Annotated in this window: 62 protein-coding genes, 1 tRNA gene and 2 pseudogenes (1 of these 65 cut by a window edge); 32 read left to right on the top strand and 33 right to left on the bottom strand. The window is 62.6% G+C overall.

Annotated features, from left to right (window positions below):
• The 4 genes from AB2B41_RS15525 to AB2B41_RS15510 form a co-directional block, all read left to right on the top strand.
• Nucleotides 1-601: the 3' portion of a helix-turn-helix transcriptional regulator gene (locus tag AB2B41_RS15525; RefSeq protein WP_367878725.1), read on the top strand. Its footprint begins 119 nt before the window's first position; 601 of the gene's 720 nt are visible here — the last part of the coding sequence; the start codon falls outside the window, past its left edge; it ends in the stop codon at nucleotides 599-601.
• A gap of 214 nt (nucleotides 602-815) precedes the next feature.
• Nucleotides 816-1451, top strand: a complete 636-nt coding sequence (locus tag AB2B41_RS15520; protein ID WP_367878724.1) for an acyl-homoserine-lactone synthase — start codon at nucleotides 816-818, stop codon at nucleotides 1449-1451.
• Nucleotides 1452-1502: 51 nt separating this feature from the next.
• Nucleotides 1503-3038: an ATP-dependent DNA helicase gene (locus AB2B41_RS15515; RefSeq protein ID WP_367878723.1), complete on the top strand. Its 1536-nt coding sequence runs from the start codon at nucleotides 1503-1505 to the stop codon at nucleotides 3036-3038.
• Entirely contained in the window at nucleotides 3035-3733 is a 699-nt protein-coding gene (locus tag AB2B41_RS15510; protein WP_367878722.1) for an SDR family oxidoreductase, read from the top strand. Before AB2B41_RS15515 ends, AB2B41_RS15510 begins: the two co-directional genes overlap by 4 nt.
• Nucleotides 3734-3791: 58 nt before the next feature.
• On the opposite strand, the gene AB2B41_RS15505 is transcribed toward AB2B41_RS15510, so the two are convergent.
• The 10 genes from AB2B41_RS15505 to AB2B41_RS15460 all read right to left on the bottom strand — a co-directional run bounded on the left by AB2B41_RS15505 (nucleotide 3792) and on the right by AB2B41_RS15460 (nucleotide 13288).
• Entirely contained in the window at nucleotides 3792-4244 is a 453-nt protein-coding gene (locus tag AB2B41_RS15505; RefSeq protein WP_367878721.1) for a hypothetical protein, read from the bottom strand.
• Between the two features lie 540 nt (nucleotides 4245-4784).
• Complete coding sequence (locus AB2B41_RS15500; RefSeq protein ID WP_367878720.1) at nucleotides 4785-5543, bottom strand: TIGR02186 family protein; 759 nt, start codon at nucleotides 5541-5543, stop codon at nucleotides 4785-4787.
• Nucleotides 5543-6457: a sulfite exporter TauE/SafE family protein gene (locus AB2B41_RS15495; protein WP_367878719.1), complete on the bottom strand. Its 915-nt coding sequence runs from the start codon at nucleotides 6455-6457 to the stop codon at nucleotides 5543-5545. Before AB2B41_RS15495 ends, AB2B41_RS15500 begins: the two co-directional genes overlap by 1 nt.
• A 132-nt stretch (nucleotides 6458-6589) precedes the next feature.
• On the bottom strand, nucleotides 6590-7558 hold the full coding sequence (locus AB2B41_RS15490; protein ID WP_367878718.1) for an ABC transporter permease: 969 nt from the start codon (nucleotides 7556-7558) through the stop codon (nucleotides 6590-6592).
• Entirely contained in the window at nucleotides 7558-8688 is a 1131-nt protein-coding gene (locus AB2B41_RS15485) for an ABC transporter permease (protein WP_367878717.1), read from the bottom strand. The genes AB2B41_RS15490 and AB2B41_RS15485 overlap by 1 nt, the downstream gene beginning before the upstream one ends.
• Before the next feature lie 146 nt (nucleotides 8689-8834).
• Nucleotides 8835-10472, bottom strand: coding sequence for an ABC transporter ATP-binding protein (locus tag AB2B41_RS15480; protein ID WP_367878716.1), 1638 nt, complete (start codon nucleotides 10470-10472; stop codon nucleotides 8835-8837).
• Nucleotides 10473-11471: a BMP family lipoprotein gene (locus tag AB2B41_RS15475; protein ID WP_367878715.1), complete on the bottom strand. Its 999-nt coding sequence runs from the start codon at nucleotides 11469-11471 to the stop codon at nucleotides 10473-10475.
• A gap of 101 nt (nucleotides 11472-11572) precedes the next feature.
• Nucleotides 11573-12028 (bottom strand): ribosomal protein S18-alanine N-acetyltransferase, encoded by a 456-nt coding sequence (gene rimI, locus AB2B41_RS15470; RefSeq protein WP_367878714.1) that lies wholly within the window; start codon nucleotides 12026-12028, stop codon nucleotides 11573-11575.
• Nucleotides 12025-12735, bottom strand: a complete 711-nt coding sequence (tsaB, locus tag AB2B41_RS15465; RefSeq protein ID WP_367878713.1) for a tRNA (adenosine(37)-N6)-threonylcarbamoyltransferase complex dimerization subunit type 1 TsaB — start codon at nucleotides 12733-12735, stop codon at nucleotides 12025-12027. Before tsaB ends, rimI begins: the two co-directional genes overlap by 4 nt.
• Nucleotides 12728-13288 carry a NifU family protein gene (locus AB2B41_RS15460; RefSeq protein WP_367878712.1) on the bottom strand — a complete coding sequence of 187 codons (561 nt, stop codon included), beginning with the start codon at nucleotides 13286-13288 and terminating at the stop codon, nucleotides 12728-12730. The genes tsaB and AB2B41_RS15460 overlap by 8 nt, the downstream gene beginning before the upstream one ends.
• Before the next feature lie 214 nt (nucleotides 13289-13502).
• Between AB2B41_RS15460 and AB2B41_RS15455 the strand changes: the two genes are divergently transcribed.
• On the top strand, nucleotides 13503-13874 hold the full coding sequence (locus AB2B41_RS15455) for a hypothetical protein (protein ID WP_367878711.1): 372 nt from the start codon (nucleotides 13503-13505) through the stop codon (nucleotides 13872-13874).
• A gap of 26 nt (nucleotides 13875-13900) precedes the next feature.
• On the opposite strand, the gene AB2B41_RS15450 is transcribed toward AB2B41_RS15455, so the two are convergent.
• The 3 genes from AB2B41_RS15450 to AB2B41_RS15440 form a co-directional block, all read right to left on the bottom strand.
• Entirely contained in the window at nucleotides 13901-14359 is a 459-nt protein-coding gene (locus tag AB2B41_RS15450; protein ID WP_367878710.1) for a universal stress protein, read from the bottom strand.
• Nucleotides 14360-14512: 153 nt separating this feature from the next.
• The gene (locus AB2B41_RS15445; RefSeq protein WP_367878709.1) at nucleotides 14513-15391 is read right to left on the bottom strand and encodes a branched-chain amino acid aminotransferase; all 879 of its coding nucleotides are present in this window, start codon (nucleotides 15389-15391) and stop codon (nucleotides 14513-14515) included.
• Between the two features lie 4 nt (nucleotides 15392-15395).
• Nucleotides 15396-15635: a hypothetical protein gene (locus AB2B41_RS15440; protein ID WP_367878708.1), complete on the bottom strand. Its 240-nt coding sequence runs from the start codon at nucleotides 15633-15635 to the stop codon at nucleotides 15396-15398.
• Nucleotides 15636-15761: 126 nt separating this feature from the next.
• Between AB2B41_RS15440 and AB2B41_RS15435 the strand changes: the two genes are divergently transcribed.
• Nucleotides 15762-16478 carry a M48 family metallopeptidase gene (locus AB2B41_RS15435; RefSeq protein WP_367878707.1) on the top strand — a complete coding sequence of 239 codons (717 nt, stop codon included), beginning with the start codon at nucleotides 15762-15764 and terminating at the stop codon, nucleotides 16476-16478.
• Here AB2B41_RS15435 and AB2B41_RS15430 read toward each other — a convergent pair.
• On the bottom strand, nucleotides 16475-16750 hold the full coding sequence (locus AB2B41_RS15430; protein WP_367878706.1) for a CBU_0592 family membrane protein: 276 nt from the start codon (nucleotides 16748-16750) through the stop codon (nucleotides 16475-16477). The two genes, AB2B41_RS15435 and AB2B41_RS15430, sit on opposite strands and share 4 nt — an antisense overlap.
• 115 nt (nucleotides 16751-16865) lie before the next feature.
• On the opposite strand from AB2B41_RS15430, the gene lfb1 reads away from it, so the two are divergent.
• Both lfb1 and AB2B41_RS15420 read left to right on the top strand, forming a co-directional pair.
• Complete coding sequence (gene lfb1, locus AB2B41_RS15425; protein ID WP_367878705.1) at nucleotides 16866-17225, top strand: LIC10280 family protein; 360 nt, start codon at nucleotides 16866-16868, stop codon at nucleotides 17223-17225.
• A gap of 3 nt (nucleotides 17226-17228) precedes the next feature.
• On the top strand, nucleotides 17229-17615 hold the full coding sequence (locus tag AB2B41_RS15420) for a YigZ family protein (RefSeq protein ID WP_367878704.1): 387 nt from the start codon (nucleotides 17229-17231) through the stop codon (nucleotides 17613-17615).
• Between the two features lie 30 nt (nucleotides 17616-17645).
• Here the strand turns inward: AB2B41_RS15420 and trhA are convergent.
• From trhA to rimO, 4 genes and pseudogenes are all read right to left on the bottom strand, one after another.
• Nucleotides 17646-18197 (bottom strand): annotated as a pseudogene (trhA, locus tag AB2B41_RS15415) (PAQR family membrane homeostasis protein TrhA); the annotation flags it as partial.
• A gap of 47 nt (nucleotides 18198-18244) precedes the next feature.
• Entirely contained in the window at nucleotides 18245-18616 is a 372-nt protein-coding gene (locus AB2B41_RS15410; protein WP_367878703.1) for a thiol-disulfide oxidoreductase DCC family protein, read from the bottom strand.
• A 37-nt stretch (nucleotides 18617-18653) separates the two neighbouring features.
• Nucleotides 18654-19022 carry a hypothetical protein gene (locus AB2B41_RS15405; protein WP_367878702.1) on the bottom strand — a complete coding sequence of 123 codons (369 nt, stop codon included), beginning with the start codon at nucleotides 19020-19022 and terminating at the stop codon, nucleotides 18654-18656.
• A 146-nt stretch (nucleotides 19023-19168) separates the two neighbouring features.
• Entirely contained in the window at nucleotides 19169-20539 is a 1371-nt protein-coding gene (rimO, locus tag AB2B41_RS15400) for a 30S ribosomal protein S12 methylthiotransferase RimO (RefSeq protein ID WP_367878701.1), read from the bottom strand.
• 56 nt (nucleotides 20540-20595) lie between these two features.
• On the opposite strand from rimO, the gene AB2B41_RS15395 reads away from it, so the two are divergent.
• The 6 genes from AB2B41_RS15395 (at nucleotide 20596) to AB2B41_RS15370 (ending at nucleotide 26329) form a co-directional block, all read left to right on the top strand.
• On the top strand, nucleotides 20596-22530 hold the full coding sequence (locus AB2B41_RS15395; protein ID WP_367878700.1) for an AsmA family protein: 1935 nt from the start codon (nucleotides 20596-20598) through the stop codon (nucleotides 22528-22530).
• A 41-nt stretch (nucleotides 22531-22571) separates the two neighbouring features.
• Nucleotides 22572-22802 (top strand): N-(5'-phosphoribosyl)anthranilate isomerase, encoded by a 231-nt coding sequence (locus AB2B41_RS15390; protein ID WP_367878699.1) that lies wholly within the window; start codon nucleotides 22572-22574, stop codon nucleotides 22800-22802.
• A gap of 112 nt (nucleotides 22803-22914) precedes the next feature.
• Nucleotides 22915-24147, top strand: a complete 1233-nt coding sequence (gene trpB / locus AB2B41_RS15385; protein WP_367878698.1) for a tryptophan synthase subunit beta — start codon at nucleotides 22915-22917, stop codon at nucleotides 24145-24147.
• Nucleotides 24148-24361: 214 nt separating this feature from the next.
• Nucleotides 24362-25174 carry a hypothetical protein gene (locus AB2B41_RS15380; protein WP_367878697.1) on the top strand — a complete coding sequence of 271 codons (813 nt, stop codon included), beginning with the start codon at nucleotides 24362-24364 and terminating at the stop codon, nucleotides 25172-25174.
• A gap of 75 nt (nucleotides 25175-25249) precedes the next feature.
• Complete coding sequence (locus AB2B41_RS15375; protein WP_367878696.1) at nucleotides 25250-25810, top strand: hypothetical protein; 561 nt, start codon at nucleotides 25250-25252, stop codon at nucleotides 25808-25810.
• Nucleotides 25811-25843: 33 nt separating this feature from the next.
• Nucleotides 25844-26329, top strand: a complete 486-nt coding sequence (locus tag AB2B41_RS15370; RefSeq protein WP_367878828.1) for a helix-turn-helix transcriptional regulator — start codon at nucleotides 25844-25846, stop codon at nucleotides 26327-26329.
• A 21-nt stretch (nucleotides 26330-26350) separates the two neighbouring features.
• Here AB2B41_RS15370 and AB2B41_RS15365 read toward each other — a convergent pair whose 3' ends face one another.
• From AB2B41_RS15365 to pth, 4 genes are read right to left on the bottom strand one after another with little or no spacing between them, the layout of a single operon-like run.
• On the bottom strand, nucleotides 26351-26725 hold the full coding sequence (locus AB2B41_RS15365; protein ID WP_367878695.1) for a DUF2237 family protein: 375 nt from the start codon (nucleotides 26723-26725) through the stop codon (nucleotides 26351-26353).
• 5 nt (nucleotides 26726-26730) lie between these two features.
• Nucleotides 26731-27894: a serine hydrolase domain-containing protein gene (locus AB2B41_RS15360; RefSeq protein ID WP_367878694.1), complete on the bottom strand. Its 1164-nt coding sequence runs from the start codon at nucleotides 27892-27894 to the stop codon at nucleotides 26731-26733.
• Nucleotides 27895-27906: 12 nt separating this feature from the next.
• Nucleotides 27907-28947 (bottom strand): DUF2332 domain-containing protein, encoded by a 1041-nt coding sequence (locus AB2B41_RS15355; RefSeq protein ID WP_367878693.1) that lies wholly within the window; start codon nucleotides 28945-28947, stop codon nucleotides 27907-27909.
• Nucleotides 28944-29642, bottom strand: a complete 699-nt coding sequence (gene pth / locus AB2B41_RS15350) for an aminoacyl-tRNA hydrolase (protein ID WP_367878692.1) — start codon at nucleotides 29640-29642, stop codon at nucleotides 28944-28946. The genes AB2B41_RS15355 and pth overlap by 4 nt, the downstream gene beginning before the upstream one ends.
• Nucleotides 29643-29895: 253 nt before the next feature.
• Here pth and AB2B41_RS15345 point away from each other — a divergent pair, with 253 nt between their 5' ends.
• A complete protein-coding gene (locus AB2B41_RS15345; protein ID WP_367878691.1) occupies nucleotides 29896-31263 on the top strand; it encodes a DUF4214 domain-containing protein in 1368 nt (455 codons plus the stop codon).
• A gap of 78 nt (nucleotides 31264-31341) precedes the next feature.
• Here the strand turns inward: AB2B41_RS15345 and AB2B41_RS15340 are convergent, their stop codons facing one another.
• The 3 genes from AB2B41_RS15340 to AB2B41_RS15330 form a co-directional block, all read right to left on the bottom strand.
• Nucleotides 31342-32007, bottom strand: a complete 666-nt coding sequence (locus tag AB2B41_RS15340; RefSeq protein ID WP_367878690.1) for a 50S ribosomal protein L25/general stress protein Ctc — start codon at nucleotides 32005-32007, stop codon at nucleotides 31342-31344.
• Between the two features lie 113 nt (nucleotides 32008-32120).
• A complete protein-coding gene (locus tag AB2B41_RS15335) occupies nucleotides 32121-32741 on the bottom strand; it encodes a hypothetical protein (RefSeq protein ID WP_367878689.1) in 621 nt (206 codons plus the stop codon).
• Between the two features lie 23 nt (nucleotides 32742-32764).
• On the bottom strand, nucleotides 32765-33931 hold the full coding sequence (locus AB2B41_RS15330; protein ID WP_367878688.1) for an alpha-hydroxy acid oxidase: 1167 nt from the start codon (nucleotides 33929-33931) through the stop codon (nucleotides 32765-32767).
• A 135-nt stretch (nucleotides 33932-34066) separates the two neighbouring features.
• Between AB2B41_RS15330 and AB2B41_RS15325 the strand changes: the two genes are divergently transcribed.
• Nucleotides 34067-35173, top strand: coding sequence for an Acg family FMN-binding oxidoreductase (locus AB2B41_RS15325; protein ID WP_367878687.1), 1107 nt, complete (start codon nucleotides 34067-34069; stop codon nucleotides 35171-35173).
• A gap of 13 nt (nucleotides 35174-35186) precedes the next feature.
• Nucleotides 35187-35612, top strand: a complete 426-nt coding sequence (locus tag AB2B41_RS15320; RefSeq protein WP_367878686.1) for a MarR family winged helix-turn-helix transcriptional regulator — start codon at nucleotides 35187-35189, stop codon at nucleotides 35610-35612.
• Between the two features lie 75 nt (nucleotides 35613-35687).
• Here the strand turns inward: AB2B41_RS15320 and trpA are convergent, their stop codons facing one another.
• Nucleotides 35688-36479 (bottom strand): tryptophan synthase subunit alpha, encoded by a 792-nt coding sequence (gene trpA / locus AB2B41_RS15315; protein WP_367878685.1) that lies wholly within the window; start codon nucleotides 36477-36479, stop codon nucleotides 35688-35690.
• Between the two features lie 194 nt (nucleotides 36480-36673).
• Here trpA and ychF point away from each other — a divergent pair, with 194 nt between their 5' ends.
• On the top strand, nucleotides 36674-37771 hold the full coding sequence (gene ychF / locus AB2B41_RS15310) for a redox-regulated ATPase YchF (RefSeq protein WP_367878684.1): 1098 nt from the start codon (nucleotides 36674-36676) through the stop codon (nucleotides 37769-37771).
• Nucleotides 37772-37827: 56 nt separating this feature from the next.
• On the opposite strand, the gene AB2B41_RS15305 is transcribed toward ychF, so the two are convergent.
• Nucleotides 37828-38127 carry a hypothetical protein gene (locus tag AB2B41_RS15305; RefSeq protein ID WP_367878683.1) on the bottom strand — a complete coding sequence of 100 codons (300 nt, stop codon included), beginning with the start codon at nucleotides 38125-38127 and terminating at the stop codon, nucleotides 37828-37830.
• Between the two features lie 587 nt (nucleotides 38128-38714).
• On the opposite strand from AB2B41_RS15305, the gene AB2B41_RS15300 reads away from it, so the two are divergent.
• Nucleotides 38715-38804: transfer RNA gene (locus AB2B41_RS15300), tRNA-Ser, on the top strand.
• A gap of 417 nt (nucleotides 38805-39221) precedes the next feature.
• Here AB2B41_RS15300 and AB2B41_RS15295 read toward each other — a convergent pair.
• Nucleotides 39222-40811, bottom strand: a complete 1590-nt coding sequence (locus tag AB2B41_RS15295; protein ID WP_367878682.1) for a recombinase family protein — start codon at nucleotides 40809-40811, stop codon at nucleotides 39222-39224.
• Nucleotides 40808-41257 (bottom strand): DUF2924 domain-containing protein, encoded by a 450-nt coding sequence (locus AB2B41_RS15290; protein WP_367878681.1) that lies wholly within the window; start codon nucleotides 41255-41257, stop codon nucleotides 40808-40810. The genes AB2B41_RS15295 and AB2B41_RS15290 overlap by 4 nt, the downstream gene beginning before the upstream one ends.
• Nucleotides 41258-41443: 186 nt before the next feature.
• On the opposite strand from AB2B41_RS15290, the gene AB2B41_RS15285 reads away from it, so the two are divergent.
• The 4 genes and pseudogenes from AB2B41_RS15285 to AB2B41_RS15270 form a co-directional block, all read left to right on the top strand.
• Nucleotides 41444-42724: a site-specific DNA-methyltransferase gene (locus tag AB2B41_RS15285; protein ID WP_367878680.1), complete on the top strand. Its 1281-nt coding sequence runs from the start codon at nucleotides 41444-41446 to the stop codon at nucleotides 42722-42724.
• On the top strand, nucleotides 42721-43287 hold the full coding sequence (locus AB2B41_RS15280; RefSeq protein ID WP_367878679.1) for a DUF5681 domain-containing protein: 567 nt from the start codon (nucleotides 42721-42723) through the stop codon (nucleotides 43285-43287). Before AB2B41_RS15285 ends, AB2B41_RS15280 begins: the two co-directional genes overlap by 4 nt.
• Entirely contained in the window at nucleotides 43263-43844 is a 582-nt protein-coding gene (locus AB2B41_RS15275; RefSeq protein WP_367878678.1) for a DUF5681 domain-containing protein, read from the top strand. Before AB2B41_RS15280 ends, AB2B41_RS15275 begins: the two co-directional genes overlap by 25 nt.
• Before the next feature lie 251 nt (nucleotides 43845-44095).
• Nucleotides 44096-44266: pseudogene (locus tag AB2B41_RS15270) on the top strand (integrase); the annotation flags it as partial.
• A 197-nt stretch (nucleotides 44267-44463) separates the two neighbouring features.
• On the opposite strand, the gene AB2B41_RS15265 reads toward AB2B41_RS15270, so the two are convergent.
• Together AB2B41_RS15265 and AB2B41_RS15260 are read right to left on the bottom strand one after the other, a co-directional pair.
• Entirely contained in the window at nucleotides 44464-45144 is a 681-nt protein-coding gene (locus tag AB2B41_RS15265) for a hypothetical protein (RefSeq protein ID WP_367878677.1), read from the bottom strand.
• A 153-nt stretch (nucleotides 45145-45297) separates the two neighbouring features.
• A complete protein-coding gene (locus AB2B41_RS15260; protein WP_367878827.1) occupies nucleotides 45298-45504 on the bottom strand; it encodes a cold-shock protein in 207 nt (68 codons plus the stop codon).
• Nucleotides 45505-45760: 256 nt separating this feature from the next.
• Here AB2B41_RS15260 and AB2B41_RS15255 point away from each other — a divergent pair, with 256 nt between their 5' ends.
• Nucleotides 45761-45895: a hypothetical protein gene (locus tag AB2B41_RS15255; protein WP_367878676.1), complete on the top strand. Its 135-nt coding sequence runs from the start codon at nucleotides 45761-45763 to the stop codon at nucleotides 45893-45895.
• Between the two features lie 55 nt (nucleotides 45896-45950).
• On the opposite strand, the gene AB2B41_RS15250 is transcribed toward AB2B41_RS15255, so the two are convergent.
• The gene (locus AB2B41_RS15250) at nucleotides 45951-46187 is read right to left on the bottom strand and encodes a hypothetical protein (RefSeq protein WP_367878675.1); all 237 of its coding nucleotides are present in this window, start codon (nucleotides 46185-46187) and stop codon (nucleotides 45951-45953) included.
• Nucleotides 46188-46334: 147 nt separating this feature from the next.
• On the opposite strand from AB2B41_RS15250, the gene AB2B41_RS15245 reads away from it, so the two are divergent.
• Nucleotides 46335-47066, top strand: a complete 732-nt coding sequence (locus tag AB2B41_RS15245) for a Crp/Fnr family transcriptional regulator (RefSeq protein ID WP_367878674.1) — start codon at nucleotides 46335-46337, stop codon at nucleotides 47064-47066.
• 447 nt (nucleotides 47067-47513) lie between these two features.
• Here AB2B41_RS15245 and AB2B41_RS15240 read toward each other — a convergent pair whose 3' ends face one another.
• A complete protein-coding gene (locus AB2B41_RS15240) occupies nucleotides 47514-47930 on the bottom strand; it encodes a hypothetical protein (protein ID WP_367878673.1) in 417 nt (138 codons plus the stop codon).
• A 242-nt stretch (nucleotides 47931-48172) separates the two neighbouring features.
• On the opposite strand from AB2B41_RS15240, the gene AB2B41_RS15235 reads away from it, so the two are divergent.
• From AB2B41_RS15235 to AB2B41_RS15205, 7 genes are all read left to right on the top strand, one after another.
• A complete protein-coding gene (locus AB2B41_RS15235; protein WP_367878672.1) occupies nucleotides 48173-48487 on the top strand; it encodes a hypothetical protein in 315 nt (104 codons plus the stop codon).
• Entirely contained in the window at nucleotides 48484-48870 is a 387-nt protein-coding gene (locus AB2B41_RS15230) for a hypothetical protein (RefSeq protein WP_367878671.1), read from the top strand. Before AB2B41_RS15235 ends, AB2B41_RS15230 begins: the two co-directional genes overlap by 4 nt.
• A 181-nt stretch (nucleotides 48871-49051) precedes the next feature.
• Nucleotides 49052-49792, top strand: a complete 741-nt coding sequence (locus AB2B41_RS15225) for a hypothetical protein (protein ID WP_367878670.1) — start codon at nucleotides 49052-49054, stop codon at nucleotides 49790-49792.
• 34 nt (nucleotides 49793-49826) lie between these two features.
• Complete coding sequence (locus AB2B41_RS15220) at nucleotides 49827-50669, top strand: transglutaminase-like domain-containing protein (protein ID WP_420014305.1); 843 nt, start codon at nucleotides 49827-49829, stop codon at nucleotides 50667-50669.
• Between the two features lie 94 nt (nucleotides 50670-50763).
• Nucleotides 50764-51279, top strand: a complete 516-nt coding sequence (locus AB2B41_RS15215; RefSeq protein WP_367878668.1) for a hypothetical protein — start codon at nucleotides 50764-50766, stop codon at nucleotides 51277-51279.
• Nucleotides 51280-51490: 211 nt separating this feature from the next.
• Nucleotides 51491-51658, top strand: coding sequence for a hypothetical protein (locus AB2B41_RS15210; RefSeq protein WP_367878667.1), 168 nt, complete (start codon nucleotides 51491-51493; stop codon nucleotides 51656-51658).
• 221 nt (nucleotides 51659-51879) lie between these two features.
• Nucleotides 51880-52746 carry a transglutaminase family protein gene (locus AB2B41_RS15205; protein WP_367878666.1) on the top strand — a complete coding sequence of 289 codons (867 nt, stop codon included), beginning with the start codon at nucleotides 51880-51882 and terminating at the stop codon, nucleotides 52744-52746.
• The last annotated feature ends 298 nt before the right edge of the window (nucleotides 52747-53044 follow it).

The following is a 53044-nucleotide window of genomic DNA, read 5'->3' as shown; positions in this document are numbered from 1 at the left end:
CTATCACTGGGTCGATTCCGCGGGCGACCAATACGGCTGCGGCAACCATTCGCTGGCCTGGCAGGAACGGTACATCGCTCAGAATTACCAGCGCATCGACCCGGTGGTGATCGGCTGTTTCCAGCCCTTTCATCCCGTCGATTGGAAGCAGCTTGACTGGTCGTCCAGGGCCGCCCGCGCGTTCCAGCGGGAATCGCTTGACTACGGCGTGGGCAATCAGGGTTTCTCGGTCCCGGTGCGGGGGCCGAACGGGCAGTTCGCGCTCTTTTCCGTCAACAACACGTGCGATGACGATCACTGGGCGGCTTTCATCGCGCGGTATCGTCGCGAGATGGTGCTGATCGGTCATTACCTGAACGAAAAGGCGCTGGAGTTCGAACCGGACCGTCAGCCCGATCCCGCGCAGCCTCTTTCGCCGCGCGAGGTGGATGCGATGACGCTGCTGGCGATCGGGTACAGCCGGGCGCAGGTGGCCGTCGAGCTGCAGATATCCGAGCACACGCTCAGGGCCTACATCGAAAGCGCGCGGTTCAAGCTGGGCGCGCTGAACACGACCCATGCGGTTGCGCGCACCCTGAGCCGGGGGCTGATCGTGGTCTGAGAGGCGCGCGCATCGGCTGCGCCTTTTCGCTTGGAGGGCTGCGGCGGTGTGGAGAGGGCGGAGGTGCGCGCGAGATGCTGTCCCAACCGCGCTGCAGGCTCACCGAAGCTCGTGGGCGTTGCGCGGGACGGGGGTGGCAACGCCCGGTGGTATCAGCACAGATTAAGAATGCGGCCCTAACCCTTCGGTCATCTCTTCCAGACCGGAGCCTTTCATGCTGCGCTATCTCTATTCCGATCAGCTTCACCTTCATCCGCGACTGGCGCGGGCCATGTTCCGCGACCGTGCGGATCAGTTCAGGACCCGGCTGGGCTGGAAGGTGGAGGTTGACAGGCATGGGGAGGAGCGCGACGCCTACGACGCCCTGAACCCGCTCTACGTGATCTGGGAGGAGCCGGACGGGGGGCATGGCGGCTCCATGCGGTTCCTGCCGACGACGGGGCCGGTGATGGTGAACGATATCTTCGGCCATCTGGTGCCGGGTCCGCTTTGCAGTCCGCTGATCTGGGAATGCACGCGGTTCTGCCTGCGGCGCGGTGCGGGGGCGCATGTGGCCGCCGCGCTGATGCTGGGGGGCGGGGAGGTCATGCAGGGATTTGGGGTGAAACATCTGGTGGGTGTCTTTGACGCGCGGATGGTCCGGATCTACCGGATGATCGGTTCCTCTCCGGAGGTGCTGGGCAGCGAAGGCGATGGGCGCAGTCGGATTTCCGTGGGATTGTGGGATTTCACGACCGAGGCGCAGGCGCAGGTCGCGGCCCGCGCCGGTGTCACGCCTGAGCAGTCGCGCTTCTGGTTCGACCAGGCGATGGGCAGCGGTACAGGGTGGGCAAGGGCCAAAACCGCCTGAAGCAGCGCGATGGCGCTGGTCCCTGCCGGGCCCAGCCCTTAGACAGGTGTCATGAACACTGCGCTGACCTATTCCGACGATCAGGCCACGGCCTATGACAGCGTGGCCGAGATGCTGCGCGGGGCGGGCATCGACCTTGAGGACAGTTTGCTTATGCCGCCGCCCGGCGGGGCGGATCAGGTCATGGCGGTGACAGGCAAGGCGGGGTCGGGCAAGACCTTGCTGCTGGCGGAGCTTTACAAGGCGTTGGAGGCCGCCGGGGTCGAGGCGGTATCCGGCGACTACGAAAGCCGGAAACGCCGTGACAAGCGCACGCTGGCAATCCTGGCACCCACCAACAAGGCCGCGAGCGTGCTGCGCCTGCGTGGCGTGCCTGCGACGACCATTCACCGCATTCTTTATACGCCGGTCTATGACCCCGAATACGAACGCATCGCCGAGTGGCTGGCGGGCAGCGGGGAGCGGCCCGAGATCGAGGGGTTGACGCCCGAGGCACTGGATCGCGCGGCGGCCTTCTATGCGGGCAACAAGTCGATCCCCGGGGCGCTGGCGGCGGCGGGACTTCGCGGGTCGGACTTCATCACCGGCTGGAAGCGGCGGGAGGAGCCGCTGGACATCGGGTTCGTCGACGAGGCCTCGATGCTGGATGATAAGCAGTTCGAGGATTTGAAGGAGATCTTTCCGACGCTGCTGCTCTTTGGCGATCCCGCGCAGCTGGCGCCGGTGAACCAGTCGGGGGCCATGGTCTTTGAGCAGTTGCCGAAAAAGCGGGTGCTGACGCTGAACCGCATCTTCCGCCAGGATGCGGACAATCCCATTCTCGATCTGGCCCATGCGCTGGGCGATCCCGCGCTTGGGTTCGAGGATTTCGAGCGGATGGTCGAAGAGAAGGCGCGTAGTGATGACCGTGTCGTCTGGGGACAGCGGGTGGAGGTGGACCTGATGGCGCGCTCGCCCGTGCTGGTCTGGCGGAACGCCACGCGCATCCGGCTGATCAATGCCTTTCGTGCCGTTCATGGCGCGCCGGAGGATGCGCTTTTGGCGGGGGAGCCGCTGATCTGCGACGGGATCGAGTTGCCGTTGAAGCACCGCAAGAAGCGGCTGGATCTGGAGGCGCGGGGGCTGATCAAGGGGGCGCAGGTGATCTTCCTCGGCGAGGGGCGCAAGCCCGGGTTCAGCCGGTTGCATGTCATGGGAGCGGAGGACCCGCAGGTCAGCGCCGCGTCGATCGTCAAGATCGAGAAGCCGGACGAGGAGGAGCCCTTCATTCCCTTTGCCGCGCGTATGGGGGCGACCTTTCTGCACGGGGCAGCGGTGACGATCCACAAGGCGCAGGGCAGCCAGTGGGAGACTGTTCAGGTCTTTGCGCCCGACCTTTGGGCGGCGGCGCGGATGGGCCGCACGGAGGCGGGGCAGCCGCTCTGGAAACGGCTGGCCTATGTGGCGATCACGCGCGCGCAGGAGCGGCTGATCTGGGTGGTGCGCAACAGGCTGTCGAAGCCCAGCGGACCGCTGGTCGTGGATGATCTGAGGGCGTTGCCAGCGGCCCCCCTGACACTGGGTGCAACGGAGGAGGAGACGGGATGAAATCGATCCTGATAACAGGGGCCAGCGGCGGCATTGGCCTTGCCACTGCGGAGCGGTTCCTGACGGAAGGCTGGCGCGTGGGGCTGGTGGCGCGGAGCGCGGACAGGCTGGAGGAGATCGCGGCGCGGCACGAGAACGCGGTTGCACTGCCTGCGGATGTGACGGATGCGGAAGGGCTAGAGGCGGCCTTTGAGGCTTTCGGCGAGCTAGATGTGCTCTTCAACAATGCGGGGATGTTCGGCAAGGCGGCCCCCATTGACGAGATCGCCATCGCGGACTGGGAACAGGTGATGATGGTGAACCTGCACGGGATGTTCCTGGCCGCGCGGCTGGCGTTTGGCCGAATGCGAGCGCAGGGGCGCGGCGGCCGGATCATCAATAACGGGTCCATTTCGGCGCATACGCCGCGCCCGGGGTCGGTCTGCTATACGACGACGAAACACGCGATCACGGGGCTGACGAAATCGCTGTCGCTGGACGGGCGGGAACTGGGCATCTGCTGCGGTCAGATCGATATCGGGAATGCGGAGACCGAGATGGTGGCGCGCCTGAAGGAAGCCAATCCGGGGACAAAGACGATGGATGTGTCCAATGCGGCAGCGGCGGTCTGGCACATGGTCAACGTGACACCGGAGGCGAATGTGCTGTTCATGACCGTTATGGCGAACCGGATGCCGTTTGTAGGGCGGGGGTAGGAGACCGGAGGCCGATGTGTAGCGAAAAGCTGCACTCTGCCTTTCGGTGCCCGAGACCTTATGCGTTTAACGCCTGCGCACCTGTCTGGTTGTTCTCGCGATAAAACCATGCACCGGCAAGCGCTGCCAGGGGCACCTCGAAGACTCCCCAGATCGCCGATACGATGGCGATGCGTGAGGTGACAACGCCACTCAGCGTCAATGATATTCCCATGAGCGCCCAAGCGATCAGCCAAAGCGTAAGACCAGAAAGGATTGCGGTCTTCGGTCCGGGCCCGAAGCGCGGGCGCATCGAAGCATAGAGCCACGTCAGCACAAAGCCGTTGAGGAAGACGACGCTGATCACACCCAGCGAGTGCCAGGTTCCGTGGGTGACGGCTTGGGGGTCTATCGATGTCCCTTCCCAATCGCTGCTCAGAACGAACGAACCAAGGACTGCCTCACCACCGGCAAGCAGGAGTCCGGCCACGATGCCGCCGAGAAGTACACGGGAGTAGTTGATACCTGTCATGATAATTTCCCTCCAAAATTTGAAACCACTTCGCGTCTGCTGCTATCTGAATACGCGCCTTCGTTAGAGAGTTGCTGGAACAGTCCTCGACACCTTGCGCGGGAGTAAGAAATGGTCTGGTCCCTGGACCAAGGGCCGACCTGTTCTCTGCAAGTGCCTCGGGGCTTTATGTGATCTGAAAAGCGACAGTCCTCCCATATCGGTTGGCTGAAACCCAGGGGAAGGTGCGACTTCTTGGCAGCAGACGGCTGCCTGACCATCGCGCCCTCGGGAAAACGGAAGCAGCAAGAGAAAGCTTCTACGGATAGCCGGATGCGGGGCATCTTCATTGGCCATTCCTCGGTTCAAGGCATCATTGAGGAATGATAGCAAGGCGCGGGCGCGCCAGATTGACACGGGTCAACGGTTTCACCGTCAGCAGCTTGGCTGTGCGACCCTTCGTCAGTGTTGGTTAGATGGACAGCATGCACATCGCGAGAAAGCGCGGATTCCGTGTCAGGCAAGCTGTTCCGCGAACAACCTCGGCCCGGGACGAACGCGCTACCGCCGGATCACGCTGAAGACTGCCGATGCCCCCCAGCCTGCTGCGATGGCGATGGCGAGCGACATGACGCCGTAGAGAAAGGCATTCTCGCGGCTCAGCTGGAAGAGCCAGCGTTCCATGCCGACCTTGCGCACGTAGATGGAGGTTTCGTATTTCGAGACCACCTCGCCCCCGCGCGTCAGGAAGATGCGTGTCTGGTAGTCGCCCTCGGTCAGGGCGGCGGGCAATTCGACACGTGCACGGAACAGGGTTTGTTCGTCCACGCTTACGGTGCCCTCGTTAAGCTGGTACTGGCCGGAGCTTGTCTTGATCCGGATCAGCGCCTCGGTGAAGCTTTCGCTGTCCATGATGTTCATCGGCGCGCCGACGGAGCGGATCGCGCGCGGAATCGAGATTTTATGGCGGATGTCCTCGATATCCTTCAGCGACAGGCCAAGCAGGGTGCTGGTGGAGACGGCATAGAAGCTCGGTGCGCTGTCGACCTCGACGGCATCGGTGTTCACCCAGATGCCAAAGCGTTTTTCCTTGCGCCGCACGATCACGGGTTCGGAGGGGCCGGAGATCGTGATGATGACCTGCAGGCGCGGATCGTCGAGGATCGGACCCTCGCGCTTGACCGCGCCGAAGACCAGGATTTCCGACCCGTCGAAGTTGGTATTGATCGAGACCGTGTCCTTGGACAGGCCCAGCACAATTTCCTCTGCCATGGCCGGCAGGGCCAGGATGAACGCGAGGACAAGGCAGAGCGCGCGCATCAGTGCCCCCCGGCCGCGCCGAGCGAGTAAAGCTCTGCCGGTTGCAGCAGCAGGTCGAGGGCCAGCTTGCCGCAGACCGCCAACACCATGAGCGCCAGAAGGATACGAAGCTGTTCGGCCTTGAGCTTGACGCCGATGCGGGTGCCGATCTGGGCACCGATGACGCCGCCGACCAGCAACAGGACCGCCAAGACCACGTCGACGGTGTAGTTCGTCGTCGCGTGCAGCATCGTGGTGAAGCCGGTGACGAAGATGATCTGGAACAGCGAGGTGCCGACCACGACCTTGGTGGGCATGCCCAGCAGGTAGATCATCGCGGGCACCATAATGAAGCCGCCACCCACACCCATGATTGCGGCGAGGATACCGACGCTGATGCCGACGAGCACCGGCGGAATCACCGAGATGTAGAGGCCGGAGACGCGGAAGCGCATCTTGAAGGGCAGGCCGTGGATCCAGTTGTGTTTCTTGCGGGCAGGCGCCTTGCCCTTCTTGACGTTGCGGATCGCGCGGAGCGATTCCATGAACATCAGCCCGCCGATCACGCCGAGGAAGACGACGTAGCAAAGCTTGACCAGCAGATCGACCTGGCCCAGGGACTTGAGATAGTTGAACACCATCACACCCAGGGCGGCGCCTATGAGGCCGCCTATGAGCAGCACGGTGCCCATCCTGAGATCCACCGTTTTTCGCTTGAAATGGGCTAAAACACCCGAGAAGGACGAGGCGACGATCTGGTTTGCCTCGGTCGCCACAGCGACCGCGGGGGGGATGCCGATGAAGAAGAGAAGCGGCGTCATCAGGAAGCCGCCGCCCACGCCGAACATCCCGGAAAGGACACCCACAAGCCCGCCCAGTCCCAGCAGAAGGAACGCATTGACCGATACTTCGGCGATGGGCAGGTATATTTGCATGGGCTCCCTTAGCGCGCCGGGCGTCTCAAATCAACGGCTCTGCCTGCTTTGCCGGGCCGAGGACTGATCGGCACGTCCAAACTGGTCTTATCGGTTGCCGCCCAAGACGGCACCCGCCTGTCAGCTGCGCACTCAGCGCTCCTTGACATAGGGCTCGCCGCCTGCGCGGGGTGGGATCGCCTTGCCGACGAAACCTGCCAGGATGATGACGGTCATCAGGTAGGGCAGGGCTCCCAGAAGTTGGCCCTGCGGCTTCATCCCGATAATGCCCTCGATCACGTCGGGGCGGGTTTCCAGAGCGCCGAAAAGGCCGAAAAGCAGTGTTGCCCAGAGGGCGTACCAGGGCCGCCACTTGGCGAAGATCAGCGCCGCCAGCGCGATAAAGCCGCGTCCGGCGGACATGTCCTTGACGAAACCGGCCTGCAGCGCGGTGCTGAGGTAGGCGCCGGCGATCCCGCAGAGCACACCGCAGATCGCGACAGCGGCGTAGCGAAGGCCGACAACGGAAACGCCCGCCGTATCGACAGCCGCCGGGTTTTCGCCCACGGCGCGCAGGCGCAGGCCGAAGCGGGTGCGGAACAGAAGCCACCAGGTGAAAGGCACGGCGGCGAGGGCGACGTAGACGAGGATTGAGTGGCCCGAGATCAGTTCGGCATAGAGCGGGCCGAGGATGGGCACATCGGCCAGCGCATCGGCGAAGGGCAGGGTAATGCCTTCAAACCTCGCACCACCCATGAGCGACGGGGTTCGGCCGCCCTGCTGGAACCAGTCCTGGGCGATGAGGACCGTCATACCCGCCGCAAGGAAGTTGATCGCCACGCCCGATATGAGCTGGTTGCCGCGGAAGGTGATGGAGGCCACTCCGTGAAGAGCTGAGAGGATAAGGGATGCGCCGATACCTGCGAGAAGGCCGACCCAGACCGAGCCGGTCACGGCGGCCACGGCTGCCGAGAAGAAGGCGGCGGCCAGCATCTTGCCCTCCAGACCGATGTCGAAGATGCCCGCGCGTTCGCTGAAGAGCCCCGCAAGGCAGGCGAGCAGGAGTGGGGTGGCCAGGCGCACGGTGGAGTCGAGCAGTTGGATGAGCGTTGCGTAGTCCATTATTCCGCAGGCTCCACCGGTTTGCGTTCGGGTTTTGGCGTGCGGGCGCGGCGGGCGGCGAGGAACATTTTCTCGAGCGGCATGCGCACCATGTTGTCGAGCGCACCGGTGAAGAGGATCACCAGCGCCTGGATGACCACGATCAGTTCGCGCGGGATCGACGTCCAGAGGGCAAGCTCGGCACCGCCCTGGTAGAGAAAGCCGAAGAGGATCGCGGCGAGGAAGACGCCCACCGGGTGCGAGCGGCCCATCAGCGCCACCGCGATGCCGATGAACCCGGCACCTTCGGTGGCGTTCAGAACCAGCCGCTCGGCCTCGCCCATGACGTTGTTGATCGCCATCATGCCGGCGAGCGCGCCGGAGATGATCATGGCGATCATAGTGATCTTGAAGGGGGAAATGCCCGCGTATTTCGCTGCCGATTCCGAATGCCCGTAAGCGCGGATTTCATAGCCAAGCCGCGTGCGCCAGATCAGCAGCCAGAGCACGAAGCAGGCGGCAATCGCCACCAGCAGCGAGACGTTGGCCGGGGCTGCCTTGGAAAAGGCGATGCCGAAGGGGGCCAGAAGGTCATGCAAGGTGGGAAGAGCCACGGTTTCGGGGAAACGGGCGGTGGCCGGATCCATCTGGCCCTTGGGGCGCAGGACATTCACCAGCACGTAGTTCAGCAGGGCGGCGGCGATGAAGTTGAACATGATCGTTGTGATCACGATATGGCTGCCGCGCTTTGCCTGCAGCCAGGCGGGGATCGCCGCCCAGACCGCGCCGAAAATGCCCGCCATGACGGCGGCACCGATCAGGGCGATGGTCCAATGGGGCCATGGGATGAAGAGGCAGGCCAGGGCCACGCCGAGCCCGCCGAGCATCGCCTGTCCTTCGCCGCCGATGTTGAAGAGCCGCGCGTGAAAGGCGATGGCGACGGCAAGGCCGGTGAAGATGAAGTTCGTCGCGTAATAAAGCGTGTAGCCCCAGCCGTAGGTCGAGCCGAGCGCGCCTGTCACCATCAGCTTGACGGCGGCCACAGGGTCTTCGCCGATCCCGAGGATCACGAGGGCGGAGATGATCGCCGCGAGGAGGAGAGAGATCAGCGGGACGAGGATGACCTCGGCCCATTTGGGCATCACGTCCATGGGGAGGCCTCGGGTGTCGGGAATGGTGTTCTGGGGGCTGGGCGTGATTGAGCCGTACGACCGGGGGTTTGACACCCCCGGACCCCCGTGGAGGTATATTTCAGGGATGAGGTTGGTGGGGTGGCTCGGAGTGTCAGCATCGTGGATCAGACCTCCTTCGACGCATCGCCGTGGGTATGGGCAAGGTTCTCTTCGATCTCCTCGACCGAATGCGGCCTGTCGGTGTCCGTGATCCCGGCCATCAGCAGGCCAAGTTCCTTTTCGTCGGTCTCATCGGGCAGGCGTTCGCCCATGATGCGGCCGTCGAACATGACGGCGATGCGGTCGCTGAGGGCAAGGATTTCCTCGAGTTCGACCGAGACGAGCAGGATTGCCTTGCCCTGATCTCGTAGGGCCACGATCTGCTGGTGGATGAATTCGATGGCGCCGATGTCGACGCCGCGCGTGGGCTGGCCGACCAGCAGCAGGTCGGGGTTGCGCTCGATCTCGCGCGCCAGAACAATTTTCTGCTGGTTGCCGCCCGAGAAATTCTTGGCCGCCAGTTTCGGGTTCGGCGGGCGCACGTCGAAGCGTTCCATCTTGGCGGCGGTATCTTCGCGGATGGCGGCGTTGTTCATCAGGAGGCCCGAGCGGTAGGCGGGATCGTGGTGATAGCCGAAGGCTGTGTTCTCCCAGGCCATGTAATCCATGATCAGCCCCTCGCGCTGCCGGTCTTCGGGCACATGGGAGATACCGCGATTGCGGCGGGACTGGCCGTCAGAATGGCGGCCCGAGAGGTCCAGCGACTGACCGTTCAGGCGTATCTCGCCGGTGCCATCGGCATAGCCGCCGAGAACCTCGAGCAGTTCCGACTGGCCGTTGCCTGCGACGCCCGCGATGCCGACGATCTCGCCTGCGCGCACTTGCAGATCAATCCCGCGCAGGCGTTCGACGCCCTTGTCGTCGATGACCTTAAGGCCCTTGATGTCGAGCACCACGTCACCCGGTGTCGCGGGTTTCTTGTCCACGCGCAGGAGCACCTTGCGGCCGACCATCAACTCGGCCAGTTCCGGCGGCGAGGTGTCGGCGGTCTTGACCGTCGCGGTCATCTCGCCCCGGCGCATGACGCTGACGGTGTCGGTGATCTCCATGATCTCGCGCAGCTTGTGGGTGATCAGGATGATGGTTTTCCCTTCGGAGCGCAGGCGCCCGAGGATGCGGAAAAGCTGGTCGGCCTCTGCCGGGGTCAGCACGCCGGTGGGTTCGTCGAGGATCAGGATGTCGGCCTGCCGGTAGAGCGCCTTGAGGATTTCCACGCGCTGCTGCATGCCGACACCTATATCCTGCACCAGCGCGTCGGGTTCGACATTCAGGCCGTAGTCATTGGCAAGCTCGATCAGCGTTGCGCGGGCCTTGGCCAGCGAGGTGGTCAGTTTCCATCCGTCTTCGGCGCCGAGGATGATGTTTTCGAGCACCGTGAAATTCTCGACCAGTTTGAAGTGCTGGAACACCATGCCGATGCCCGCGGCGATGGCCGCCTGGCTGTCGGGGATCTCGGTCTTTTTCCCGTTGATCCAGATCTCGCCTTTGTCGGCCTTGTAGAAGCCGTAGAGGATCGACATGAGCGTCGATTTGCCGGCGCCGTTCTCGCCGATGATCCCGTGGATCGTGCCGGGCATGACGCGGATCGAGATATCCTTGTTGGCCTGCACGGGGCCGAAGGCCTTGGAGATGCCTTTCAGCTCGATGGCAGGCGCAACAGGAGCGGCAGTCGCCTGCCGCTCCAATGTCGTCTCTGCGCTCACTTAGAAGTCCAGCGCCGGGCAGCTGTCGTTGGCGTAGTAGCTGACGACTTCCAGTTGACCGTCGATGATCTTCTGGCGGGCCTCGTCGACCATGGCCTTCATCTCGTCGGTGACCAGCGGCGCGTTGTTCTCGTCAAGCGCGTAGCCGACACCATCCTCGGCCAGACCCAGCACGAAAACGCCGGTTTCAACGTCTTCGCCTGCCTTCATGGCTTCGTAGACCGCGTTGTCCACGCGCTTGAGCATGGAGGTCAGGACCTTGCCCGGGTGCAGGTAGTTCTGGTTGCTGTCGACGCCGATGGAGAGGATGCCCTCGTCCGCAGCGGTTTGCAGCACGCCCACGCCGGTGCCGCCAGCCGCGGCGTAAACCACGTCAGCGCCTTGGGAAATCTGTGCCTTGGTCAGCTCGGAGCCTTTCACCGGGTCGTTCCACGCCGCAGGCGTGGTGCCTGTCATGTTGGCGATCACGGTAGCGTCGGGGTTAACGGCCTTGACGCCCTGTGCGTAGCCGCAGCCGAAGTGGCGGATCAGCGGGATGTCCATGCCGCCGATGAAGCCCACGGTATTGGACTTGGATGCCATCGCGGCCAGCATGCCGACAAGGTAGGAGCCTTCATGCTCGGCAAAGCCGATCTGGCGGATGTTGGGCGCATCAAGCCATGTCACGTCGATGGCGACGAACTTGGTATCGGGATAATCCGCCGCCACCGATGCCAGCGGGTCGGCCATGGCAAAGCCCATGGTGATGACCGGGTTCGCGCCGGATTCCGCAAAGCGGCGCAGGGCCTGTTCGCGCTGGGCTTCGGACTGCAGTTCGATCTCATTGTAGTTGAGACCGGTTTCGGCCTGCCAGCGCTGTGCACCGTTGTGCGCGGCCTCGTTGAACGATTTGTCGAACTTGCCGCCCAGATCGAAGATCAGCGCAGGCTCGGCCAGGGCCGCACCGGCGCTGAGCGCCAAGGCAGCAGCGGCGCCCAGGAATTTGGTCATAAGGGTCATCAGGTATCTCCCAGTTTTGAGTGTTGGGGCGCTGCCGTTCTGCGGCCTGTCGCCCGCGATCATGCGATCTGCGTCAATTTGAGGAATGCCGGGGGGGCGGGTCAACCGCTTTCTGGGGTTTGGGAGGTGGATTCGCCCATCTGACCAAGGGTCAGCTTGCGTTGCATCAAAATCGCGTCGGCGTGGGCCGCGCCGGGGCGTGCGTAGTAGCCCTTGCGCAACCCTGCCTCGTCGAAACCGAGGGAACGGTAGAGCGCCAGAGCGGGCAGGTTGTCGGAGGCGACCTCGAGAAAGGCACTTTCAGCCCCGGCTGCAACGGCGGCGAGCCATTCTTCGGCAAGCGCGCGGCCGATGCCCTGTCTGCGGTGGGCCGGATCGACCGCGAGGGTCAGCAATTCGCTCTCGCCTGCAACAGTCCGCGTAAGGGCGAAGCCTGTCCGTCGACTGAAAAGCCGCATATGGGGACTTGCGAGCAGGTTCTCGAACTCTGCCACCGTCCACGGGCGTTCCCGCGTGAAGGCGGCAGCATGGAGTCGGGCAAGTGCCTGAGGGGTCATGGCAGGATCGCGGGGGGCGCGTCCCGCGCGGGGGCGGCGTCAGGCGGTTTGATATAATCGGGAACCGGGCGCGGTGGGAAGGCTGTGGCCTCGATGTACTTTTGCTCGGTCATCTCGGCCAGCCGCGCCGGGTCGGGGCGGTACTCTTCGTCGTCGGCCCGCGTGCCCAGATGGGCGGCGATCTCGGTGGCCCGATGGCCGAATACGAGCGTGTCGGGGGAAGGGCGCAATTCCCGTGGAGGATCGGACGGGTCGATCAACAGGCCCTGACCCTCTGCGCCGGACGCGCCTGTCCCGTAGCCGCGCAGGTAGACGAGGCCGCGGGTGGCGGGGACGGAAACCAGAGTCCCGGGTGGGACGGGTATCGTGCCATAGGCGCATTCGAAGGCCGTGATCCCGAAGACGGGAATGCCGAGCGCCAGCCCAAGGCCGCGTGCCGCCGAGACCGCGATGCGGATGCCCGTGAAATTACCGGGTCCAACGCCCACGCCGATCGCATCGACGTCTGCCCAGGTCCAGCCGCAGGACGCCAGCGTGTCTTCCAAAGCGGGCATCAGGGTTTCGGCCTGACCGCGCGGCATGTCCTTGACGCTGCCGCCCGAATAGCTTTCGGTTGACCAACCCACGGAAACGAATGGCCCGGAGGTGTCGAAGGCGACGACCTTGGGCCATTTCTTGCGGTTTTCGGGAAAGCCCTTGTCAGGCAACCGGGCGTACTTCTGTCACTTCGGGGATGTAGTGCCGCAGAAGGTTCTCGATACCCATCTTCAGGGTCAGCGTGGACGACGGGCAGCCAGCGCAGGCGCCCTGCATGTGCAGGTAGACCACGCCACGCTCGAACCCGTGGAAGGTGATGTCGCCACCGTCCTGTGCCACGGCAGGGCGCACGCGGCTGTCCAGAAGCTCCTTGATCTGGCCGACGATCTCGCCGTCCTCGCCGTCATGTTCGGCATGACCGGAGGAGGCCTTGTGATCCTCTGCCATCACCGGCTGGCCGGACTGGTAGTGTTCCATGATCGCACCCAGCAACGCGGGCTTGATATGGTCCCACTCGATGCCGTCGGCCTTGGTCACGGTGACGAAATCGGTGCCGAAGAAGACGCCCGTCACACCGTCCACGCCGAAAAGACGCTGGGCCAGGGGCGAGCCGCCGGCAGCCTCGGCCGTCGGGAAATCCGCTGTCCCCATCTCGAGCACCGCCTGGCCGGGCAGAAACTTGAGCGTTGCGGGATTGGGCGTGGATTCGGTCTGAATGAACATGTGGCGGCTCCTATTTGGATGCTACCGATATGCGGATTGCCCCGCCGCGAGTCAAGGGTTTGGAATGGTTCTAAACCGGATGTGAAGCGGTCGCCGCGCCCCCGAAAAGATCCTCTTCGCAGCGCCCGCAAAGAGGCGTATTGAGGGTGCATCGGGGCATGAGTCGGCGGGTCGAAAACCGCGCGCCTGCACTGCCCTATCCACGGAGAAAATGATGGATACTACTTTGGGCGTTGGCATCCTTGCTGCGACCGTCTTGCTGTTTTCATGGGCCTTCGGAGCGCACCGTCGGCCGGACCGCGCGGCCTGGGTCGATTGGCCCGGTGCCTCGATGCTGATCTGCGTAGCCTTCACGATGATGGGTCCGGTGGGGCTTGGTTTCCTGGTGCGCGGGCTGATGTATCCGGTGGCCGACATCGCCAGAGCGAACGTGGTTCTGGCGGGTGTCTCTGCGGGTCTGGCAGTGGTGGCTTTCATTGCGGCGCCGATGCTGATCCGGCCGGCCCTGCGCGGTCGCGACCCGCGACCGACACATGCGAACGTTAACGCCACACCGCCGGTGGCGGATTTGCCGCGCGCGGCCTGATCGGCGTCCGAAACGAGCCGGGGCGGTCAGGTGATCGCCTCGAGCCTTTCCTTGCTAAGATCGCCGGGTACGATGGTGATCGGCACCGGGAGCGATCCGGAGGAGCGGCTGAGCTGGGTCACCAGCGGCCCTGGCCCCTTCTTCTTGTCCGAAGAAGCCCCAAGCACGAGCACCCCGATGTCCGGGTCGTCGGCGATCTGGGCGATGATCTCGTCCACTGGCACGCCTTCGCGGATTACCAGCTCAGGATCGACGCCCTGCTTGTCGCGCATCCACTTGGCGAAGACCTCGAAATGCACCTCGATGCGCTCGCGCGCCTCCTCGCGCATGATGTCGCCGACACCGATCCAATGATTGAACTCGTCGGGCGGAATCACGGCCAACACTTCGACACCGCCGCCGGTGTGATTGGCCCTGAGCGCGGCAAAGCGCATCGCGTTGAGGCATTCGGTGCTGTCGTCCAGCACCACGAGGAACTTGCGCATCTTGAGGTCTCCCTGTGCAGCGCGATCATGGCGTGCGGGGCTGCGCGGTGCAATCTCTATCTGCGGTGCCGCTCATCGGCGCCGCGCGCCCCTTCGCGGAGCGATGACAGCAAAGCGCTGCTGGCTCACCAGAAATCAGGATTTGGCGCGGGATCAGCGGCGTTCGGAGGCGGCCCAGTCCCAGTACATCTCGCGTACGCGGCGGGTGACGGGGTTGCGGTTGGCGCCGATCTCGTAGCGCGTGTCGTCAAAGGCGGCGACGGGCGTGACCTTCATCATGTTGCCTGACAGGAAGACCTCGTCCGCGTCGTGGAAATCCTCGAAGCTCAGCACCGTTTCATGCACCTTCATGCCGTCGGCGCGCATGTTGATCATGTGGCGCTCGCGGGTGATGCCCGCGAGGAAGGTGCCGTTGGGGATCGGGGTGAAGACCTCTCCGTCCTTGACCATGAAGACATTGGCGGAGGCACTTTCCGCGACATTGCCCATGGCATCGGCCACCAGCGCGTTGCCGAAGCCCTTGGCGCGCGCCTCGACCATCATGCGGGCGTTGTTGGGGTAGAGGCAGCCCGCCTTGGCGTTCACCACGTTGTCCTCGAGTACCGGGCGACGAAAGCGGGTGCGCGTAAGCGTCGTCGCGGCCTCTGGAGGGGCCATGGGGATTTCCTCGAGGCAGACGGCAAAGCCCGTCGCCCCCTCGCGCGGGACGATGCCAAGCTCGTCGCCCGCCAATGCCCAGTACATCGGGCGGATGTAGACAGGGTGGTCTCGGCCATAGCTTTCCAGCCCCTCGCGGACGATGCCGATCATCTCATCCGTCGAGACCGTCGGGGTGATCATCAGCGCGTTGGCAGAGCGATTGACGCGCGCGCAGTGTTTGTCGAGATCCGGGGCCAGCCCGTCGAAAAGCCGAGCGCCGTCGAAAACCGTCGTGCCGAGCCAGGAGCCGTGATCGGCGGCACGCATGATCATCTGGTCGCCGTCGTGCCAGCTGCCTTCGAAATACGTCTTGATGTTCTTGCCGGTCGCCATGTGCTTATCCCTTGTTCGGGGCGCTGCGGTAGATGCCTTCGGGCAGGTTCAGCGCGACTGTGAGGTCACGCAGTTGCGCGGGCGACAGGGTGATCTTTGAGACGGTGTCGGTGCGCGGGTCCCACTGCTCGAAGGTGATTTCGCTGTCAAAGGCCTGTACGACCACGTCCTCGCGCAGGGGCGTTTCGCCCTCGTCGACTAGCGTGATCACCGAGGCGTCGAATTCGTGCTCTATCGTAAACATGGGGCGACCCTGAGCCTTTCGGCGGATCATTGCAAGAGGTGCCGTCAAACCGGCGTGATCGCTCTGGCCCCTCCTGCCGCATGTGATAAGCTTGCACCCGTTATTCTGCCCGGAAGGACAACACGCATGATCAGAAAGACCCTTGCCGCCCTGGCCAGTCTCGCGGCGCTTGCTGCCTGTGATGTGGCACCGGTGGGACAGGGTCCTGCGGCGCCTTCACCCTCCGCCGCCGCCAGCGCACCCCCGCTTTCCGCCAGCCAGGCGGCGCGCAGCTTCGTGCAGGTGGTGCGCACGGTCGAGCCGGTGGCCGAGCGGGAGTGCCGCGCACGCACGCGCGGGGTCAACTGCGATTTCGCCATTGTCGTCGACGACCGTCCGGGCCAGCCTGCCAACGCCTTTCAGACACTGGACCGGCAGGGCCGCCCGGTGGTGGCCTTCACGCTGGCACTGATCGCCGATGCGCGTAACGAGGACGAGCTGGCCTTTGTCCTGGGGCACGAGACGGCGCATCACATCGCCGGACACATCGAGCGCCAGCAGCAGAACGCCGTTGCGGGTGCGGTGATCTTTTCCGGCCTCGCCACGCTGGCGGGAGGCGGGACCGAGGCGGTGCGGACCGCCCAGCAGCTTGGTGCCGAGGTGGGCGCACGCAGCTATTCCAAAGAGTTCGAGCTGGAGGCGGATGCGCTGGGCACGATCATCACCGCGCGAGCTGGATACAATCCGATCCGTGGGGCCGAGTTCTTTACCCGCATTCCCGATCCGGGGGACAAGTTCCTTGGTACCCATCCGCCCAATGCCTCGCGCATCGACGTGGTGCGGCGCACGGTGGCGGGGCTCTAGCGCTGCCGCTGGATCGGACGCACCACGTGCAGAGTGATCCCGATCAGCGACATGACAACCCAGAACGACTGGATCAGCGCGGCCGCGAGGTTGAAGCTTGCCGAAAGCCCGATGAGAACGCAGCTCGAGGCGGTGAGGTTCAGAATGAAATAGGTTACCGTTGCCGGGGTGATGACCCTCAGCGTAAGCAACGTGTAGGCCGAAACGTAGAGAAAAAAGCCCAGCACGCCGACCAGCTCGGCGACGGAAAGGTGTGTATCCAATAGGGTCATCAGGAAATCCGGAAAGGGCGGTTGAAAGGGTGTATTCAATGCGTCCTTTCTAAGCCGCTGGTCAGCCGCCACCAATGCCGGTATTCCTTACCCAAGGGAAAGAGGAGTGCCGCGCATGGGAACGGGACGCAGGATAAGCCGCCGGGCCTGGCTTTCGATCGCTGCGGCCCTCATGGCCTGTGGTCCCCTTGCCGCCCAGCAGATCGACATTTCCGGCACCTACCGCGCGGAGGGGCGTAATCCGAACGGGTCGGCCTATACAGGCAGCGCGGTCGTCTCGGAAATCAACGGCATCGTGCAGGTGCAGTGGACTGTGGGCAGCCAGAGCTATGCCGGCACCGGCAGGCGCGACGGGCAGGTCGTTGTCGTCAACTGGGGCCAGCCGGCGCCGGTGATTTACGTGGTGATGTCGAATGGCGATCTTTACGGGACGTGGGAGAACGGCACCGCGCTGGAACGGTTGCTCCGGCAATAGGACATGGCTGACGACCCCCTGAAGCTTGGCGTCGTGCTGACCGATCGCGGTTCGAAATACGCGGTTTCGGGCTCGCCTGTCGCATCGCGCGAGGATGTGGATGCGATTCTGAAATCCCTCAGGCGGGACAAGGCCTATGCCAAGGCGACACATAACACCTGGGGTGTGATCCTGTCGGATGGCACGCCGCTCAAAGGCGATGACGGGGAGGCCGGAGCAGGCATGGTGATCCTGCGGATGCTGGAACGGGCGGGGCTCTCAGATCACGTGATCGTGGTGACCCGCTGGTACGGGGGCAAGCACCTGGGCGGGGACAGGTTCCGGCATGTGCAGACCTGCGTGACCGCCTATCTCGACGCTCAGGGCGACGGCGATGAAAAGGCAGGCTGAGGCGACCAGCACGAAGCTGTGCCAGATCGCGTTCTGATAGCGCATGCCGGGATGGGCGAAGACATAGGTGCCCGCGGAATAGATTATCCCGCCGACCAGAACGAAGATCAGCGCCGGGCCGCTGAGATTTTGCCACATGGGCCAGATCAGCAAGACCGACAGCCAGCCCATGCCGAGGTAAAGCGCAAGCGAGCCGCGCGCGTTGCATTTCCAGAACCAGAGCTTGGCGACAGCGCCCAGTCCCGCCAGCAGCCAGACCAAGGCCAGGATGCCGTAGGCAAAGCTCGTGCCGATCACGGCGACGATGGGCGTATAGGTGCCCGCGATCTTGAAATAGATCGCCGCGTGATCGATCCGGTGAAGGATGGGGCGCCAACCGTCGACGGGGGTCATGTGGTAAATCGCCGAGGCCGCGAAGGCCACCAGCAGGCAGGCGACGTAGATGGCTGTCGTGGAAAGCATCGCGCCGCTGTCGGCCGCCTGCGCCATCAGCAGGACCGAGGCGGGAATGGCAAAAGCTAACCCGATGGCGTGAACGGCGCCATCCGCAATCGTTTCCTCTCTGGAATACGGGTAAGCCATGGGAAGACGTTAAAAGAGGAATGTGAAGAAAACGTGCCGGGACCGTGTCATCCCTTGGCCTGCCGATGCAGATGCAGCCGGTAGAGGAAGGGGGCCGCGAGATGATCGTAGACCACGTTCGCCAGCCAGTGGACGCCTGGCAGGCTGACGAGCCGCGCCAGCCAGCGGGTCTGGGGGATGTCCAGCCAGAGCACGATGAAGGCGGGGATCCCGGCGTAGGTCTGGCCGTGCTTGCGCACGTGGAACCGCTTGGCCGCGTCTTCGGGTGTGATCCCCCAGTCGCGCAGCTTTGCGGGATCAGTGCAATCGTCGTAGCGAATGGGCAGCGCCTGTTTCTCGCTCAGCCGCGCGTAGTGGTCGACCTCGCGGCTGCAGATCGGGCAGGAGGCGTTGTAGAGGACTTCGGTTTCATCGCGCATACCCCTGATTTAGGTGCAATGCGGCGCGGGCCAAGCCTCAGCGCGGTTTGTTGCTGTCGATCCAGCGCGACATAAGCGCGCGATCACGGAAGCATTCAGGCGGCACCGGGTTGCGCTTGAGCCGGGCGATGCGTTCGGCGAAGGCGACCTGTTTCGAGGAGGGGTAGTTGGCGAAGCCCGATTTGGGCGCGGGTGCCTTGTGCTGGTCGATCCACTGCGAGAGCGCCGCGCGGTCCTGCGCGATGCCCTCGGGCAGCTTGGTGTTGTGGCGCTGGGCGAGGGTGGTGGCGTAGGCGATCTGCTTTTCGGTCGCGGGTTGCTTCGCGGTCAGGGGCAGGTCGGGCTGCACGGGTTCAGCCCCCTTGGCGGGGGTGAAGAGGCCGGGAAAGCTGGGCTGGAAGGACATGGGATGTTCCTGTCGTTCTCACGGGTCTTAACGGTTGGTTAACATGTAGAACATATGGGGAACATTTTCAAGGTTTGGCTAGAAGGCTCCTAGAAAAGTAGTTCATCAAGAGGCAGAAAATACATCGGCCGGACGGTGTGGGACCGCTATACAACCCGCCCCCACAAATCATACTCTCCCGCCTCGTCCACCTCGACCGTCACGATATCTCCCACCGACAGGGCCTCGAACCCCCCGTCGATAAAGAGGTTCCCGTCGATCTCCGGCGCGTCCGCCTTTGTCCGGCAGGTCGCGGCCTCGGCATCGACCTCGTCCACGATCACCTCCAGCCGCTGGCCGACCTTGGCCGCCAGCTTGGCCTCCGAGATCGCCTGCGCCTTTTCCATGAACCGCTCCCAGCGTTCCTGCTTGACCTCGGGGGCCACGTGATCCGGCAGGGCGTTTGACCGTGCACCGGCGACGTTCTCATACTGGAAGCAGCCCACGCGGTCCAACTGCGCCTCGTCGAGCCAGTCGAGCAGGGTCTGGAATTCCGCCTCGGTTTCGCCCGGATAGCCCACGATGAAGGTCGAGCGCAGGGTGATGTCGGGGCAGACCGCGCGCCAGGCGACGATTTCGTCCAGCGTTTTGGAGGCGGCGGCGGGGCGGGCCATGCGTTTCAGCGTGTCGGGATGGGCATGCTGGAAGGGGATGTCGAGGTAGGGCAGCACCAGACCCTCGGCCATCAGCGGGATGAGCTGGCGCACGTGGGGGTAGGGGTAGACGTAGTGCAGGCGGACCCACGCACCGAGAGACCCCAGATCGCGGGCGAGATCGGTGATATGGGCGCGGTGGCCACGGTCCTCGGCGTGTTTGATGTCGACTCCGTAGGCGGAGGTGTCCTGGCTGATGACCAGCAATTCCCTGACGCCGTTCTCGACAAGCCGCTCCGCCTCGCGGATCACCGCATGGGCGGGGCGGGAGACTAGGCGGCCGCGCATGTCGGGGATGATGCAGAACTTGCACTTGTGGTTACAGCCCTCGGAAATCTTCAGATAGCTGTAGTGGCGCGGGGTGAGGGAGACCTGTTGTGCGGGCAGCAGGTCGATGAACGGGTCGGGCGCGGGCGGCACGGCGGCGTGGACGGCGTCGAGCACCTGTTCGTATTGGTGGGGGCCGGTGACGGCGAGGATGCGGGGGTGGTGTTCGCGGATGTAGTCAGGCTCGGCCCCGAGGCAGCCGGTGACGATCACGCGGCCGTTTTCGGTCAGCGCCTCGCCGATGGCCTCGAGGCTTTCCGCCTTTGCTGAATCGAGAAAGCCGCAGGTGTTCACGATCACCGCATCAGCGCCCGCGTAGTCGGGGGAAATGCCGTATCCTTCCGCCCTCAGACGCGTCAGGATGCGTTCGCTGTCGACCAGCGCCTTGGGGCAGCCAAGGGAGACCATGCCGATGGTCGGCTGGCCGGGGCGGGGGCGGTCGCCGATCTTGGCAGCGGGCGCGATGTCGGGGCGCAGATTTGGTGGGTTTGTGCTCATGGATCGGCTATAGTCGAACGAAACGGGCGCGAAAAGCCCGGACAGAGGAGAGCGCGATGAAGTGGATCCTGCGGATCATCGGGGCACTTGTGCTGGTGGCGGTGCTGGTGGTGGGCGGCGTGCTGATGCTGCCTGCCGAGCGTATCGCCAAGATCGCCACGGATCAGCTGAGCAAGATCACTGGGCGCAACGTCAGCGTGAGCGGGGACGTCTCCATGACGCTCTGGCCTGTGTTGGGCGTTACGGCCGAGGGGCTGGAGGTCGGTAATGCCGCCTGGGCCAAGGAGGGCGCGATGCTGAGCACAGCGCAGGCAGCGATTGGCGTCGATGCCGGGGCGCTTTTGCGGGGCGAGATCAGGATCACCAACATCGAGGCGCAAAGCCCGACGATCCGGCTGGAAAGCCGCAAGGACGGGCGCGCAAGCTGGCAGTTCACCGATGGCGCGGGGGCCGCGCAGATCGAGACCGAGACAACGCCTGCGCGTGCGCCACGTCCTGTGACGATCGAGCGGCTGGTGATCCGGGACGCGACGCTGATCTACGATGCGGAAGGGGCGGACCTCGTGTCCTACAGTGGTGTCGATCTGAGCCTTGACTGGCCGGATGCCTCGGGCCCTGCGCAGATTTCGGCAGCGGTGCGTCCGGCGGGCGAACGGGTGGCGGTCGATGCGAACATTGGGAATTTCGCGGGCTTTCTTGGCGGGGAGGTGCAGCCGGTCGGTCTCGCGCTTGAAACGAAAGGTGGCACAGCGCGGCTTGACGGCCGCGCATCCCTGCAGGGGGCGGTCGCGGGACGGATCGATCTCGATCTGAAAAGCACCGGAGGCTTTCTTGCCTCGCTTGGTCTTGCGGCCATCGACCTGCCGCAGGGGCTGGGCCGGAGCGCCGATGTGCAGGCCGATCTGACACTGACCCCGGACCGCAGGCTCGCCCTGCGCGAGATGACAGCCGATCTGGGCGGCAACCGGATGACGGGGGCAGCGGATATCGACCTCAACGGTGTGCCGCAGATCAACGCGCAATTGAACGCGGGGGTGCTGGACCTCAAGCCATTGACCGGGGGGGGAAGCGATGGCGGTGGCTCTGGCAGCGCATCAGCGGGGTGGCCGACCGACCGCATTGACGCTTCGGGCCTTGCGGCCTTCAACGGCGCAATCTCTCTCCGGGCGGACAGTATCGACCTTGGGGCGTTGAAACTTGGTGCCACGCGCACGCTGCTTACGAACGACCGTTCCCGCATGGTGTTCGAATTGCGCGAGGTGCAGGCCTACGACGGGCAGTTCAAGGGCGAATTCGTCATGAACAACCGCAGCGGGCTATCGGTAGGAGGCAAGCTGCGCGCGGGTGCTGTGCAGATGAAGCCGCTGCTGACCGACCTCGCGGGGCTCACGCGCTTTACCGGGCAGGGGGATGCTGAGGTGTCCTTTCTGGGCGTGGGGCAGAGCGTCGATGCGATTATGCGGTCGCTTTCGGGGCAGGGGGCGTTGAACGTCGGGCGCGGGTCGATCGAGGGGATCGACCTGGATGACCTGCTGGGCAATTTCGATGTGCAGGGTGGGACGACGGTGTTCGACTCGCTCAGCGGGACATTTGCGATAGAGAAGGGCGTGCTGCGAAACAACGATTTGCGAATGCTGCTGCCCAACTTCGACGCCAGCGGGGCCGGGCAGGTTGATCTCGGCGGCCGTACGCTGGATTACACGATCACGCCCCGCGCGCTGCGAGTGAATCGCGACCGGGGCCTTGCCGTGCCGGTGCGCATTTACGGACCATGGGCCGATCCAAAGGTGCAGCCTGACCTGAAAGCGGCGCTTGACCTAAATTTCAAGGAAGAGCGTGAACGCGTAGAGGACCGGGCCAAGGAGAAGCTGGAGCAGAAGCTGCAGGAGGAGCTTGGGGTTGTCCGTCAAGAGGGCCAGTCAGTTGAAGAGGCGGTGAAGGACCGGCTCGAAGACAAGCTGAAAGAAGAGCTTTTCAAGATTTTCGACTAGAATTCATGTGTCGTTAACCATGTTGCGGGCAGGCTGGTCGCATGTTTCCCGTGGCCGAACATGTCAGCGCCGAGCAGTGGATGCGGCAGCTCTTTTCATCGAAGGCGGCCCGCGATGGCGGGGTGGTGCGGCGAAAGGTCCGGGACGTGGCGCGGATCGTGGGATGTCGGCGGTTCGAGGGCGAGGTGCGCAGGCGCGGCTATCGCGCGGTGCAGAATGGGCAGCAATACGTGGTGTTTTGTAACAATGAGGTGCTCCGACTGATCGAGTGAGACGCAATTTCCTACCAAGGAAATTGCCAAGACTATTGCAATAGTCTTGGGGGTTTCGCGTGGTTCAGCGGTGCGCTAGAAGATCGTCTGACCGCGCGACAGGAGACGCCCCATGGCCAACGATCTTTTCAACAGCTTCATGACCGGACCGGACGAGAACGGCCGGTTCGGTGATTTCGGCGGACGCTTTGTCTCTGAAACCCTGATGCCGCTGATCCTCGAGCTGGAAGAGCAGTACGAGAAGGCCAAGACGGACGACAGTTTCTGGGCAGAGATGAACGATCTCTGGACTCATTATGTGGGCCGTCCGAGCCCGCTCTACTTTGCCGAGCGGCTGACGGATCATCTGGGCGGCGCCAAGGTCTACATGAAGCGCGACGAGCTGAACCACACCGGCGCGCACAAGATCAACAACGTGCTGGGCCAGATCATCCTTGCCCGCCGCATGGGCAAGAAGCGCATCATCGCCGAGACCGGTGCCGGCCAGCACGGCGTGGCGACGGCAACGGTCTGCGCCAAGTTCGGGCTGCAATGCGTGGTCTACATGGGCGCGCATGACGTCGAGCGGCAGGCACCGAACGTCTTCCGCATGCGCCTTCTGGGGGCCGAGATCGTGCCAGTCACGTCGGGGCGTGGTACGCTCAAGGATGCGATGAACGATGCGCTGCGCGACTGGGTGACGAACGTGCGCGATACCTTTTACTGCATCGGCACTGTTGCGGGCCCACACCCCTATCCGGCGATGGTGCGGGACTTCCAGTCGATCATTGGCAAGGAGGTGCGCGAGCAGATGACTGCCGCAGAAGGGCGCCTGCCCGACGCGGTCATCGCCGCCATCGGTGGCGGGTCGAACGCCATGGGGCTTTTCTACCCGTTCCTCGACGACAAGGAAGTGAACATCATCGGCGTCGAAGCGGGCGGCAAGGGCGTGAACGAGAAGATGGAGCACTGCGCCTCCCTGACCGGTGGGCGTCCGGGGGTGCTGCATGGCAACCGGACCTACCTGTTGCAGGACGAGGATGGACAGATCCTCGAAGGCTTCTCGATTTCCGCCGGTCTCGATTACCCGGGCATCGGACCCGAGCACGCCTGGCTGCACGACATCGGGCGGGCGAAATACGTTTCAATCACGGATAAAGAAGCTCTGGCTGCCTTCCAGCTTTGCTGCGAGCAGGAGGGGATCATTCCCGCGCTGGAGCCGTCCCACGCCCTTGCCCATGTCTGCAAGATCGCGCCGGAGCTGCCGAAGGATCACATCATCTGCATGAACATGTGCGGGCGCGGGGACAAGGACATCTTTACCGTGGCGCGTGCCCTGGGCTTCGAGATGGGCAAGTTCGCCTGACCCAACCCCTTGAAAACCCTCTACAGAAGCGCCCCGCCCCACCGGCGGGGCGTTTCGTTTCGGCTTCTAAACTCAGGTTTATTGCCTTTTGCCGCAGGTTTATGGCGTCCTGCCTAAACCTGCTGCCCATGGTCAGCGGCGTCTCAACTCGTCCAGCTTGCCCGCGATGGGGCCGCCTCCCGTGGTCCCGGACAGCCAAGCAAAGGAACACGATATGAAACGCGAGACGATCTTGTTTGTGGGCTTCTCCCTTCTGGCGGCATCGCCGTCGTTCGGGCAGAGCTTCGGGGACCGGGTGGTGGAACAATTGGCGGCGGACGGTTTCCGCACGCTTGAGGTCAAGAACGGGCCGACGGAAACGAAGGTCGAGGCGGTGCGCAACGGCACCAAGCTGGAGGTGGTCTATGACCGCGCGACGGGGCAGATCGTCGAACAGGAGACCGAGCGTTTCGTTGGTACGATCGCGGAGAACCGTGGTATCGAGATCTCGACCCGCGACCGCGACTTTTCGGATGCGGCGCGCGGTCGGGCGGACAGGGATGATGACGACGACGACGATGACGGGGACCGCCAGCGCGGGCGCGATCGGGACCGTGACCGGGATCGCGACAGGGACCGTGACGACGACAGTTCGGGCCGTGGCCACGGGCGCGACGGTGACGACAGTGACGACAGCTCGGACGACAATGGGCGCGGGCGCGGCTCGGATGATCGCGGTTCCGATGACTCGGGCAATTCTGGCCGGGGATCGGACGATGATGGAGACGACGGCGATGACAACGGGCGTGGACGTGGCTCGGATGACCGTGGCGCGGACGACTCGGGCAACTCCGGTCGGGGATCGGACAGCGATGGCGATGATGGGGATGATGGTGACGACAGCGGCCATGGCCGGGGCTCTGATAATTCATCCGACAGCGGCAATTCCGGGCGCGGATCGGACGATGGCGACGACGGTGACAGCGGTCGCGACGGAGACGGCGACAACGATGGCGATGACGGCGACTCCGATGGAGACGACGACTGACGCCATGCGCGCTGGCCCACAAAACCCCACCTTCAGGCCCGCCCCCGTGCGGGCCTGCGATGTTGCGGAGGCGGCATGAGACGCGGGCTTCTTCTGACCGCGCTGATCGGCGCCCTTGCCCTGCCGGTGCAGGCCGGACCGGTCGAGGACAGCATCGTGCGGCAATTGCGCGATCAGGGCTTTCGCAGCATCGAGATCAAGCGCACCCTTTTGGGCAGGCTGCGCATCACCGCGCAAAGCCGGACGCTTGACCGGGAGATCATTCTTAACCCGGCCACGGGCGAAATCCTTCGCGACTACTGGGAGGAACGGAACGGCAGGCCGGCACGAGGCGGCATCATCAACCCGCCGCGCGACGATGCCAAGCCCGGCTATGGCGACGACGACGACCGTGATGATGATCGGGACGACGACCGAAGCGACGAGGACAACAGTGGCCGCGGGAATGCCTCGGACCGGGGCGATGACGGTGACGACGGGGATGACGGCGACAACAGCGGCAGCGGCTCTGGCAACAGCGGCAGCGGGTCCGGCAACAGCGGCAGCGGTTCGGGCAATAGCGGGCGGGGAGGTGACGGCGGCGACAGTGACGGGGATGGTGACGGAGACGGAGACGGCGATGGCGGCGACGACTGAATCCTTCCGCCGGGAGCATGAACGGTGAGCCGGATGCGGCTCATCGTCGTTGTCTTCGTGGTGCAGGTTCTCTGCGCCTTTGTTTTTGTGTTCGATATCGTTGCGACCGTCCTGGGCCTGCCTGTCGGACCGCTAGACTGGCAGCTGCGCGAACTGATGGAACTGGGCGCCGCGCTGGGGTTGATTCTGGGCGGCTGTCTGGGGGCGATCCTGCTTCGGGCAACGCACCGGCGGTCCCAGCACGTGGAAAGCCAGTTGCGCGCGGCCTCCGGCGCGTTTCTGGATCTGCTTGAGGATCGTTTCGGAGAATGGAACCTGACGCCCGCAGAAAAGGACGTCGCGCTCTTTTCGATCAAGGGAATGAGCATCCAGGACATCGCCGCGCTGCGCAATGTCTCGGAAGGCACCGTCAAGGCGCAGACCAACGCGATCTACCGCAAGGCCGGCGTTTCGGGCCGGCCGCAGCTTCTGAGCCTGTTCATCGACGATTTGATGGGCGGTCCGCTGGGGCCGAAGTAGCTCGCGTCTCCGCGCGGCGGTTCAGCCGTCAGCGGCGTTGGCCTGCAGGACGTCGAGCGGCACGATTTCCAGCGCCCGGCGGTGGGTGGCCTGCAAATGGACCTTTGGCGCGCAGCCCTCGTCGTGGGCCTGCAGGAACCGCGCGGCGCAGAGGCACCAGCGGTCGCCGGGTTTCAGCCCGACAAAGCCGAATTCGGGGCGCGGGGTGGAGAGGTCGTTCCCGACATATTTCGAGAAGGCCAGGAATTCCGCCGTCATGACCGCGCAGACGGTGTGGCTGCCCTGATCGGCGGCACAGGTGTTGCAATGGCCGTCGCGGAAGAAACCGGTCACGGGATCGGTGCCGCAGACGGCCAGTGCGCCGCCCAGGACATTGATGCTTTCATCGGGTTCCATAGGGGTCAGAGGCTTTCAGCTATGGTGCGGAACATCGCGACGTTCTGGTCGTCGATGCCGGGGTCGCGGAACTTGCGGTCGGCGGCATTGGTGACGATCACCACCTCGCGCGCGGTGTCGATGTAGATGTATTGACCATAGATGCCGCGGGCCATGTATTCGCCCGGTGCAGCACCTTTTGGAATCCACCACTGGTAGCCGTAGGAATAGCTGCCCGAAGAGGTCGGCGCACTGGGCTCCGTGGAGGCCGCGACCCAGTCGGCGGGGACGATCTGTTTGCCCTGCCATGTGCCGCCTTGCAGGAACATCTGGCCAAAACGGGCGTAGTCGCGCGTGGTCATGTTGAGCCCGCCAAGGACAAAGGCGGTGCCCACGCCATCGGTCAGGTAATAGGGCGCGTGTTCAAGGCCCAGCGGCGCGATCACCTTTTCGCTCAGCAGATCGGCCACCGGCCGGCCCGTCGCACCCCGGACCACCATGCCCACCACATGGGTGTCGATGGAGACGTATTTCCATGTCTCGCCGGGATCGGCGAAGGTTTCGGTCAGGGCGGCGGCGAACTCGTCCATCTTGCCGCCAAGGGCCAGCACGCGGCCCATGCGATTGATGTCGGAGTTGCGGTCCATGTAGTCCTCGTCGAAGACAACGCCACTGGCCATGTTGAGCACCTGCCGCAGGCTTGCGTCCTCGTAGGCGCCGCCTGCGAGTTCGGGGGCGTATTTCACGACCGGATCGTCGATTGAGGCGATCTTTCCCTCGTCCAGCAGGATGCCCACCAGGGCGGAGAGGTAGCTTTTGGCGATGGACCAACTGATGCGCAGGTCGTCGGGACCGGTCCCGAGGAAGTAGTTCTCGTAGACGATCTCTCCCTCTTTCAGGATGAGAAGGGCAGTGACAGCGCGCGCCTCGATCCAAGGATCGACTTCGGGCGGCAGAGCGGTCTCAGGGCCGTAGGGCAGGTCCGACGTGGGGCCGCTGCCGCGCGGCACGGGGACCGACAGGAACGCCTTGCCCATGTTGCTGAAGTTGCCGACGATCTTCTCTTCGGAGAAGAGCGAGTTGACGGCCATCAGGCGCGTGATCTCCTCGCGTTTCCAGAGGCCGACAGCGACGGCCGCCAGCACCAAAGCCAGCAGAATCCGGCCCAACCATTTACCCAGATGACGCATATTCCTTCCTTCCTACCCCTTGTAGGCCCATTTGATCCAGCGGCCGTGGAAATCCGCGCGCCCCAGATCAAGGGTGATGTCCCCGGGCCAGAGCCGCAGGGACAGCGCAGCGCCGATAGCGCCGGTGTTGTCACCGTCCGTCTCCATCGAAAGCCAGGCCAACGGTCTGTTCGGGGTTGCCTGCGCGCCCGCTGCCTCGATCAGCGCGCGGCCGCGCGCCTGGGCGGCGGCGGGAAAATACTGCCAGGCGACGGTATGCTGCACCAGATGCAAGCGCCCCTGCGGTGCGCTGGCAAGGCGCGGGGCAAGCCAGTCGATCGCTTCGCCCTTCGTGGGCACGGCGGTGGCGATGGAGGCGGCGGCGCGGGTCATCGTCAGCCGGTCGGGCTGATCGGGCCAGAGATAGGCGGTGAGCCGAAGCAGGTGATCACCGCGCGCGGGATCAAGCGGGTTGAGATCGACGCCGCCGCGCTCTTCGATCACAGGTGTCCGAGAGGGTGGCAGTTCGCCTTCCCAATCGGGGGTAAAGAGCACGGCCGGCACGTTCGGGCCAAAGCGGTTGCCGTCGATCTCAAGCGCGTAGTGATCCCACATCAGGTTCAGCCCGCCGCTTGCGCCAAGTTCCGAGAGGTGGAGGGGCAGATCGAAATGTTGCACGGCGACGCGCGCCCCAGCAATGAGGGCGGCGGAGCGGCGAACTTCGTTGGTCTGGGGGGCGCTGTCGGTCCAGTCGAGCAGGAAGTCTTCGTGCGCCTTGAGGGCCGCCAGAATAGCCGGGCGCAGATCTGAATCGCCTGCGCTGTTGGGGGGATAAAGCGCTGTCAGCTCGGGTGCAGCGTTTGAAAGAACCAGTGCGTGCAACCCACCCGAAATGCGCAGGGGCAGGGAGTGACCGCTGGGGCCGATGTCGCCCTCGAAGGCCGCGAATTTCCGGCCCAATGCGCTGTCGGTTGGCCAGTCGTCCGCGAGTATCCGCAGGAGTTGCCCCATGAAAGGAGAGCCCATGCGGGCACAGGTGTCGGCCTGGGCGCGGAAGGCGGCCTCGAGGCTCATCGGAAGCGCTCCAGCAGTTTCTGGAGGGGCGACTTGGCGGTTTCTTCCTCCGCGGCCTCGGGTACGGGGGCGGCAGGCGTTGTTTCGGTCTTGGCCGTGTCACCTTTCGATCCGGTGCCAGAGCGGGGCGGGTTGACGCGCAGCGCCACGGCATTGAGGAACTTGGCGCTGTCACCCGCGACGAGATGGGAGATACCATCGCTCAGCCCGCGCAGTACATCGTCGAGCCATTCCTCGTCCGCCTTGGGAAAGTCGCGCAAGACATAGCCCGGTACCGCGTCCTTGTGCCCCGGATGGCCCACACCGAGGCGCACGCGCGCGTAGTTGGGTCCGATATGGGCGTGGAGCGAGCGCAAGCCGTTGTGCCCGGCATGGCCGCCGCCCTGTTTGTACTTCACCTTGCCCGGTGCAAGGTCGATCTCGTCGTGAAAGACGATCACTTCCGCAGGCTCGATCTTGTAGAACTGGCAGGCGGCCTGCACCGAGCGGCCCGAGTTGTTCATGAAGGTCTCGGGCTTGAGCAGCACCACGCGGTCCGAGCCGAAGCGCCCCTCGGTCAGGACGCCCTGGTGTTTCGACTTCCAGGGGCCAAACCCGTGGTCCGAGGCGATCCGGTCTAGCGCCATGAAGCCGATATTGTGCCGGTTGCGCGCGTATTTCGGGCCGGGATTGCCTAGGCCGACGATCAGTTTCATGGGTATGTCCCTGCCAGTTTGGCGCGGATCATACCGGGGTTTGCGACGGATGAAAATGTCATGTCGTAGGCTGCGCGCGGGCCGGTAACCAGCGCCAGAGCGGCGTGAATCCGCCGTTTGTGCAAGGATCTTGCCGAGAATCGGTGCAGCGCCATGAAAATACCGCAGTCTTTTGTTTGTTAGTCTTCTCGGTAAAGAATAAGGTCCGGGCCGGGCGCAGTCCGGCGACGGGCAACCAAGAGGTGGAACACACGTGGCGACCTATACCCTTCCTGCCTACGTGATCACGGCGGACGGCAACAGCGTGCCGACCAACGCATTCACGAGCGAGATGGAAATCATCGCGCCCAACAGCGCGCCAAGCTTCAGCTATGACATCATCCGCGTGGAGGATTTCGACGGTCTGGGCAACGCCAACGTGGTGTCGCTGAACCAGACGGTGATCTCGAAAACCGTCGAGGGCGGTTCGATCACGGTGCCCGAGACGAATTATCACGCGATCTTCGAAGTGCTCTGGGGCGGCGGGAACCGTAGCATCGTCATGGTGGCCTCGGCCACGGCGACGACGCGGGTGGGGATCGTGCTGGACGGCGATCCGTTCCCGGCGATCAACTCGCTGCAGGACTATTATGACTGGGTGGATGACTTCACCAGCCTGACACCCGTGACGTCGGGGCCCTATGCGGCGGGCCAACAGATCGGCTTCGCGGATTTTCCCGGCGTCGCGGTCACGGCAAGCGCGAATACCATCGGAACGCCGGGCGACGATTTCCTCGAAGGCGATACAGGGAACGATGCCTTCAACGGCCTCGGCGGGGTGGACACGGCCTTTTTCGGGGGCGCACAAAGCAATTACACGCTGGAGATTTCCGGGTCCGGTTTCACGATCGAGGATCATCGACCCGGCGGTCAGGGGCGCGACACGTTGACGAATGTCGAATTCCTCGATTTCGGCACTGAGATACCGCTTTTGAACGGGGAACCGCTGCAACTGGCGACCTACGATGGCGCCCTGGATTTGACCACGGCGGACTTCCTGCAGATCATCGAGCTCTATATCGCCTATTTCAATCGGGCGCCCGATGCGGTCGGGCTCCTGTTCTGGGCCAATGCCTATGCCGATGGCATCTCGCTTGACCGGATGGCAGAGCTGTTTACGCCGCAGCCTGAGACCCAGGCGGCTTATCCGCCGGGCACCACGAACGAGGCCTTTGTCACCACGATCTATGACAACGTCTTTGGGCGTGCGCCGGATCAGGCGGGGTTCGATTTCTGGGTGGGTCAGCTGAATGGCGGCGCGGCCCGGGATGTCTTTATCCTCGAAGTCCTGCGCGGGGCGCGGGTGGATATCGACCCCTCCTTCGGACAGGCGCTGATCGACCAGCAGTTGGCGGACCGTGCCTACCTTGGCAACAAGACCGACATCGGCACCTATTTCGCTATCACGCGGGGCATGTCCGATGTCGATAACGCTTCGACAGTGATGGAGCTTTTCGATGGCTCGGCTGGCAGCGTCACTGCGGCGGTCAACGCGACGGATCAGTTCTATGGCGCGGCGCAGACGGTGGCCGACAGTGAATTCCTGATGCAGTTGATCGGCGTGCTGGACAGTCCGTTCTGATTATCTTTCCTTCGTGAAACGAGAAAGGGGCCGCCAACGGCGACCCCCTTCAAATCTGTTTGCCTGGACGGCGGAGGATCACTCCTCTGCGCCACCTTCTTCCGATTCATCGGTGGTCGGCACTTCGTCGGCGGCCACTTCTTCCTCGTCCTCGTCATCCGACTGCGAAGCAAGGCCCGAAGGCGCAGAGACCTGTGCGATCACAAAGTCGCGGTCGATCGTGGGCTTTGCACCCGCGGGCAGGTCTACGTTCTTGATCGTCGCGCTGTCGCCGATCTCGAGCCCGGAGATGTCCACCGTCACGCTTTCGGGGATGTCGGCCGCGGTCACGACCAGTTCGATCTCGGGGCGGACCATTGTCAGCACGCCACCCTTGCGCAGGCCGGGACAGTTGTCTGCGCCCGCTACCTCGACGTTGATGAACAGGTTGATCTTGGTGGTGCGCTTCAGGCGCATGAAGTCCACATGCGTTGGCAGGTCCTTGACGACGTGGCGCTGCACGTCACGGCAGATCACGCGCACGTCCTCGTGGCCATCCACCTTCATGTTGAACAGGGTCGACTTGAAGCGACCTGCGCGCAGCATGGTCAGCAGCTTGTTGAACGGAATGTTGATCGGAAGCGGGTCCTTATCGCCACCAAAAACAATCCCCGGTACCATGCCATCACGGCGTGCCTGACGAGCGGCGCCCTTGCCTGTCCCCGTCCGTACCTGGGCTTCAAGATCTGGAATCTCTCCGGCCATTTTAATCTCCAATAGGTTAGGGCGGGAATCCTCCAAGGCTGTATTCCCGCGTGAAGCCGTGCCTATAGACCCCTTTCCCCTGCATGAAAAGGGCAAATCTGCGGGTTTCGGTCCTAGACTTCCGGCGTCTCCAAATGCCCGCCTTGGGCCATGATCTGGTCGTAGAGGGCGAAGTCCTCGGACCGTGCCGCGCGCAGGAGCGCGAGGGTGTCATCCCCGAGGGCTGCGTCGATGTCGGGCGAGATGTTTTTCTCGGCGGGTTCCACGGGAAATTGCAGGCGTTCGGACAGGAACATCAGGAAATCTTCGCGGTTCGCGTAGGAGAACAGGTGGTTCACCATGATCCGCCCCTGTCCATCCGTCAGAAAGCTGAACTGCCGGCCGATCTGGGCGCGTGCGGGCGGGTCGTCCGAGATCACCTCGCGCACGAATTGGTCGAAGCTGATGTCGCGCGTGCTTTGAGGGGTGCCGTTGAGCCGTTTCTGGCTGCGGTATCTATACCAGCTTCTGATCTGCTCGACCGGTTTGCGCATAACCGCAACCGAGGCGGGACGGACCCCGAAGGTGTCCTGCAGAAATGGGGCCACCTTGTTGGCGTAGCGCGCGGCGGTGGTGTGCTTGCGGTTCTTGGCAAAGATGATCTCGGCACGCGGCTTCAGCGCCATCTCAATCGCCGTTGTCCCGGTCTTGGGCGTGGCAAGATAGGCGAGGTCGTGGCGCAGGAAGATCAGCATGTCGCCGGTCTAGCAGAGCGCTGTCACGCTTGCCAGCGCCCGCCGAAATCCTCGGGGATCAGAAGGTTGTGCTTGCCGAGATTGGCCACGTTCGTTTCGCCGCAGAGCGCCATCGTCGTGTCGAGTTCCTTGTGGATCACTTCAAGCGCGGTCTTCACGCCCTTCTGCCCCATGGCCCCCAGCCCGTAGACAAAGGCGCGGCCGATGTACGTCCCCTTGGCCCCCATGGCGAGCGCCTTGAGCACGTCCTGTCCCGAACGGATACCGCTGTCGAGGTGGACCTCGACCTTGTCACCCACAGCGTCGAGGATGGAGGGCAGGGCGGCGATGGAGCTTATCGCGCCATCAAGCTGCCGTCCGCCGTGGTTCGACACGACAATTGCGTCGGCGCCGACCTTCAGCGCCATCTTGGCGTCCTCGGCGTCCAGAATGCCCTTGAGGATGACCTTGCCCCCCCATTGCTCCCTGAGCTTGGCAACCTTGCCCCAGTCGAGCGAGGGGTCGAACTGTTCCGCCGTCCAGGCGCCGAGGCTGGAAGCGTCGGAGATGCCGTGCACATGGCCCACGATATTCCCGAATTCGCGCCGCTTCGCCTGCAGCATCTCGATGCCCCAGGCGCATTTGGTGGCGAGGTTCGCCATGGTTTTCAGCGTGAGCTTGGGCGGGGCGGAGAGGCCGTTCTTGAGGTCCTTGTGTCGCTGTCCGAGGATCTGGAGGTCCAGCGTGATGACGAGGGCGGAGCAGTTGGCGTCTTTTGCGCGCTGGATCAGGCGGCTGACGTAGTCCTGATCGCGCATGGTGTAGAGCTGGAACCAGAAGGGGGCCTTCGTGGCCTGCGCCACGTCCTCGATGGAATTGATGGACATGGTGGACAGCGTGAAGGGTACGCCGAAATCGCGCGCCGCGCGGGCGGCCTTGATCTCGCCGTCGGCGTGCTGCATCCCGGTCAGCCCGACGGGGGCGAGGGCCACGGGCATGGCCACGTCCTGCCCGATCATCTGGCTTTTCGTGCTGCGCCCGCTCATATCGACGGCGACCCGCTGTCGCAGGCGGAGCTTGTCGAAGTCAGAGCTGTTGTCGCGGAAGGTCTGTTCGGTCCAGCTGCCGGATTCGCAATAGTCGTAGAACATGCGCGGCACGCGCCGTTCGTAGATGCGTTTCAGGTCGTCGATGTTGGTGATGACGGGCATGGGGCGCACTCCGCGAATTGGTCATCTTTTCTTACCGATCCAAGGTTCAAAGATCAATTGAAAGATCGTGCTTGAATGGTGCGATTTCGTACTATATAAAGTAGTGCAATATTGTACTTTATTTGGAGGTCATTTATGTCCCTGTCCCGACGCAAGGCCCTTTCCCTCATTGGCGGCGGTACGATCCTTGCCGCCACGGCATCCGCGGCCGGTTTCGTCACGACCCGGAAACCGGGCCGTGCCATCGCGCCCTGGGAGCTTGCCGGCGGTTACCAAGACGCAAGGATGAACGCGCTCAGCTTCGCGCTGCTGGCACCCAATCCGCACAATTTGCAGCCCTGGCAGGTCAGGCTGCAGGGACAAAACGCGCTGTCGCTTTTCCACGATCCGTCGCGCAGGCTACCCGAAACCGATCCCTTCGACCGGCAGATCGTGATTGGGCTGGGCTGTTTTCTGGAACAGATGACGCTGGCCGCCGGGGCCGCGGGCCATACGGTCGATCTGGAGCTCTTTCCCGATGGGGAGGGCGGTCCGGTTGCGCATGCTGTCTTCAGAGAAGGCGCCAAGGGCGATCCCCTTGCGGCGCATATCCTTGACCGGCGCTCGTGCAAGGAGCCGTTCTCAGACCGTCCGGTCCCTGCGGCGCTGGCCAACGAACTGGAATTGATCGCAGATATCTACACGGAGGCGCCGCTTGTCGCCGCCCTCAGGAAGCTGACCTTCGAGGCATGGATGGTCGAGGTACTGACGCCCCGCACCATGCAGGAGAGCGTGGAGCTTATGCGCATGGGCAAGGCCGAGATCAACGCCAACCCGGACGGTATCGACCTCGGCGGCCCCTTTCTCGAAAGCCTCATGCTGGCGGGGGTGCTGACGCGGGAGGCGATGGGTGATCCGGACAGCAGCGGTTTCCGGCAGGGGATCGATATCTACCGCGAGATGCTGAACGCCACACCCGCCTATGCCGTGCTGACCACTGCCGGGAACTCGCGACTGGACCAGATTGACGCTGGTCGCCGGTGGTTGCGGCTGAACCTCACGACGACGCGGATGGGGCTGTCGCTGCATCCGGTAAGCCAGGCGCTGCAGGAATATCCGGAGATGAAGAACCATTACGATGCTGCCCATGCGATGCTCGCCTCCGGGGGACATACGGTTCAAATGCTGGGAAGGCTGGGTTATGGTCCGCAGACGCCACGCACCCCGCGCTGGCCGCTGGAGGCAAAGCTGACACGTGCATGAGAAAGACCCGCGCATGCTCTTTGAAGTGTTCAAGGAGATCGGGATCATCGAACAGCTCAGCCGCGCCCAGCTTGAGGCGCGGCTGCCTGACGGTCTGATTGCGCCGCATTTCGCGGTGCTGAACCACCTGATCAACCGGGGCGACGGCGCGGTGCCCATCGACATGGCGCGGGCTTTTCAGGTGCCCAAGACGTCGATGACGCATACGCTCAAGGGGCTGGCCGCAAAGGGCTATGTCGCGTTCCGAGATAACCCGAAGGATGGCAGGTCGAAGACAGTCTGGCTTACGCAAAAGGGCCGGGATCTGCGCGAGCGGACGATCCGGGACCTCGCTCCGGTCTTCGGTGACCTGATGGGAGAGATCGACCACGAAGCGCTTATTGGCATTCTGCCGACCCTTGTGCGCCTGCGCGAGGTGATGGATGCGGCGCGGGACTGATTGCATCGCTGGCGCGGGCTCATCGGCTGCCGCATCTTCGCTGCTGGTGCGAGACCCTCGGGCGAAGGGCCTGCGTCAGGCGGCGTGGGCACCGTCGGCAAGTGTTTTCACGAAGGCCAGCACCTCGGCGGCGCTGTCGCCCTTGGCGATGCGCGAGACGATGGCGGAACCGACAACGACACCGTCGGCGACTTCTGCGATGGCTTTCGATGTCTCCGGCGTGTTGACGCCGAAGCCCACGATGACCGGCAGGCCGCTGGCTTTCTGGATGCGTGCCACTTCGGGCCCCACCTCGGCGGCATTGGCTTCGGCTGAGCCGGTGATGCCGGTGATCGAGACGTAATACACGAACCCCGAGGTGTTCTGGACCACCCGCGGCAGGCGCTTGTCGTCGGTCGTGGGCGTGGCGAGGCGAATGAAATTGAGGCCCGCGGCGTTGGCGGGCAGGCAAAGCTCGGCGTCTTCCTCGGGGGGCAGGTCGACGATGATCAGCCCATCTATGCCCGCGTCTTTGGCCGCTTCAAGAAAGCTCTCTACGCCCATGGAGTAGATCGGGTTGTAGTAGCCCATCAGAACAATTGGGGTGGTGTCATCCTGCGTGCGAAAGGTCTTGGCCATTTGCAGGGTCTTTTTCAGTGTCATGCCCCCGTCGAGCGCGCGCTGGCCTGCCAGCTGGATCGTGGGACCGTCGGCCATGGGATCGGTGAAGGGCAGGCCCAGCTCGATCACATCGACACCGGCAGCGGGCAGGCCACGCATGACCTCGAGAGAGCGGTCGTAGTCGGGGTCGCCTGCCATGATGTAGGCGACGAAGGCCTTCCTGCCTTCGGCTTTCAGAGCGGCGAATTTTGCGTCGATGCGGGTCATGGCCATGCCTTCTTCTGTCTTGGGACGTGGAATGCCGAACCTTGGCGCGGAAATCAATGCGTGACCTGCCGGGCATGATGATGAATCCGGGAAAATTCTCCGAGCGAGGCCGCAGGACGGATGCTGTGCCCTTGCGGCCCCGCAGCTCAGGCCCTAGGAGGACGCCATTCCAGGGTAGCCAAGAGGGCAATGTGATGGGTTTCAAGATGGGCATCGTGGGTCTGCCGAACGTGGGCAAATCGACCCTCTTCAACGCGCTGACGCGGACTGCCGCCGCGCAGGCCGCGAATTTTCCCTTCTGCACCATCGAGCCCAACGTGGGAGAGGTCGCCGTTCCGGACGCGCGGCTCGACAAGTTGGCAGAGATCGCAGGCTCCAAGCAGATCATCCCGACGCGGATGACATTCGTCGATATCGCGGGGCTGGTGAAGGGCGCCTCCAAGGGGGAGGGCCTTGGCAACCAGTTCCTAGCCAATATCCGCGAGGTGGATGCGATTGCTCACGTCCTGCGCTGTTTCGAGGATGGCGACGTCACCCACGTGGAGGGGCGCGTCGATCCGGTGGCCGATGCGGAGACGATCGAGACCGAACTGATGCTGGCCGATATCGAGAGCATCGAGAAGCGGCTGCAGAACATCGTCCGCAAGGTCCGCGGCGGCGACAAGGAGGCGGTGCAACAGGAGCGGCTGATGAAGGCCGCGCTCGAGGCGCTGGAGGCCGGCAAGCCCGCGCGTGTCGTCGAGGTGGATGCGGAGGACGCCAAGGCCTGGCGGATGCTGCAGCTTTTGACGACAAAGCCGGTGCTTTACGTCTGCAACGTGGGCGAGGGCGATGCGGCTTCGGGCAATGATTACTCCGCGAAGGTGGCCGAGATGGCGGCAGCGGAGGGCAATGCCCATGTCATCATATCCGCCCAGATCGAGGAGGAGATCAGCCAGCTTGATCCGGAAGAGGCGCAGATGTTCCTTGAGGAGATGGGCCTCGAGGAGCCGGGCCTCGACCGCCTTATCCGGGCGGGCTACGAGTTGCTGCACCTCGAGACTTATTTCACCGCGGGGCCCAAGGAAGCTCGGGCATGGACGATCCCGGCGGGGACGACGGCACCGAAGGCGGCGGGGGTAATCCACGGGGATTTCGAAAAGGGGTTCATCCGGGCCGAGACGATTGCCTATGACGATTACGTGTCACTTGGGGGCGAGCAGGCCGCGAAGGAAGCCGGCAAGATGCGCGCCGAAGGCAAAGGGTACATCGTCAAGGACGGTGACGTTTTGCACTTTCTTTTCAACACCTGAAAAAGAAAGCCCGGCACCTTTCGGTACCGGGCCTTATTGTCAGTGAGCGCTGGGAGTTAGCGGCTGTCGTTGCCGGGGCCGAAACCACCGTAAACATAGCCTTCACCGGCGGACCGGATCGCGCTGCGGGTGGAAAAGGTCACGTCCGGCGTGATCTCATCGTTCGCGGTCGAGAAATCCTGGTCCGCGCCGCGCTGTGCTGCGTCAAGATCGGTCGGGCGCACGTCGTCGGAGTAGATCACTTCGGCATTCTTGGACGTGTCCAGACGCAGATCGTAGTACTTGGTCGACTTCTCGGAAGCGACGGCGGCGGTGCTGATCAGTGCGGCAGCGGCGGTTGCGATAAAGAGTTTCATATCATTCATCCTTTCTTGTTTCATTCCGAGATCAAGGCACCGTGCCTCGTCTCGTTGTTGCCTACACAACGGCACGGCGTCGGAAAAAGTTTCGCCGCGGTGCGGCTGAATGATGGATGAAAGGCGGATTCTGGCCTGTAGCGACGCGAGAGTATCCTATTTTTATATAATTATTTCATTAGCTTAGATATTTCTGCATCTGCGACATTCTGTCGTCTCACAACAGGATCACGGACGCGTGATAGCGCCTCGTTGCACGGATAGACACCTCTCGATACCCCGGTTGAGAAGCGCGTTTAGCGCCGTTTGGCGGTAGGCTTGGCTCCTGTCTTTTGCAGCAAACGGGGCGATGTTTTGCGACCTAAGTGCGCCGCGCAGGGTTTTTCCCTGCTGTGCCACCCGTTAGAGGCTGGTTGTGGCCAATGGTCCGGAGAGTGTGGCGCGAAACCTGTCACCTCCAGTTTTTCGATGATTGGACTGAGGCTTGTAGGGTTGTCGGACGCCCGAACGTCGAAACCGCCCTTTTTTCGGCCGCGCGGCGAATTTGCCCTTGTTCATCGGCAAACGCCCCCTGTATAGCGGCAGGCGGAGACGTGGCCGAGTGGTCGAAGGCGCTCCCCTGCTAAGGGAGTAGGCGGGAAACCGTCTCGAGGGTTCGAATCCCTTCGTCTCCGCCACCCATATTTGACATCTGTCTTGAGCGTTGTGCTGGTATCCGTATCCCGCGGATAACAGGCAGTAATTCCGCGTCCAATCCGAACTTGTGTGGCGTTGATACTGCGTCTCTGAGGCTGATTATTGGGGCTTCGTGCGGCCGGTCTCCGGCGGTGTGATGGTCGGGTGAGTTTCGCTGTTCGCAGGGAATTAACAGGGAGTTTCCCCCCTTTTTGGCCCCAGAACAGGGGGGAATCGCGTGCGGATTTGCGGGCCGTCTGGATTTATATCGCTTTTTCAGAGGGTTGCGCTGATCATCATAAGTTTCCTGTTTTTCTGCAAAACAGGGTAGAGAATGCGCAGAACAGGGGGGGCTTTTTGTGCAGAAACAGGGAATGATTTGCGCAGAACAGGGGTCGGTTCCCGCTTTGGTTTGGACTTTATGTTTCGACCTGCCCAAAGCGCGTCATTTGCTCCGCCCAACTGATTGGGAACTCTGCGCCGAGGAGTTTTGAGAGACTGAGATCCTCGGGCTGGCGTCCGCTGAGAATCGCTGCCTGGAGTTCGGGGGCGAGGAATGCCAGCCTTACAAGGCGCCGCTGATGCGGTGAGGTCGGGCTGGCCTCGAGCCATGGTAAACCGGTGCGATCCGTTTGCACCATGGCATGGGCGCGGCGCAACGCCCGGATGAGTACCGGGTCGGGCGTCGGGCCGGGGCGTCGGGCTGTGCGAATGATCGCCGCAGCACTGCGGTCGGGGAGGTCAAAAGGCAGCGACAGGCACAGGGCCCGCGGATCGGTCGGATGCGCTTCGACATGTTCGGCGGCGGCCAGCGTGGCGAAGACGGCGGGCCGCAGGTTGGCAGGCAGGGTCAGAACAATCCGGTGTTTGTGGACCTCTATCCGCATAAGGCAGGTGAACGGGTCCGCAGAATGAAGGCCATCGATCTTGTTGAGGCGATCATGGATGGTCTGTTCGAGGAGCAATGCTGGCACGCGTCGGATGAGGCCGTCCTCTGGCGCCCGTTGCCCTTTCTGCAAGGAGGTCGAGACGTAGTATCGATAGCGCTTGCCATGCCGTCCGACGGCAAAGGTCGGGGACATCCGCTCTCCGGTGGCATCGAAGATCAGCCCGGTCAGTGGCATCTGCGAGCTGATGGGGTCGCGCTTGGCCTTTCCGCGTCGCACCTTTCCTGCAAGCCCGTCCTGGACGGCATCAAAGAGGGCCTGGTCCAGAATGGGGTCGTGCAACCCGTCATGCACTTTGTCCTTATGGGTGATTTTGCCGACGTAGACGGGATTGCGCAGCAAATGGAACAGCGCTCCCCGTCTGAACGGCTGGCCGCCTCTGATACGGCCATCGCGCAGGGCGACACGCTTCGTAGTGTACCCGTGCTCGCCCAGCCAACGCTCAAGCGCATGCACCGATCCAAGCTCGAGATAAGTCCGAAAGATCGTTCGAACCGTCTCGGCCTCACCGGGGTTTACGGCCAGCGCCCGGCTGCCATCACGGGGCAGATCGTAGCCGAGCGGCACCATGCCGCCCATCCACATGCCTTTTGCCTTGGAGGCGGCGATCTTGTCGCGGATACGCTCTCCGGTCACCTCCCGTTCGAACTGCGCAAAGGAGAGGAGGACATTGAGCGTGAGACGCCCCATGGAGTTTGTGGTGTTGAAGGCCTGTGTGACGGAGACAAAGCTGACGGCATGGCGATCAAAGAGTTCAACCATGCGGGCAAAGTCGGGCAGGGAGCGGGTCAGCCGGTCGATCTTGTACACGACGACAACGTCGATACGGCCTGAGGCGATATCGCTCAGCAGGCGCTGCAGCGCGGGTCGCTCCATGGTACCGCCGGAATAGCCGCCGTCGTCGTAGCGGGAAGGCAGCGTGGTCCAGCCTTCGCCAGATTGGCTTCTGACGTAAGCGTCGCAGGCCTCCCGTTGCGCATCAAGGCTGTTGAAGCTCTGGTCGAGGCCTTCCTCGCTGCTCTTGCGGGTATAGAGCGCACAGCGAATGCGTTGCCTGGTCATGTGCTCGCCTTCCGCAGGCCGAAGAAGCGCGGGCCGTTCCAGCGGGTGCCAGCAATGGCGGTCGCCGCCGCCGACAGGCTTGGATAGACCTGCCCGTCATACCGAAAGCCGTCCGGTTCGAGCACGACCTCCACGCGCTGGCCCTGCCAGTCCCGGGCAAAAACCGTGCCAATCCCGAACTGCATGCCTTCGGGCTGGACCGGTCCCCGGCCGGAGAGTTTGCGCCGGGTCTCATAGGGAAGGCCGCCCTGTGTCATCGCTTGTATGCGCCATGCAAGCATCAGGCGCAGCAGTTCGACGGACCGCAACCCCGGTGGATCGCCGAAGTGCTGACCCCAGAACAGCCGCAGCTCTTGAAGGTCCAGGTCTTCGAGGATGGAGATGTCGGTCACCGTGGCGGGGTGTGACCCGCTTGCCTGTGTCTTGTGGGCCGGTGCTTTGTGCATGGTGTGCCTCTTCGGTTGTGACAATAAATCTTGCCGCTACCGCGAAGCGCCCGTGAGGCCGGGCGTGCTGACATGAACGCTCGTAATGCGAGGGAAGTCCAGCGCCGGGTGGCCGGTCTTGCGGAACAATATGTGAACACCATATATTGATCGTAGATTCGCTTCAGCCACAAGGAGTGGGCAGGCATGAGCCAAATGCATACCCCGAACAGACCGCTGAACATTACCTATCGCCCAGTCGAGGCCCTGCGGCCTGATCCTCGGAATGCACGTGTCCATCCAAAGTCCCAGATTGTGCAGATCAAGTCAGCCATTGAGGCATTCGGGTTTACCAACCCGGTTCTGATTGATGAGGAAGACGTGCTCATCGCGGGCCATGGTCGGCTGCGAGCTGCCAAGGAGCTGGGTCTTGCGGACGTGCCAACGATCCTGCTGGCCGGGCTGGATGAGGACCGTAAGCGCGTGCTGCGAATTGCGGACAACAAGATCGCGTTGAATGCCGGATGGGACTTCGATCTGCTGAAGCTCGAGCTTGGCGAACTTGCCGCACTCGATCTCGACCTTGATCTGACCCTGACGGGGTTCTCTACGGGTGAGCTCGATGTGATCCTCGATGACGGAGACGATCCGGACGACGAGGTCATCCCGGCTGCGCCCAAGACCCCACGCACACGGCCAGGGGACATCTGGGCGCTTGGCCCGCACCGGATCGGATGCGGGGACGGACGCGATGTCGGGTTCCTGCGGCAGGTGATTGGTGAGACCGCTGAGATCGATGCTGCGTTCCTCGACCCGCCTTACAACGTGCGGATCAATGGCCATGCCAACGCGCGCGGTCGGCATCGGGAGTTCGCCATGGCCTCCGGAGAACTGGATACGGAGGGGTTCAGGCGGTTCCTGAACGAGACGCTTGGGGCCTGTGCGGCGGTCTCCCGCGACGGGGCAGTCCACTTTGTGTGCATGGACTGGCGGCATATGGAGGATGTGACAGTGGTTGGTCGGGAACTCTACGGAGAGCTGCTCAATCTCTGCTTCTGGAACAAGTCCAATGCGGGCATGGGGTCGCTCTACCGCTCGAGGCACGAGCTTGTCTTTGTCTACCGGGTCGGCCGCGCACCCCATACCAATATGGTTGAATTGGGCAAACATGGGCGCAACAGGACCAATGTTTGGGACTATGCGTCGGTCAACACGCTCAAAGGCAACCGGCGAGCGGATCTTGATCTGCATCCCACGGTGAAGCCCGTGGCCATGGTGGCTGATGCCATCTGTGATGTAGCGAAACGCGGTGATCTTATCCTCGATATCTTCTTGGGCTCCGGGACCAGCCTGATCGCGGCTGAGCGCGCCGGACGGCGGTTCCGCGGCGTCGACATTGATCCCGTCTATGTCGACGTCGCCTTGGCGCGCTGGACGGCGATGACCGGGGCGGAACCGAAACGTGTTCAGGAGGGCGCCAGCGAATGACCAGGAAAGCAGGTGGACGCCCACCTAAACACACCCAGTTCAAAAAGGGACAAAGTGGTAATCCGAAAGGTCGACCGAAGAAGTCGACAGAGGAAAGAGACCGCTCAGCTTTTGACATTCTTGTCGACAAGACGCTGACGATCACGAAGAACGGGATGACACAGGAGGTCAGTGTCGAGGAGGCGCTGGAGCACAAGACCTACCAGGCCGCGATTGCGGGCAACCGAGCGGCCCGCAGGGAGGTGCTCAGGATGATCTCGAAGCGCGAGCAGGCCTTGGCAAAACGTGCGAAACCAAGAGCACGCCCCATCGAACTCAAGGGCGAAATGGACCCTGACAATGCCAATGAGGCGCTTTTGCTCCTTGGGATTGCGGTGAAAGACCCGCAGGATTTTGGTCCGAATGACACATATGATCGGCTCAAGCTCGAACCCTGGGCTGTGCAGGCGGCGCTCTCGCGCCGTCGCGGGGGCGCAAAGCTTACCGCCAAAGAGGTGAGCGAAATCAAGCGGTGCACGCGCGAACCTGAACACTTGAAATGGCCGAGGGGAACCGAGGAATGAGCGGGTCAGACGACGATGTTGGGTATGGCCGACCGCCCCGGTCAACCCGGTTCAAGCGGGGTCAGAGCGGCAATCCCAGAGGACGACCGCGGGGACGGAAGGTGGGCATTCCCCATGACGCGGTGCTTGGTCAGATGGTCACGATCCGAGAGAATGGCAAAGCAAGACGCATTACAGCCGCTGAAGCATTCCTTCTGCAGCTTACCAAGCAGGGTCTCGAAGGAGACAGCGTAGCGGCACGCCAATCGCTGGCAGCCATTCAGGAGGCGCGGGCAAAGCGGGTTATCGAGAGCCAGGAAAACCAAGTGGACTGCATTGTGCTTGTGCCGGTCTCATTCAATGTCAATCCGGCGCTCGAGCCGCTGCGCATGGCACGCAAACTTGACCGCTTCCGCCCCACAGCGCGGATGATGCTGGAGCCATGGATTGTCGAGGAGGCACTGGTACGCCTGGGCGGACGCAGACTGAGCCCAGACCAGCAGCGTATTGTGCTCCAAGCCACGCGGACACCTCACAAGGTGAATTGGCCAGACTGGTGGACTGTGCGACCAGAGTAGGGTGGATCAAGCATGCGGAAAAAGAGGTGGGGCAACGACCCTCAATGTCGGCTTGCACCCCATTGCGGATCTCAGTGGAATGAGAGCCAGAAGGCTGCAACGGAGGGATTGTAACCACCTTGATGAACGACAGCACCTTCGAACCGGTCATTCGAGACAAGCGCAGCGAACGACTGGAGGGAGCCCATCGCGGAAGTGTCAAATTCTCGCTGCGCGCGCTCGCCGCGAAAGAATTTCTGCCGATGCAAGGTGGATACGGAACGCATTCGCCGCGCCGAACAAAAGCTGCTGAGATCTACCGGAAAGCGGGTAAAGTGCGTACGGTTCAGCTTTTGCTAGGGCACACAAAGGTCGACAGCACGGTGCGTTACTCGGGAATTGAACTCGAAGATGCGCTGAGTATCGCCGAGGATATTGACGTTTTGGCTTTGGGCGAGCGGCTGGTGCAGTTTGACTTTGCGGGTCGATCTGTCGCACGTCCCCTGTTTAGGTAATGCTTCCAACGCGGCCGAAGATTCTTTTGGGGCATTGGTCGTCTCAGTTGCCCTGGATAGCTCGACTTCGATTGAATTGGCCGTCAGTCTAACTGACTAATCACTCGGACTGATAGCTTTCTTACTTATACAGCGATACGGATGGCGGCGCAAAGTTCCGGGTGCATTATCCAGTTTCCTGGCTTGTGCTCATGGGAGGGTACATTTCGATATCCAATAATCGCGCTTCCATCCGAGGCCGTTGAAGGCTCCTTGGAGCCTGTTCCTGAAAACAGATAGCCCGCAATCATCCGACCTGCGCTGGCCAGCGCTCTATTGGCAGAGGTCGTGGACTTGTAGCTGCCAGCAATCGCAACCTTAACCTCTGCCAGCCCATCCGCTTCCGCTAGTGACAGCGCCATCACCATGGCGCGCTGCGGGCGCGTCAGCTCGACAGTGTAAAGCGCCTCCGCGTATTCGTCTGCTGTTGGGACCTGCGTCCCCGTATGAGGATCTGTTCTGCGATCTTCGGCCCTGCGGACTTCACGCGCATCGATGGCGGTATGCAATGCGGTGATCGCATCATCCTCGGTCTGACCAGTCGCTTCGGCAATCAGACCACGCGCCTTTGTTGGTGGCATTGGGAATGCCCGGGCCGTGTATACGCCAGCTACATAACCGGATTTGATCTGATATCTACAATAGGCGCCGATGCGGATCGGTTGAGCGGCTTCTTTCGTGGTCTCCTTGGCCTTCGAGTTCTTCGACATGCCCTTAAAGACGTCACGTCCCGCACCTGATCTGTTTGGCGCTGTTAATTCTGACATCGGCCGGTCTCCTGAGATGAACAATTCGTAGTGCTGGTTAGCAAGATACCGATCATGTCAAAGGAACTCCTGCGCTAGGCCGCGGAAGTCTACTGACAAAACAAAAAGCCACCTGGCGATGGGGCGCCCCATGGGAGCGCCCACTTACAAAACTCAGGCAAGCGCGATATTGATTGCGCTTTCGCGGCCATCGTTGCCGGACTCGACATCGAAGGTCACCTTCTGATCGTCGTTTAGGGTTGTCATACCCGCCCGCTCGAGGGCGGAAATGTGCAGAAACACATCCTTGCCACCCGTTTCAGGGGCGATAAAGCCGAAGCCTTTGTTGGTGTTGAACCATTTCACTGTGCCATTGGCCATGTGAATTTTCCTTATTTGATCGCTGCCCACGATATGCGGCAGCCTGGCTTCTCACGACGGTGTCGAGCGCTGTGAGCCGGTAAAGGAAAACAGAAAGTCGAATGGAGGTCAGTAGCAGATAAGATATGGTGACCGCCCGGAAGGGTTACAAGGTGCAAGCTATCGGATTGCCGATGTTTCCTTTGCCAAGTGGGTGTCTATCCGCTATCGGTCACAAGCTGCTGGATACCCTGGCGGTCAGAAAAGGAAAGCCATAATGTCGTTCAAAGACTTGGCAAAGAAAGAGGCCGCCGACAAGAAGGCCTTGCAGGAAAAAGATACGAAGTCACAAGCTGCGTCCGAAAGCCCCCCTGTCTCAAAGACTCAGTCGACCGATCCAAAGACGGGTTGAGAGTGCGCCTGAGCAGGCAGGGCTTTTGCGCAGAGCTGGCGTCAGAGGGTTGGCGCTATGAGCGTCGTGACAGGTTGCCGTCGAGGATGATCTCCTTGATCAGCTTGGCGGTTTCCATATGGAGTTTTCGCTCAGTTTCCGGGCCCTGGGCATTCTCGTGGGTCGCTGCCGCATCGCGGAGAATGCCAACAATCTCTTGTTCCGGCAGCAGGTTGCAATCATGCAGGGCCAGCAGGAGGGCCTCGCAAATCGAGAAGGCAGCCATGCCTGCGGGGTCTTGTGGGTCTGACATCGGGCAATCCTATATCGTTCGTTAAATTGCGATCGGGTTGGGTTTGATCGTCATAACCTCACAAAGAGATTGGTATGTCGTACTGATCGAAAGCAGTCTCAGCAGCGATTTCTTTCGGGAGTACGCGCCGGTTCGGGGGGACCGAAAATGAACATCAAATCCAGTCCACTCACCCGAAAGCTCTCTGCGTTTGTTGCTCTGTCGGAGACTGAACTGGCCGTTCTGGAGCGTTTGCACCAGAGACGGAAATCCTTCTCCGCAGGGCGCGATCTCGTTCACCAGGGCCAATCGGAACAGGCGGCCTACATTCTGGCGGCGGGTTGGGTCGTATCTTACAAGATCCAGCCTGATGGGTCGCGGCAGATCGTTGATTTCCAGATACCGGGGGATTTTCTGGGGCTGCGCAGCGTTCTCCTGCACACCTCCGATCATGGGATTGAGCCAATCGTCGATATCGAAGCTGCAGAAGTTCTGGTGAGCGATCTTCTGCAAGCCTTAGCAAAGACACCCCGGCTGGCCACGGCCGTTCTCTGGGCCGTGTCGCGCGACGAAGCAATGGTTGTCGAGCATCTGGTTGGGCTGGGGCGGCGCGATGCGGATTCGCGCATGGCGCATTTCCTGCTGGAGCTTGGCGTGAGACTGTCACTCGTCGGTATGGGAAGTCGGCAAGGCTATGCCTGTCCGCTCACACAATATCATCTGGCTGATGCGTTGGGGTTAAGCGCCATTCATGTCAACCGCGTACTTCGCAAACTCCGCGAAGGCGGGCTCGTCACGTTTCAGGGCGGATTTGTCACATTCGATGACTACGAGGGATTGGTTGCATTGGCGGATTTCGATCCGGCCTATCTCGATCAGTCACGACCTCTTTTGCCGTGAAATGGCCGCCCGAAGTCAGGCTTTGGGCGGCCCTGCAGTTTTCTTACAGGTACCGACATTAAAGCAATGCGCGGCTTGCCTGTTTGAGTTCCTTGTGAGCCTCTCCGTCGTTTTCGGCTTCATGGGCCTTTTCAGCGGCTTGTTAGTGCTTCAGCGCTGCGGCCTTCTTAGGGCCTTCGGGTGCCTTGTCCCAGGCAGCCTTGACGGAAGCCATGTGTTTCACGGTCTGGTTTTCCTGGCTTTGATTTTCTTCATTCATGGAAATGTCCTTTCCTGGACGGTCCGAGAATAAGAGGCGCAGAATTCATACAGTTCTATTGAGGAACTGCATGTGCCCCGCGCCTCTGAGCTACTTGAAAAAATCCACCATGACTTTCGGTGGACAGTGTCACTTATCCGGTTTCTCGGTCTCTGTGCACTGACGCAAGCTCTGTGCACTGGCGAAAGTTAGCCCGTCCGTGCAAAAAAGACGATCCACGTCAGAACCACGACGCCAACGAGGGCCATCGTGGTCCAAGAGATCGTCAGTTTTGGAAAAGTGCCGGTAGCCGCTTCGAGCGATTTCGAGACGCGAAGCGGGGCGCGCTCCGGCAGCAATGAAACCAGCTTTGCCGCTCTGCCCTCGCTTGCGAGTGCCAGCGCCGGAATGTCGGAAATCGCTTCAAAATGGGTCGTAAGTCGTACCTGAGCATCCTCCCGGTCGAGACGTGCAAGCGCACGCGCCTCGTTCCAAGGCTCGAGGTCAAGGCGCGCAAGCGCTGACAAGACCGTCACGGCCGCGCCGGTCCTGTCCTCGCCCACTTCTGCGAAGAGGAAGGCATCGTAATCGCTGCCATCGGTGTGGAGGACATCCGAGGTAGACATGGGTTTCCTTTCGGCGTGAGACGAAGGCGCAGACCTGCATGGAATTGTTTGACGCTGTGGAATGGCCTTAACTCATACCCTGACAGCAAAGAACCCGACGGGCGCTAACCTCGATCAGCATCGCCCCGCGATGGCTCGGATAGTATGTACTCAACTGCCGTGCCTTGGCGCGGCGATCCTTTCCATGCATGTCCCGATGGCGGCTGCGGAAAGTTCAATATTCTATTCAATGGAGGCCCGGGATGCTCACACGTTCGACCAGATCAATGGTGACGTTTTCCAACGACTTCACGATTGGTGACAGCACTCGGGCGCTTCCGGCCGGAACGTATGAAATCCTTATCGAGGAAGAGCTTATGCAAAGCCTCAGCTTCGAGGCGTACCGGCGTACCGCGACATACCTGATGATCCGCGGGCGCGGGAGAAATGCAGGGCAAACGAGCATGCAGATGACCACACAAGACGAGGTCGACCATGCCATCGCATCTGATCGGGCCCTCTCCGAAACCACCAATGACAGCGAAGCGGCGCTTTCCCCGCTGGAGGACACGACATGACCACACCCGAATGGCTAAAACCCGGCATCTACGGCGCGCTACTTGGCGCAGCATTTGTCGGCATCGCTGGATTTTCCTGGGGCGGCTGGATGACCGGAGGCGGCGCGGAGAGCATGGCCAACAAAATGGCGCAAGAGGAAGTGATTGCGGCGTTCGTGCCCTTCTGCCTCGACATGTCCCGCACCGACAACGAACGCGTTGCAAAGTTGGCGACGATCCGCGAGGCCTCATCATTCAAGCGGCGCGACGCCGTCATGGGAACAGGCTGGGCGACGATGCCTGGCTCAGATGGTCCGGACCGCGATCTCGCGCAAGCTTGCCTCGCAGCACTCGAAATAGATCGATCACCAGAACGCGCGGAAAGCGAGGCCGATGAAGGATGAACCGCGCCATGTAAACTGCACCACCCGAGACGACCGTTCCCGGACCGCGCGTGCCACCCATGGGCGATCCAAAAAACGCGCGCAGTCCGACAGGTCTTGGCCCAGAGCGAGAGAGACTAAGGAGCACGTCCAGACGCCTACGAGTCATTCGCTGGTTCGATTGGTTTCGAGGCTGATTGTCATGGCCGGTGTGTTCGCGTCACTCGCTTTCCCGGTTCTTGCGCAGGGTGGTACCGGGCCTACCCCCGAGAACGCTCAGGCGCTCAGCTACGGTGACGGCTGGAACTGTGATCCTGGGTACCGGCTTGACGGCGATGCCTGCCTTGCCATCGCCATCCCGGAGAATGCCTATGCAACCGGCCGGTCCTACGGTTCGGGCTGGGCGTGTCGTCGCGGGTACGAAGACGCGGGAGGAGCGTCCTGCGCAGCGATCCCGGTACCCGACAATGCGTTCCTGCGATCCTCCGGCTATGACTGGCAGTGCGATCGCGGCTACCGGCAGGATCGCGAGACCTGCGTTCCCATCGTGCTGCCAGACAACGCCTATCTATCCAACGATACCTCAGGCTCCGGATGGACCTGCGAGCGCGGTTTCACCGCCAGCTCCGGCACCTGCGTTCCGATTGCCGTTCCCGAGAACGGTTATCTCACCAATGCGGACTACGGTGACGAATGGGCTTGCGAACGAGGCTTCTTTGAAACCGATGGCCGTTGCGATCCCGTCGCGCTTCCGGCGAACGCCTTTCTGGACCCGGCGTCCTACGGGCCGGGATGGCGTTGTGAGCGGGGATTTGAGACCGTCGACACCACCTGTATCGAGATCGACCTTCCGGCAAACGCACATCTCGATCGAACGGGAAACACTTGGCGTTGCGATCGCGGCTTTCAACTCGCGGATGGGGAGTGCGTTCTTGGACGATAGTGCGCCACGATCAGACCACGGCGACTCGCCCGGCATCCGGATGCGGATAGGCTGTCGCATTCGTTACCGGCTGACCCAGCCGACGCCGCTCATTGCAATGCTGAACGTGCACTATTCGCGCTTCGGCGATCTCGAGCGTGCCGATTATCTCGTGACGCATCCGAGCGTGCCGCTGGAAAGCTATCGCGACGGGTTCGGCAACTGGTGCACGCGGATGGTGGCGTCGGCGGGGGACTTCACCCTGTCCACCGACGGGATCTTTCGCGACACCGGATTGCCCGATCCGACAGCGACCGAGGCCGCGCAGAACGCCGTTCAGGACCTGCCCTTCGAAACCTTGGTCTACCTTCTCGGCAGTCGTTACTGCGACACCGATCTTCTGTCGGAAGAGGCCTGGCGCCTTTTCGAGACCACTCCGCCGGGCTGGGCGCGCGTGCAGGCGATCTGCGACTTCGTGCATTCCTCAGTTTCGTTCGACTACATGCAGGCGAGCGCGACCCGAACGGCGTCCGAAACGCTGGCCGGACGGCAGGGGGTCTGCCGGGATTTCGCCCACCTTGCCATCGCCCTCTGCCGCTGCATGAACATCCCAGCGCGCTACTGCACCGGCTACCTGAGCGAATTCGGTCGACCGAAGCCTCAACCGCCTGACGATTTAGCGGCCTGGATGGAGGTCTTTCTGGGCGGTCGCTGGTGGGTCTTCGATCCAAGAAATAACAGCCCGCGCAAGGGGAGGATTCTGATTGCGCGCGGACGGGACGCCTCTGATGTGCCCCTGACTCAGACATTCGGGCCGAATACACTGACACAATTCGACGTCTGGACATGGGATGCCGAGGACGATCTCGAAGTGGCACCTCCCGGTTCTCGAAACTAGCGCCGCGCGCGTCAACGCCGGTTCTTGTCGGTCTGCCCGTCCTCGGCTCGAAGACGGCATGGTTGGTCCGCCTGTGGATGAGCGAGTTCGCAACATGAAACCATTTGGGAGAATTGAGATGACCGCCTCGACCAAGACCACCGCCGTATTTCTCCGACCCTTCCAGCTTCCGAGTTTCAACGAGACCCTGCCACCCGGCGAATACGAGATCGAGACCCAGTTGCTCGAGCCCGTGGATTGGATCGAACCGGGCACCTGGACGTCGTCCGTTCTCGTGCACCTCCATCCGCGCGCCTCGCACCCCGGGCTCGGCCGAACGCTCACCGTGCCGCTTGCCGAACTGGAGAGCGCAGTGGCCAAAGACAAGCTCACCGGCAAGGCTCTTAAGGACTACTTCCTTGAGGAGATGCTGGCTGACCCGATGATCCGTCTTGTCATGCAGGCGGACGGGGTGAACGAGGCCGAGCTCCGTGACCTCTATTCGGCTCGGTCCCGAGCCGGCCAGGAAAGCGCAGGCGAAACGCGCAGCGCCGCCCCGCCACGCAAATGGACTGAGAGGGAAGATACTGGACCGCGCGCTGGAAGCGGGCGCCCGGGCATCGGAGAATGACTTGCGGGTCCGCAATACGGCACCAGGTCCGGCCGCAAGCGGGCCGTGGTAAGGCTTTGGGAGCATTGCCGTGACGGATGCCCCGATCAATCTTGACGGTCGCAGGACTGTGGCGGACCGACTGAAGACGGAGATGCGGCGGCGACCTGGGAACGACGCCCCGTCTTTGGTTCCCTCGCCGCAACCGCATCTCGGTAGCCTCGAAGACCAGATGTTGGGGGAACCGGCGCGGACATGGGTCGAAGTGATGGAGAAGTGGCGGTTCCTTCTCGAACGTTATGCGGCAACACCGGCGGCCTGCGATGAACGAATTCAGAAACTGATCAGGCGGGCCGTTGGAGACATGGAGCGGCTGCGGAAGCGTGAGGAGCGCAAGTGACGATGAAATCAGCGGACGCAGAAGTCCAGGTTGCGAGGGCGACCGCCGATATTGCCGCCGAGCGTGTCTGCCTGAAGTGCCGGTCGCCCTTCTGGAGCGAAGGGTTCGGTGAGCGCATATGTTCGCGCTGCAAGGCTTCTTCCGTCTGGCGCGCGGCGATCTCCGAGGGTGGCGGACACGGGCGCCGACGTTCCGGCGGTCGTTTATCGTAGGCCTCGCCGATGCCATCGGTCACCCTCACGCACACGACCAGCTATCGGTATCACACCGCTGTTTCACTCGGGCCGCATCGGCTGATGCTGCGTCCGCGGGAAACCCGGGATCTCAGCCTGACGTCCTTCGACTTGGAGATCAGTCCCGAAGCGCGCATTGATTGGTCTCATGACGTGGCCGGCAACGCGATCGCGACGGCTCAGTTCGACGCGCTGGCAGAGGCGCTTTCGATCCGGTCGATCGCGCAGGTGGACCTCCGCGCCCCCGTCTGGCCGGTCTTCCCGATCGCCGCCTACGCCGCGTCTTATCCATTTCAGTACACTATCGACGACCAGACTGACCTCGGGAATTTGGTCATGCCACAGTATGCCGACGATGCAGGGCGGCTACCCCATTGGGTCGGAGCATTCGTCATGGGACGGCCGACCGACACGCTTTCCCTTCTGAAGGACATCAGCAACGGTGTCACCGCTCAAATTCTTTACCAAAGCCGGGAGACAGAGGGCACTCAAGGACCGCTGGAGACCCTCGACCGGGGGTGGGGCTCGTGTCGCGATTTCGCCGTTCTCTTCGCAGAGGCGGTCCGGACGCTTGGCTTCGGCGCGAGGATTGTATCGGGATACCTCTTCAATCCTTCAGGAGACGAGCTTGGCTCCGCGGACGCTGGCTCGACTCATGCCTGGGTCGAGGTATTCGTACCCGGGGCAGGCTGGATATCGTTCGACCCGACTAACAGATCGTTTGGCTCCACCAATCTAATTCCTGTCGCCGTGGCGCGCAGGATCGAGCAGGTTGCCCCGGTATCTGGCAGCTTCCATGGAAGATCCGGCGACGTGTTGGCAATGGAAGTTAGGGTGGATGTGAGGGATTCCTGAGCGCCTCTGTCCGGGAAGTCCCAATGCAAGAAGTATTGTGACTGTATCTTCGTGGCCGATTCTAGCATCCATGGCATGGAGGAATGGACACATTCCGTCACTGTATCAACTGCTTAACCGCTTGAGGTGTGCGGTTTGTGTGCAACGCAATGCGAAGGTCCGCAGGGCGCGCCAAAGCAGCCATGTGCGCAAGCGCAGCGAATTCACACTTTGTCCGGATAGTGTTGAAAAAGTCCGTTGATTGGTTGGTCTGCCGCTGATTCACTCTGATTAAGAGTGGAGGTGCGGCGATGATGGG

This window comes from Sulfitobacter sediminis (genome assembly GCF_040811725.1).
Taxonomy (GTDB): Bacteria; Pseudomonadota; Alphaproteobacteria; order Rhodobacterales; family Rhodobacteraceae; genus Sulfitobacter; species Sulfitobacter sediminis.
The sequence above is the reverse complement of the archived record's forward strand: the minus strand, read 5'-3'. Positions and strand labels throughout refer to the sequence as shown.

What these genes read in the sequence shown, in the direction of transcription:
- AB2B41_RS15520 (WP_367878724.1), top strand. Translation starts at nt 816, where the DNA reads ATGCTGCGCTATCTCTATTCCGATCAGCTTCACCTTCATCCGCGACTG.
- AB2B41_RS15515 (WP_367878723.1), top strand. Translation starts at nt 1,503, where the DNA reads ATGAACACTGCGCTGACCTATTCCGACGATCAGGCCACGGCCTATGAC.
- AB2B41_RS15510 (WP_367878722.1), top strand. Translation starts at nt 3,035, where the DNA reads ATGAAATCGATCCTGATAACAGGGGCCAGCGGCGGCATTGGCCTTGCC.
- AB2B41_RS15505 (WP_367878721.1), bottom strand. Translation starts at nt 4,244, where the DNA reads ATGACAGGTATCAACTACTCCCGTGTACTTCTCGGCGGCATCGTGGCC.
- AB2B41_RS15500 (WP_367878720.1), bottom strand. Translation starts at nt 5,543, where the DNA reads ATGCGCGCGCTCTGCCTTGTCCTCGCGTTCATCCTGGCCCTGCCGGCC.
- AB2B41_RS15495 (WP_367878719.1), bottom strand. Translation starts at nt 6,457, where the DNA reads ATGCAAATATACCTGCCCATCGCCGAAGTATCGGTCAATGCGTTCCTT.
- AB2B41_RS15490 (WP_367878718.1), bottom strand. Translation starts at nt 7,558, where the DNA reads ATGGACTACGCAACGCTCATCCAACTGCTCGACTCCACCGTGCGCCTG.
- AB2B41_RS15485 (WP_367878717.1), bottom strand. Translation starts at nt 8,688, where the DNA reads ATGGACGTGATGCCCAAATGGGCCGAGGTCATCCTCGTCCCGCTGATC.
- AB2B41_RS15475 (WP_367878715.1), bottom strand. Translation starts at nt 11,471, where the DNA reads ATGACCCTTATGACCAAATTCCTGGGCGCCGCTGCTGCCTTGGCGCTC.
- rimI (WP_367878714.1), bottom strand. Translation starts at nt 12,028, where the DNA reads ATGACCCCTCAGGCACTTGCCCGACTCCATGCTGCCGCCTTCACGCGG.
- AB2B41_RS15460 (WP_367878712.1), bottom strand. Translation starts at nt 13,288, where the DNA reads ATGTTCATTCAGACCGAATCCACGCCCAATCCCGCAACGCTCAAGTTT.
- AB2B41_RS15455 (WP_367878711.1), top strand. Translation starts at nt 13,503, where the DNA reads ATGGATACTACTTTGGGCGTTGGCATCCTTGCTGCGACCGTCTTGCTG.
- AB2B41_RS15450 (WP_367878710.1), bottom strand. Translation starts at nt 14,359, where the DNA reads ATGCGCAAGTTCCTCGTGGTGCTGGACGACAGCACCGAATGCCTCAAC.
- AB2B41_RS15445 (WP_367878709.1), bottom strand. Translation starts at nt 15,391, where the DNA reads ATGGCGACCGGCAAGAACATCAAGACGTATTTCGAAGGCAGCTGGCAC.
- AB2B41_RS15440 (WP_367878708.1), bottom strand. Translation starts at nt 15,635, where the DNA reads ATGTTTACGATAGAGCACGAATTCGACGCCTCGGTGATCACGCTAGTC.
- AB2B41_RS15435 (WP_367878707.1), top strand. Translation starts at nt 15,762, where the DNA reads ATGATCAGAAAGACCCTTGCCGCCCTGGCCAGTCTCGCGGCGCTTGCT.
- AB2B41_RS15430 (WP_367878706.1), bottom strand. Translation starts at nt 16,750, where the DNA reads ATGACCCTATTGGATACACACCTTTCCGTCGCCGAGCTGGTCGGCGTG.
- lfb1 (WP_367878705.1), top strand. Translation starts at nt 16,866, where the DNA reads ATGGGAACGGGACGCAGGATAAGCCGCCGGGCCTGGCTTTCGATCGCT.
- AB2B41_RS15420 (WP_367878704.1), top strand. Translation starts at nt 17,229, where the DNA reads ATGGCTGACGACCCCCTGAAGCTTGGCGTCGTGCTGACCGATCGCGGT.
- AB2B41_RS15410 (WP_367878703.1), bottom strand. Translation starts at nt 18,616, where the DNA reads ATGCGCGATGAAACCGAAGTCCTCTACAACGCCTCCTGCCCGATCTGC.
- AB2B41_RS15405 (WP_367878702.1), bottom strand. Translation starts at nt 19,022, where the DNA reads ATGTCCTTCCAGCCCAGCTTTCCCGGCCTCTTCACCCCCGCCAAGGGG.
- rimO (WP_367878701.1), bottom strand. Translation starts at nt 20,539, where the DNA reads ATGAGCACAAACCCACCAAATCTGCGCCCCGACATCGCGCCCGCTGCC.
- AB2B41_RS15395 (WP_367878700.1), top strand. Translation starts at nt 20,596, where the DNA reads ATGAAGTGGATCCTGCGGATCATCGGGGCACTTGTGCTGGTGGCGGTG.
- AB2B41_RS15390 (WP_367878699.1), top strand. Translation starts at nt 22,572, where the DNA reads ATGTTTCCCGTGGCCGAACATGTCAGCGCCGAGCAGTGGATGCGGCAG.
- trpB (WP_367878698.1), top strand. Translation starts at nt 22,915, where the DNA reads ATGGCCAACGATCTTTTCAACAGCTTCATGACCGGACCGGACGAGAAC.
- AB2B41_RS15380 (WP_367878697.1), top strand. Translation starts at nt 24,362, where the DNA reads ATGAAACGCGAGACGATCTTGTTTGTGGGCTTCTCCCTTCTGGCGGCA.
- AB2B41_RS15375 (WP_367878696.1), top strand. Translation starts at nt 25,250, where the DNA reads ATGAGACGCGGGCTTCTTCTGACCGCGCTGATCGGCGCCCTTGCCCTG.
- AB2B41_RS15370 (WP_367878828.1), top strand. Translation starts at nt 25,844, where the DNA reads ATGCGGCTCATCGTCGTTGTCTTCGTGGTGCAGGTTCTCTGCGCCTTT.
- AB2B41_RS15365 (WP_367878695.1), bottom strand. Translation starts at nt 26,725, where the DNA reads ATGGAACCCGATGAAAGCATCAATGTCCTGGGCGGCGCACTGGCCGTC.
- AB2B41_RS15360 (WP_367878694.1), bottom strand. Translation starts at nt 27,894, where the DNA reads ATGCGTCATCTGGGTAAATGGTTGGGCCGGATTCTGCTGGCTTTGGTG.
- AB2B41_RS15355 (WP_367878693.1), bottom strand. Translation starts at nt 28,947, where the DNA reads ATGAGCCTCGAGGCCGCCTTCCGCGCCCAGGCCGACACCTGTGCCCGC.
- pth (WP_367878692.1), bottom strand. Translation starts at nt 29,642, where the DNA reads ATGAAACTGATCGTCGGCCTAGGCAATCCCGGCCCGAAATACGCGCGC.
- AB2B41_RS15340 (WP_367878690.1), bottom strand. Translation starts at nt 32,007, where the DNA reads ATGGCCGGAGAGATTCCAGATCTTGAAGCCCAGGTACGGACGGGGACA.
- AB2B41_RS15335 (WP_367878689.1), bottom strand. Translation starts at nt 32,741, where the DNA reads ATGCTGATCTTCCTGCGCCACGACCTCGCCTATCTTGCCACGCCCAAG.
- AB2B41_RS15330 (WP_367878688.1), bottom strand. Translation starts at nt 33,931, where the DNA reads ATGCCCGTCATCACCAACATCGACGACCTGAAACGCATCTACGAACGG.
- AB2B41_RS15325 (WP_367878687.1), top strand. Translation starts at nt 34,067, where the DNA reads ATGTCCCTGTCCCGACGCAAGGCCCTTTCCCTCATTGGCGGCGGTACG.
- AB2B41_RS15320 (WP_367878686.1), top strand. Translation starts at nt 35,187, where the DNA reads ATGCTCTTTGAAGTGTTCAAGGAGATCGGGATCATCGAACAGCTCAGC.
- trpA (WP_367878685.1), bottom strand. Translation starts at nt 36,479, where the DNA reads ATGACCCGCATCGACGCAAAATTCGCCGCTCTGAAAGCCGAAGGCAGG.
- ychF (WP_367878684.1), top strand. Translation starts at nt 36,674, where the DNA reads ATGGGTTTCAAGATGGGCATCGTGGGTCTGCCGAACGTGGGCAAATCG.
- AB2B41_RS15305 (WP_367878683.1), bottom strand. Translation starts at nt 38,127, where the DNA reads ATGAAACTCTTTATCGCAACCGCCGCTGCCGCACTGATCAGCACCGCC.
- AB2B41_RS15295 (WP_367878682.1), bottom strand. Translation starts at nt 40,811, where the DNA reads ATGACCAGGCAACGCATTCGCTGTGCGCTCTATACCCGCAAGAGCAGC.
- AB2B41_RS15290 (WP_367878681.1), bottom strand. Translation starts at nt 41,257, where the DNA reads ATGCACAAAGCACCGGCCCACAAGACACAGGCAAGCGGGTCACACCCC.
- AB2B41_RS15285 (WP_367878680.1), top strand. Translation starts at nt 41,444, where the DNA reads ATGAGCCAAATGCATACCCCGAACAGACCGCTGAACATTACCTATCGC.
- AB2B41_RS15280 (WP_367878679.1), top strand. Translation starts at nt 42,721, where the DNA reads ATGACCAGGAAAGCAGGTGGACGCCCACCTAAACACACCCAGTTCAAA.
- AB2B41_RS15275 (WP_367878678.1), top strand. Translation starts at nt 43,263, where the DNA reads ATGGCCGAGGGGAACCGAGGAATGAGCGGGTCAGACGACGATGTTGGG.
- AB2B41_RS15265 (WP_367878677.1), bottom strand. Translation starts at nt 45,144, where the DNA reads ATGTCAGAATTAACAGCGCCAAACAGATCAGGTGCGGGACGTGACGTC.
- AB2B41_RS15260 (WP_367878827.1), bottom strand. Translation starts at nt 45,504, where the DNA reads ATGGCCAATGGCACAGTGAAATGGTTCAACACCAACAAAGGCTTCGGC.
- AB2B41_RS15255 (WP_367878676.1), top strand. Translation starts at nt 45,761, where the DNA reads ATGTCGTTCAAAGACTTGGCAAAGAAAGAGGCCGCCGACAAGAAGGCC.
- AB2B41_RS15250 (WP_367878675.1), bottom strand. Translation starts at nt 46,187, where the DNA reads ATGTCAGACCCACAAGACCCCGCAGGCATGGCTGCCTTCTCGATTTGC.
- AB2B41_RS15245 (WP_367878674.1), top strand. Translation starts at nt 46,335, where the DNA reads ATGAACATCAAATCCAGTCCACTCACCCGAAAGCTCTCTGCGTTTGTT.
- AB2B41_RS15240 (WP_367878673.1), bottom strand. Translation starts at nt 47,930, where the DNA reads ATGTCTACCTCGGATGTCCTCCACACCGATGGCAGCGATTACGATGCC.
- AB2B41_RS15235 (WP_367878672.1), top strand. Translation starts at nt 48,173, where the DNA reads ATGCTCACACGTTCGACCAGATCAATGGTGACGTTTTCCAACGACTTC.
- AB2B41_RS15230 (WP_367878671.1), top strand. Translation starts at nt 48,484, where the DNA reads ATGACCACACCCGAATGGCTAAAACCCGGCATCTACGGCGCGCTACTT.
- AB2B41_RS15225 (WP_367878670.1), top strand. Translation starts at nt 49,052, where the DNA reads ATGGCCGGTGTGTTCGCGTCACTCGCTTTCCCGGTTCTTGCGCAGGGT.
- AB2B41_RS15215 (WP_367878668.1), top strand. Translation starts at nt 50,764, where the DNA reads ATGAAACCATTTGGGAGAATTGAGATGACCGCCTCGACCAAGACCACC.
- AB2B41_RS15210 (WP_367878667.1), top strand. Translation starts at nt 51,491, where the DNA reads ATGTTGGGGGAACCGGCGCGGACATGGGTCGAAGTGATGGAGAAGTGG.
- AB2B41_RS15205 (WP_367878666.1), top strand. Translation starts at nt 51,880, where the DNA reads ATGCCATCGGTCACCCTCACGCACACGACCAGCTATCGGTATCACACC.